This is a genomic window from Cyanobium sp. LEGE 06113, from assembly GCF_015207615.1.
Genome location: NZ_JADEWM010000010.1, coordinates 1 through 53,957, shown reverse-complemented (window position 1 = coordinate 53,957; position 53,957 = coordinate 1). Strand labels below are relative to the sequence as shown.

The 53,957-nt window shown below is 67.9% G+C and carries 58 protein-coding genes, 1 tRNA gene and 6 pseudogenes (1 of these 65 running past the window's edge); 31 read left to right on the top strand and 34 right to left on the bottom strand.

All coding sequences use genetic code 11. The features are described 5' to 3' along the window. The 4 genes from IQ220_RS14195 to IQ220_RS14180 all read right to left on the bottom strand — a co-directional run. Positions 1 to 128: the beginning of a DUF1517 domain-containing protein gene (locus IQ220_RS14195; protein ID WP_370566503.1), read on the bottom strand. It extends 784 nt beyond the left edge of the window; only the first 128 of its 912 coding nucleotides appear in the window; it begins with the start codon at positions 126 to 128; its stop codon lies beyond the left edge, outside the window. A gap of 106 nt (positions 129 to 234) precedes the next feature. Next, complete coding sequence (gene thiS / locus IQ220_RS14190; protein ID WP_186699023.1) at positions 235 to 465, bottom strand: sulfur carrier protein ThiS; 231 nt, start codon at positions 463 to 465, stop codon at positions 235 to 237. Between the two features lie 63 nt (positions 466 to 528). Then, on the bottom strand, positions 529 to 1,695 hold the full coding sequence (locus tag IQ220_RS14185; RefSeq protein WP_370566498.1) for a thiamine phosphate synthase: 1,167 nt from the start codon (positions 1,693 to 1,695) through the stop codon (positions 529 to 531). A 121-nt stretch (positions 1,696 to 1,816) separates the two neighbouring features. Beyond that, complete coding sequence (locus tag IQ220_RS14180; RefSeq protein WP_193915949.1) at positions 1,817 to 2,839, bottom strand: bifunctional riboflavin kinase/FAD synthetase; 1,023 nt, start codon at positions 2,837 to 2,839, stop codon at positions 1,817 to 1,819. 76 nt (positions 2,840 to 2,915) lie between these two features. On the opposite strand from IQ220_RS14180, the gene IQ220_RS14175 reads away from it, so the two are divergent. Next, positions 2,916 to 3,497 (top strand): DUF3611 family protein, encoded by a 582-nt coding sequence (locus tag IQ220_RS14175; protein WP_193915946.1) that lies wholly within the window; start codon positions 2,916 to 2,918, stop codon positions 3,495 to 3,497. On the opposite strand, the gene surE is transcribed toward IQ220_RS14175, so the two are convergent. Further along, entirely contained in the window at positions 3,482 to 4,303 is an 822-nt protein-coding gene (gene surE, locus IQ220_RS14170) for a 5'/3'-nucleotidase SurE (protein ID WP_193915943.1), read from the bottom strand. The genes IQ220_RS14175 and surE overlap by 16 nt on opposite strands. 141 nt (positions 4,304 to 4,444) lie before the next feature. Between surE and pheS the strand changes: the two genes are divergently transcribed. The 4 genes from pheS (at position 4,445) to IQ220_RS14150 (ending at position 7,648) form a co-directional block, all read left to right on the top strand. Continuing rightward, a complete protein-coding gene (gene pheS / locus IQ220_RS14165) occupies positions 4,445 to 5,434 on the top strand; it encodes a phenylalanine--tRNA ligase subunit alpha (protein ID WP_228009268.1) in 990 nt (329 codons plus the stop codon). A gap of 71 nt (positions 5,435 to 5,505) precedes the next feature. Beyond that, positions 5,506 to 6,465, top strand: coding sequence for an NAD(+) kinase (locus IQ220_RS14160; RefSeq protein ID WP_193915936.1), 960 nt, complete (start codon positions 5,506 to 5,508; stop codon positions 6,463 to 6,465). Further along, positions 6,462 to 7,124, top strand: a complete 663-nt coding sequence (locus IQ220_RS14155) for a winged helix family transcriptional regulator (protein WP_193915933.1) — start codon at positions 6,462 to 6,464, stop codon at positions 7,122 to 7,124. The genes IQ220_RS14160 and IQ220_RS14155 overlap by 4 nt, the downstream gene beginning before the upstream one ends. Before the next feature lie 23 nt (positions 7,125 to 7,147). After that, positions 7,148 to 7,648: a DUF192 domain-containing protein gene (locus IQ220_RS14150; protein WP_370566497.1), complete on the top strand. Its 501-nt coding sequence runs from the start codon at positions 7,148 to 7,150 to the stop codon at positions 7,646 to 7,648. Here the strand turns inward: IQ220_RS14150 and cbiE are convergent. Next, entirely contained in the window at positions 7,629 to 8,906 is a 1,278-nt protein-coding gene (gene cbiE / locus IQ220_RS14145) for a precorrin-6y C5,15-methyltransferase (decarboxylating) subunit CbiE (protein ID WP_370566502.1), read from the bottom strand. The genes IQ220_RS14150 and cbiE overlap by 20 nt on opposite strands. Before the next feature lie 215 nt (positions 8,907 to 9,121). Then, complete coding sequence (locus IQ220_RS14140; RefSeq protein WP_193915927.1) at positions 9,122 to 9,604, bottom strand: hypothetical protein; 483 nt, start codon at positions 9,602 to 9,604, stop codon at positions 9,122 to 9,124. A gap of 205 nt (positions 9,605 to 9,809) precedes the next feature. On the opposite strand from IQ220_RS14140, the gene IQ220_RS16155 reads away from it, so the two are divergent. The 3 genes from IQ220_RS16155 (at position 9,810) to IQ220_RS14125 (ending at position 11,270) form a co-directional block, all read left to right on the top strand. Beyond that, entirely contained in the window at positions 9,810 to 10,427 is a 618-nt protein-coding gene (locus tag IQ220_RS16155; RefSeq protein WP_193913090.1) for an ISAs1 family transposase, read from the top strand. Continuing rightward, positions 10,421 to 10,951, top strand: a complete 531-nt coding sequence (locus IQ220_RS16150) for an ISAs1 family transposase (RefSeq protein WP_193913207.1) — start codon at positions 10,421 to 10,423, stop codon at positions 10,949 to 10,951. Before IQ220_RS16155 ends, IQ220_RS16150 begins: the two co-directional genes overlap by 7 nt. 88 nt (positions 10,952 to 11,039) lie before the next feature. Beyond that, positions 11,040 to 11,270 carry a hypothetical protein gene (locus IQ220_RS14125; protein ID WP_193915924.1) on the top strand — a complete coding sequence of 77 codons (231 nt, stop codon included), beginning with the start codon at positions 11,040 to 11,042 and terminating at the stop codon, positions 11,268 to 11,270. Positions 11,271 to 11,536: 266 nt separating this feature from the next. Here IQ220_RS14125 and IQ220_RS16620 read toward each other — a convergent pair whose 3' ends face one another. From IQ220_RS16620 to IQ220_RS14110, 5 genes are all read right to left on the bottom strand, one after another. Continuing rightward, a complete protein-coding gene (locus IQ220_RS16620; RefSeq protein WP_370566496.1) occupies positions 11,537 to 11,980 on the bottom strand; it encodes an IS3 family transposase in 444 nt (147 codons plus the stop codon). Between the two features lie 128 nt (positions 11,981 to 12,108). Continuing rightward, the gene (locus IQ220_RS15910) at positions 12,109 to 12,237 is read right to left on the bottom strand and encodes a transposase (RefSeq protein WP_228009254.1); all 129 of its coding nucleotides are present in this window, start codon (positions 12,235 to 12,237) and stop codon (positions 12,109 to 12,111) included. A gap of 161 nt (positions 12,238 to 12,398) precedes the next feature. Continuing rightward, positions 12,399 to 12,758, bottom strand: a complete 360-nt coding sequence (locus tag IQ220_RS14115) for a hypothetical protein (RefSeq protein WP_193915921.1) — start codon at positions 12,756 to 12,758, stop codon at positions 12,399 to 12,401. Between the two features lie 553 nt (positions 12,759 to 13,311). Further along, on the bottom strand, positions 13,312 to 13,449 hold the full coding sequence (locus IQ220_RS15905) for a hypothetical protein (protein WP_255510989.1): 138 nt from the start codon (positions 13,447 to 13,449) through the stop codon (positions 13,312 to 13,314). Then, a complete protein-coding gene (locus tag IQ220_RS14110; RefSeq protein ID WP_370566495.1) occupies positions 13,410 to 14,174 on the bottom strand; it encodes a DDE-type integrase/transposase/recombinase in 765 nt (254 codons plus the stop codon). The genes IQ220_RS15905 and IQ220_RS14110 overlap by 40 nt, the downstream gene beginning before the upstream one ends. 323 nt (positions 14,175 to 14,497) lie before the next feature. Here IQ220_RS14110 and IQ220_RS14105 point away from each other — a divergent pair, with 323 nt between their 5' ends. Genes IQ220_RS14105 through IQ220_RS14085 form a run of 5 tightly spaced genes read left to right on the top strand, consistent with a single transcriptional unit; the run spans position 14,498 to position 19,924 of the window. Then, entirely contained in the window at positions 14,498 to 14,719 is a 222-nt protein-coding gene (locus tag IQ220_RS14105) for a hypothetical protein (protein ID WP_186699004.1), read from the top strand. Between the two features lie 27 nt (positions 14,720 to 14,746). Beyond that, positions 14,747 to 17,269: a GH116 family glycosyl hydrolase gene (locus IQ220_RS14100; protein WP_193915918.1), complete on the top strand. Its 2,523-nt coding sequence runs from the start codon at positions 14,747 to 14,749 to the stop codon at positions 17,267 to 17,269. Next, complete coding sequence (locus tag IQ220_RS14095) at positions 17,266 to 17,751, top strand: DUF3122 domain-containing protein (protein WP_186699001.1); 486 nt, start codon at positions 17,266 to 17,268, stop codon at positions 17,749 to 17,751. Before IQ220_RS14100 ends, IQ220_RS14095 begins: the two co-directional genes overlap by 4 nt. Beyond that, positions 17,748 to 18,845 (top strand): bifunctional diaminohydroxyphosphoribosylaminopyrimidine deaminase/5-amino-6-(5-phosphoribosylamino)uracil reductase RibD, encoded by a 1,098-nt coding sequence (gene ribD, locus IQ220_RS14090; RefSeq protein ID WP_228009253.1) that lies wholly within the window; start codon positions 17,748 to 17,750, stop codon positions 18,843 to 18,845. The genes IQ220_RS14095 and ribD overlap by 4 nt, the downstream gene beginning before the upstream one ends. Before the next feature lie 5 nt (positions 18,846 to 18,850). Further along, entirely contained in the window at positions 18,851 to 19,924 is a 1,074-nt protein-coding gene (locus IQ220_RS14085; protein ID WP_193915915.1) for a mechanosensitive ion channel family protein, read from the top strand. Here IQ220_RS14085 and IQ220_RS14080 read toward each other — a convergent pair. From IQ220_RS14080 to IQ220_RS14070, 3 genes are all read right to left on the bottom strand, one after another. Then, positions 19,890 to 20,384, bottom strand: a complete 495-nt coding sequence (locus tag IQ220_RS14080; protein WP_193915997.1) for a DUF427 domain-containing protein — start codon at positions 20,382 to 20,384, stop codon at positions 19,890 to 19,892. The two genes, IQ220_RS14085 and IQ220_RS14080, sit on opposite strands and share 35 nt — an antisense overlap. A gap of 131 nt (positions 20,385 to 20,515) precedes the next feature. Beyond that, a complete protein-coding gene (locus IQ220_RS14075) occupies positions 20,516 to 20,761 on the bottom strand; it encodes a Nif11-like leader peptide family RiPP precursor (RefSeq protein WP_193814727.1) in 246 nt (81 codons plus the stop codon). Continuing rightward, the gene (locus IQ220_RS14070) at positions 20,758 to 21,414 is read right to left on the bottom strand and encodes an SOS response-associated peptidase (protein WP_193915912.1); all 657 of its coding nucleotides are present in this window, start codon (positions 21,412 to 21,414) and stop codon (positions 20,758 to 20,760) included. Before IQ220_RS14070 ends, IQ220_RS14075 begins: the two co-directional genes overlap by 4 nt. Before the next feature lie 95 nt (positions 21,415 to 21,509). Here IQ220_RS14070 and ftsH point away from each other — a divergent pair, with 95 nt between their 5' ends. The 4 genes from ftsH (at position 21,510) to IQ220_RS14050 (ending at position 25,300) form a co-directional block, all read left to right on the top strand. Further along, positions 21,510 to 23,390, top strand: a complete 1,881-nt coding sequence (ftsH, locus tag IQ220_RS14065) for an ATP-dependent zinc metalloprotease FtsH (protein WP_186698991.1) — start codon at positions 21,510 to 21,512, stop codon at positions 23,388 to 23,390. Between the two features lie 63 nt (positions 23,391 to 23,453). After that, on the top strand, positions 23,454 to 24,434 hold the full coding sequence (argF, locus tag IQ220_RS14060; RefSeq protein WP_193915910.1) for an ornithine carbamoyltransferase: 981 nt from the start codon (positions 23,454 to 23,456) through the stop codon (positions 24,432 to 24,434). Between the two features lie 81 nt (positions 24,435 to 24,515). Beyond that, entirely contained in the window at positions 24,516 to 25,133 is a 618-nt protein-coding gene (lexA, locus tag IQ220_RS14055) for a transcriptional repressor LexA (protein ID WP_193915907.1), read from the top strand. A 94-nt stretch (positions 25,134 to 25,227) separates the two neighbouring features. Next, positions 25,228 to 25,300: transfer RNA gene (locus IQ220_RS14050), tRNA-Ala, on the top strand. A 143-nt stretch (positions 25,301 to 25,443) separates the two neighbouring features. Here the strand turns inward: IQ220_RS14050 and IQ220_RS14045 are convergent. Further along, on the bottom strand, positions 25,444 to 25,686 hold the full coding sequence (locus IQ220_RS14045) for a hypothetical protein (protein WP_193915904.1): 243 nt from the start codon (positions 25,684 to 25,686) through the stop codon (positions 25,444 to 25,446). A gap of 120 nt (positions 25,687 to 25,806) precedes the next feature. After that, positions 25,807 to 26,085 (bottom strand): hypothetical protein, encoded by a 279-nt coding sequence (locus tag IQ220_RS14040; RefSeq protein WP_193915901.1) that lies wholly within the window; start codon positions 26,083 to 26,085, stop codon positions 25,807 to 25,809. On the opposite strand from IQ220_RS14040, the gene IQ220_RS14035 reads away from it, so the two are divergent. Next, entirely contained in the window at positions 26,084 to 26,944 is an 861-nt protein-coding gene (locus IQ220_RS14035; RefSeq protein ID WP_193915899.1) for a hypothetical protein, read from the top strand. The genes IQ220_RS14040 and IQ220_RS14035 overlap by 2 nt on opposite strands. 16 nt (positions 26,945 to 26,960) lie before the next feature. Here the strand turns inward: IQ220_RS14035 and IQ220_RS14030 are convergent, their stop codons facing one another. Next, a complete protein-coding gene (locus IQ220_RS14030) occupies positions 26,961 to 27,476 on the bottom strand; it encodes a hypothetical protein (RefSeq protein WP_193915896.1) in 516 nt (171 codons plus the stop codon). A gap of 103 nt (positions 27,477 to 27,579) precedes the next feature. Between IQ220_RS14030 and IQ220_RS14025 the strand changes: the two genes are divergently transcribed. Beyond that, positions 27,580 to 27,972, top strand: coding sequence for a Crp/Fnr family transcriptional regulator (locus tag IQ220_RS14025; RefSeq protein ID WP_186698979.1), 393 nt, complete (start codon positions 27,580 to 27,582; stop codon positions 27,970 to 27,972). Here IQ220_RS14025 and IQ220_RS14020 read toward each other — a convergent pair. Further along, on the bottom strand, positions 27,950 to 28,375 hold the full coding sequence (locus IQ220_RS14020) for a DUF1499 domain-containing protein (protein WP_193814735.1): 426 nt from the start codon (positions 28,373 to 28,375) through the stop codon (positions 27,950 to 27,952). The two genes, IQ220_RS14025 and IQ220_RS14020, sit on opposite strands and share 23 nt — an antisense overlap. A 2-nt stretch (positions 28,376 to 28,377) precedes the next feature. After that, the gene (locus IQ220_RS14015; protein ID WP_193915893.1) at positions 28,378 to 29,169 is read right to left on the bottom strand and encodes an AhpC/TSA family protein; all 792 of its coding nucleotides are present in this window, start codon (positions 29,167 to 29,169) and stop codon (positions 28,378 to 28,380) included. Between the two features lie 37 nt (positions 29,170 to 29,206). On the opposite strand from IQ220_RS14015, the gene pdxH reads away from it, so the two are divergent. Then, positions 29,207 to 29,851, top strand: coding sequence for a pyridoxamine 5'-phosphate oxidase (gene pdxH / locus IQ220_RS14010; RefSeq protein WP_186700192.1), 645 nt, complete (start codon positions 29,207 to 29,209; stop codon positions 29,849 to 29,851). Positions 29,852 to 29,855: 4 nt separating this feature from the next. Here pdxH and IQ220_RS14005 read toward each other — a convergent pair whose 3' ends face one another. Then, positions 29,856 to 30,479 (bottom strand): methyltransferase domain-containing protein, encoded by a 624-nt coding sequence (locus IQ220_RS14005; RefSeq protein WP_193915890.1) that lies wholly within the window; start codon positions 30,477 to 30,479, stop codon positions 29,856 to 29,858. A gap of 167 nt (positions 30,480 to 30,646) precedes the next feature. Between IQ220_RS14005 and IQ220_RS14000 the strand changes: the two are divergent. Further along, positions 30,647 to 31,218, top strand: a pseudogene (locus IQ220_RS14000) (peroxiredoxin). 219 nt (positions 31,219 to 31,437) lie between these two features. On the opposite strand, the gene IQ220_RS16235 reads toward IQ220_RS14000, so the two are convergent. After that, positions 31,438 to 33,018, bottom strand: a complete 1,581-nt coding sequence (locus tag IQ220_RS16235; protein ID WP_370566494.1) for an apolipoprotein N-acyltransferase — start codon at positions 33,016 to 33,018, stop codon at positions 31,438 to 31,440. Between the two features lie 25 nt (positions 33,019 to 33,043). Here IQ220_RS16235 and IQ220_RS13990 point away from each other — a divergent pair, with 25 nt between their 5' ends. From IQ220_RS13990 to IQ220_RS13980, 3 genes and pseudogenes are all read left to right on the top strand, one after another. Further along, positions 33,044 to 33,382 (top strand): phasin family protein, encoded by a 339-nt coding sequence (locus tag IQ220_RS13990; protein WP_193915887.1) that lies wholly within the window; start codon positions 33,044 to 33,046, stop codon positions 33,380 to 33,382. 46 nt (positions 33,383 to 33,428) lie between these two features. Continuing rightward, positions 33,429 to 34,044, top strand: a pseudogene (locus IQ220_RS13985) (FKBP-type peptidyl-prolyl cis-trans isomerase). A gap of 117 nt (positions 34,045 to 34,161) precedes the next feature. Then, entirely contained in the window at positions 34,162 to 34,761 is a 600-nt protein-coding gene (locus IQ220_RS13980) for a superoxide dismutase (RefSeq protein WP_186698968.1), read from the top strand. A 75-nt stretch (positions 34,762 to 34,836) separates the two neighbouring features. On the opposite strand, the gene queA is transcribed toward IQ220_RS13980, so the two are convergent. The 3 genes from queA to IQ220_RS16615 form a co-directional block, all read right to left on the bottom strand. After that, a complete protein-coding gene (gene queA, locus IQ220_RS13975) occupies positions 34,837 to 36,024 on the bottom strand; it encodes a tRNA preQ1(34) S-adenosylmethionine ribosyltransferase-isomerase QueA (RefSeq protein ID WP_193915884.1) in 1,188 nt (395 codons plus the stop codon). Between the two features lie 93 nt (positions 36,025 to 36,117). Next, positions 36,118 to 37,191, bottom strand: a complete 1,074-nt coding sequence (locus IQ220_RS13970; protein ID WP_228009258.1) for a dihydrolipoamide acetyltransferase family protein — start codon at positions 37,189 to 37,191, stop codon at positions 36,118 to 36,120. Continuing rightward, entirely contained in the window at positions 37,122 to 37,532 is a 411-nt protein-coding gene (locus tag IQ220_RS16615) for a VOC family protein (RefSeq protein ID WP_370566501.1), read from the bottom strand. Before IQ220_RS16615 ends, IQ220_RS13970 begins: the two co-directional genes overlap by 70 nt. A 177-nt stretch (positions 37,533 to 37,709) precedes the next feature. Between IQ220_RS16615 and hppD the strand changes: the two genes are divergently transcribed. The 4 genes from hppD (at position 37,710) to bchJ (ending at position 41,958) form a co-directional block, all read left to right on the top strand. Next, on the top strand, positions 37,710 to 38,825 hold the full coding sequence (gene hppD / locus IQ220_RS13960) for a 4-hydroxyphenylpyruvate dioxygenase (protein WP_193915881.1): 1,116 nt from the start codon (positions 37,710 to 37,712) through the stop codon (positions 38,823 to 38,825). A gap of 128 nt (positions 38,826 to 38,953) precedes the next feature. After that, positions 38,954 to 39,520, top strand: coding sequence for a VOC family protein (locus tag IQ220_RS13955; RefSeq protein WP_193915878.1), 567 nt, complete (start codon positions 38,954 to 38,956; stop codon positions 39,518 to 39,520). A gap of 228 nt (positions 39,521 to 39,748) precedes the next feature. Next, a complete protein-coding gene (gene bchE, locus IQ220_RS13950; RefSeq protein WP_193915875.1) occupies positions 39,749 to 41,362 on the top strand; it encodes a magnesium-protoporphyrin IX monomethyl ester anaerobic oxidative cyclase in 1,614 nt (537 codons plus the stop codon). An 8-nt stretch (positions 41,363 to 41,370) separates the two neighbouring features. Beyond that, a complete protein-coding gene (gene bchJ, locus IQ220_RS13945; protein WP_193915872.1) occupies positions 41,371 to 41,958 on the top strand; it encodes a bacteriochlorophyll 4-vinyl reductase in 588 nt (195 codons plus the stop codon). Positions 41,959 to 41,989: 31 nt separating this feature from the next. Here bchJ and IQ220_RS15890 read toward each other — a convergent pair whose 3' ends face one another. The 4 genes from IQ220_RS15890 to IQ220_RS13925 all read right to left on the bottom strand — a co-directional run bounded on the left by IQ220_RS15890 (position 41,990) and on the right by IQ220_RS13925 (position 45,998). Then, on the bottom strand, positions 41,990 to 42,481 hold the full coding sequence (locus IQ220_RS15890) for a hypothetical protein (RefSeq protein ID WP_228009251.1): 492 nt from the start codon (positions 42,479 to 42,481) through the stop codon (positions 41,990 to 41,992). Between the two features lie 7 nt (positions 42,482 to 42,488). Next, a complete protein-coding gene (locus IQ220_RS13935) occupies positions 42,489 to 43,391 on the bottom strand; it encodes an SPFH domain-containing protein (protein WP_193915869.1) in 903 nt (300 codons plus the stop codon). Positions 43,392 to 43,552: 161 nt separating this feature from the next. Further along, positions 43,553 to 45,391 (bottom strand): gamma-glutamyltransferase family protein, encoded by a 1,839-nt coding sequence (locus IQ220_RS13930; protein ID WP_193915866.1) that lies wholly within the window; start codon positions 45,389 to 45,391, stop codon positions 43,553 to 43,555. A gap of 70 nt (positions 45,392 to 45,461) precedes the next feature. Beyond that, complete coding sequence (locus tag IQ220_RS13925; RefSeq protein WP_228009250.1) at positions 45,462 to 45,998, bottom strand: DUF2306 domain-containing protein; 537 nt, start codon at positions 45,996 to 45,998, stop codon at positions 45,462 to 45,464. A 179-nt stretch (positions 45,999 to 46,177) separates the two neighbouring features. Here IQ220_RS13925 and IQ220_RS13920 point away from each other — a divergent pair, with 179 nt between their 5' ends. Then, a complete protein-coding gene (locus IQ220_RS13920) occupies positions 46,178 to 46,819 on the top strand; it encodes a hypothetical protein (RefSeq protein ID WP_228009249.1) in 642 nt (213 codons plus the stop codon). Further along, positions 46,765 to 46,944, top strand: a pseudogene (locus IQ220_RS16610) (LytTR family DNA-binding domain-containing protein); the annotation flags it as partial. The gene IQ220_RS13920 and the pseudogene IQ220_RS16610, both read left to right, overlap by 55 nt. Positions 46,945 to 47,076: 132 nt before the next feature. On the opposite strand, the pseudogene katG reads toward IQ220_RS16610, so the two are convergent. The 5 genes and pseudogenes from katG to aroC all read right to left on the bottom strand — a co-directional run bounded on the left by katG (position 47,077) and on the right by aroC (position 53,286). After that, positions 47,077 to 49,260 (bottom strand): annotated as a pseudogene (gene katG / locus IQ220_RS13915) (catalase/peroxidase HPI). A gap of 296 nt (positions 49,261 to 49,556) precedes the next feature. Beyond that, the gene (locus IQ220_RS15880) at positions 49,557 to 50,318 is read right to left on the bottom strand and encodes an FAD-dependent oxidoreductase (protein ID WP_370566493.1); all 762 of its coding nucleotides are present in this window, start codon (positions 50,316 to 50,318) and stop codon (positions 49,557 to 49,559) included. Positions 50,319 to 50,397: 79 nt separating this feature from the next. Continuing rightward, positions 50,398 to 51,144 (bottom strand): thioredoxin family protein, encoded by a 747-nt coding sequence (locus IQ220_RS15875; RefSeq protein ID WP_228009248.1) that lies wholly within the window; start codon positions 51,142 to 51,144, stop codon positions 50,398 to 50,400. Between the two features lie 220 nt (positions 51,145 to 51,364). Beyond that, positions 51,365 to 51,930: pseudogene (ahpC, locus tag IQ220_RS13905) on the bottom strand (alkyl hydroperoxide reductase subunit C). 287 nt (positions 51,931 to 52,217) lie between these two features. Further along, positions 52,218 to 53,286: pseudogene (aroC, locus tag IQ220_RS13900) on the bottom strand (chorismate synthase). A 180-nt stretch (positions 53,287 to 53,466) separates the two neighbouring features. Here aroC and ruvA point away from each other — a divergent pair. Continuing rightward, positions 53,467 to 53,957 (top strand): Holliday junction branch migration protein RuvA (gene ruvA / locus IQ220_RS13895; protein ID WP_193915860.1); only part of this gene is annotated, 491 nt, incomplete at its 3' end.

The following is a 53,957-nucleotide window of genomic DNA, read 5'->3' as shown; positions in this document are numbered from 1 at the left end:
CCGCGGGGCAGGGAGGGGGCGGCGCGGAAGCTGCCGCCGCCGATGCGGCCGCCCCGGGCCGCCATTGAGGGTTCAGGCGCCCAGAGCAACAGCGTGATCACCAGGGCGGGCAGGGCCAGCAGGCTCACCGTGCGACGCCACCAGCTGCGGCGCCAGCGTGGCTGGCCAGAGAGGGCCTGGGTGGGCTTGGGGGAGTTGGAAAGCGGCAACAGGGCCGGTGCGAGTGGGAAAAATCTAGGAACCACCTCCCACGATGGTGACCACCTCCAGCACATCGGATTCCACCACCTGCTGCTGAGCCCAGTGCTGACGCGGCAGGATCGTGCCGTTGAATTCCACCACCACGAGCTGGGGGCGGTAGCCCAGCTGGGGCAGCAGCTGCTCGAGGCTCTGGTCCGCGGGGCACTGGCGGGCTTCACCGTTCAGCTGAATCGTGATGGCGGCGCCGGGATCCTCTAGGGGCATGGTGATCGCCTGGCCCCCCATGGGCCTCAGGGCTCTGAAGCTAGGGGACTCCACGCCCCTGGCTCAACTGGGCCGACCCAGGCCAGTGAGCAGGGCACGGCTGGCGGCGGCGGGGTCGGCGGCCTCCGTGATCGCCCGCACCACCGCGATCCGCTCGGCGCCCACCCGCTGCAGCTGGGGGATCGTCTCCAGGCCCAGGCCACCGATGGCGAAGAAGGGAATCGGGCAGGCCGCCGCGGCCTGGCGCACGTACTCGAGCCCCACCGGGGCCCGGCCCGGCTTGGTGGGGGTGGCCTGCACCGGCCCCACGCCCACGTAGTCGCAGCCATCCCGCAGGGCCTGCTGGAGCTGGGGCAGGGCGTGGGTGCTGCGGCCGATCAGCCGCCCCTCCCCCAGCAGTCGCCGTGCCACGGCGGGCGGCAGGTCGTCCTGGCCCAGGTGCACCCCATCGGCATCCACCGCCAGGGCAAGATCAATGCGGTCGTTCACCAGGAACAGGGCGCCATGGTCGGAGCAGAGGCGCCGCAGGGCGCGGGCCTGCTCCAACCGCTGCCCGTCGCTGAGCGGGGCACCATCGGGGCCAGGGCTGCCGGGCTTGGCCCGGTACTGCACCAGCCGCACGCCGCCGTCGAGGGCGGCGGCCACCATCGCCTCCAGCTCGGGCATGGGGCTGGTCACCAGATAGAGGTGGCAGCGGGCCAGGAGCTGGCGGCGGCGGGCCCCATCGCGGCTGCCCTGCAGCAGGGCCACCTCCAGGTCGTAGAGGCCGTAGCGGATGGCCGCGGCGGCCGCGGCCAGGGGGGGATCACTGCTGCGGCCAAACTCCTCCAGCACCCGCAGGGCCTCCTGCACCCGGGCGGCATTGGCGGCCACCACCTGGGCGGGCTGGCGGCGCTCCGCCTGGGCGGGGTGGCCGAGGCCGGCGCCGGAGTCGCTGGCGGTGTGGCGGGCCAGCTTGTAGGCGTCGCGGTGCAGCCGCCCCAGCGTCTGGCGCATGTCCTTGGTGCGGCTCACCAGGTCGGCGCGCTCCAGAGCGAAGCGGGCCCAGTCCTCCAGCACCCGCAGGCCTTCGCGGGCCCGATCGAGATTGGCGTCGATCAGGCGCCGCACCGCCAGGTCATCGGCAGACTCCTGGGCTGCGCAGGCGTCCTGGGGCTGCTCCTGGGCACTGCTGGGGCCTGGGTGGGGATCGGGAAGGGCCATGGGGCGGCGGCGTGGTGAAATCAGCACAACCGGCTGAAGTTGGGCCGGTCAGGCCTGTCTAGGTTGGAGGTTCTGATCGGGTCGACTGGCCCAACCCGAGGCCCCGATGGATCAAGGCGGTTCGGACAGCCCGATGCTGGTGCTCGTGTCAGGGATTCTGCTGCTGGGCGGCATCGCCGCCTTCATGGGCTGGGGCCTGACCCACGCCTACCCCGGCGGCTAACAGGCTGCGGGCGGCCGCGGCATCGCGGCCGATCTGAGCACAGAGCGCGGCCAGGTCGGCGAAGCGCTCCTGGCTGCGCAGCAGGGCCACGGGCTCCACCCGCAGCTCGAGCCCGCCCAGCTGCAGGTCCTGATCGAGCAGGTGCACCTCCACGGCTGAGCTGGCCTGGGGGTCCACGGTGGGCTGGGGTCCGAGGTTCATCACGGCGGGCAGCCAGCGGCCGTCTGGCGTGGGCTGGCCCTCCAGCTGGCCATTGAGCTGAACCCGGGCGGCATAGACGCCCTCCTTGGGCAGGAACTTGCGCCCGTCCACCCGCAGATTGGCGGTGGGCCAGCCCAGACCCCGCCCCAGCCCCTTGCCAGTTACCACCTGGCCGCTGAAGCGGTAGGGCCGCTGCAGCAACCGCTCCGCCTCGGCGAGATCGCCGGCGGCGAGGGCCCGGCGGATCCGGCTGCTGCTGAGCCGATCGCCGCCGTCACTGAGCATCGGCAGCACCGTCACCGTGAGACCCCGGGCCGACCCCAGGGCCATCAGGGTGTCGGTGTCGCCCTGGCGGCCCACCCCGAAGCGGAAGTTGCTGCCCACGGCGATGCGGCGGGCATCCAGCTGCCCCACCAGCACCTGGTCCACGAAGGCCTCCGGGTCGAGGGCGGCGAGGCGGCGATCAAAGGGCACCAGCACCAGCTGGTGGATGCCCAGGGGACCGAGCAGCTCGAGCTTCTCCGAGGGCAGATCGAGCCGCAGGCGCGTGTCGCCATGCAGCACCTCGCGGGGATGGGGCCAGAAACTCACCACCGTGGGCACCAGGGCCGGCACGGCGGCGTCGGAGCGGCCCTCGCCAGCCACGGCCGCGATCACGCGCCGATGGCCCCGATGCAGACCATCGAAGCTGCCAAGGGCAATGGCGGTGGGGCGCTGGGCCTCCTGGGGGGTTCGCAGCGGTATCAACGCGACAGATCCCAACGCCGGGGCAGGCCGCCCAGATCCTCCCATGGCACCTTTGGGGGGGAATTTCAGTGCACCCATGGCTGACCGCCTCGATCTGCAGCAGATGTCCGCCGCTCTGCGGCGTGTGGGCTGGGTACGGTTCTGGACCCAGCTGGTGCTCGCCGTGGTGGTGGTGGGGGTGCTGGTGTTCAACAACATCGGCGGACGGCTTGCCGCCGACTCCTCCCGCGCCCTGGGGCTGGGCCCGGGAATCTCCCTCACCACGCTCTCGTTTCTGCTGCTGCTCGGCTGCCTGTGGCAGAGCTGGCTGGTGGTGCGCTGCGGCCGGGCCCTGGCCAGCCCGGTGCGGCCCAGCCGCGGCGAGACCGGCCGGCTGGTGAAACGCGGCCTGCTGATCGATCTGTCCGGCCTGACACTGGCTGCCGTGGGCTACCAGGCCATGGCCGGCAGCCTGTTCGTGCAGGCCTCCCAGCAGGTGCCGGGCTTCTTCGGGGCGCAGGTGCAGGGTCAGGCCGGACGAGGCGGCCGTCTGATCGGCCTGCCGATCACCTCGATCGAAATGTTCTCGGTGCTGGGCAACACCCAGGTGCTGTTCGCTCACCTGATCGGCCTGGGGATCAGCCTCTGGCTGCTGCAGCGGATTTACAGGCCCACCTGAAGCTGGTCATCCCGGGGAAGATCCAGCTGGGGCAGGTCCAGCGTGGCGCCGCGCCAGAACAGCTCCGGCTGCAGCGGTGACAGGGACACCCCGCCGCCGTGAACGTGGGCCACATCCACGGGCCAGTCGGCGGGTCCCGCCACTTTCGCCTCCAGGTCGTTGGCCACCTCCCCCGCCAGCCAGTAGTAGGTGCGGCCGCGGGGGTCGACGCGGCGGTCGAACTGGTCGGTGTAGCGACGCACCGCTGTGCGGCACCAGCGGAGGGGCCCCAGGCTCTCCGCCGGCAGCGGAGGCACATTCAGATTGAGCAGCATGCTGGCGGGCCAGCCTTCGGCCAGCATCGTCTCGGCCACATCGAGGGCGATGGCGGCGGCGGGCACGAACTGGCGCCACTGGAAATCGGCGCTGCTCCCCGCCAGCGAGGGCAGGCCCTCGATCGTGCCCTCCATGGCCGCACTCACCGTGCCGGAATAGAGCACATCGGTGCCGAGGTTGGGGCCGTGGTTGATGCCGGAGAGCACCAGATCCGGCCAGCTCTCCAGCAGGGAGAACAGGCCCAGCTTGACGCAGTCGCTGGGGGTGCCGCTGCAGGCCCAGGCGGTCACGCCGTCGTCGAACAGCTCATCGGCCCGTTCGGCCCGGATGGGGGTCTGGAGGGTGAGGCCATGGCCGGTGGCGGAGCGCTCCTGGTCGGGGCACACCACCGTGACCTCATGGCCGCGGGCCACAGCCGCGTTGGCCAGGGTGCGGATGCCATCCGCAAAGACCCCGTCGTCGTTGCTGATCAGGATCCTCAGGGGGGTCATCGGCGCACGTCGGGGCTGCTCCGTACAGTCTCCACCTTGCCCATCGAGCCTGCGAACGCCGTGAGCGCCGCCTCCTCCGCCACCTCCAGCTCCAGCGCCGGCTCGGCCTCCGGCGCCGGCTCAGGCCCTGCCGCGGTCAGCCTGGAGCAGCTCAACGGCCAGCTGGAAGCCCTGGAGGCGGAGGCCGCCGCCGCCATCGGCGCCGCCACCAGCGCCAGTGACCTGGAGGATCTGCGGGTGGGCCTGCTGGGCAAGAAAGGCAAGCTCTCCGCCGTGCTCGGGGCCATGGGCCGCCTGCCCGGGGCCGAACGTCCCCTGGTGGGCCAGCGGGCCAACGTGCTCAAGGAACAGCTTCAGGGCCTGCTGGCCCAGCGGCTGGGGGCCGTCAAGGCCGCGGCCATGGCCGAGCGCATCGCCAGGGAAAGCCTCGATGTCACGGCCCCGTGCAGCTACGTGCCGCCCGGCCATCGCCACCCGCTGATCAGCACGATCGAGGAAATCGTGGACGTCTTCTCCGGCCTCGGCTACCGGGTGTCGGAGGGCCCCGAGATCGAGAGCGATTACTACAACTTCACCGCCCTCAACATCCCCGAGCATCACCCCGCCCGGGACATGCAGGACACCTTCTACCTCCAGGACGGCCGCCTGCTGCGCACCCACACCTCGCCGGTGCAGATCCGCCATCTGGAGACCAACCCGCCGCCGGTGCGGGTGATCGCCCCGGGCCGCGTCTACCGCCGCGATGCGGTGGATGCCACCCACTCACCGGTGTTCCACCAGGTGGAGGTGCTGGCCATCGACGAGGGGCTCGACTTCAGCCACCTGCGCGGCACGGTGACGGCCTTCCTGCAGCGCTTTTTCGGCGACCTGCCGGTGCGCTTCCGGGCCAGCTACTTCCCGTTCACCGAGCCGAGCGCCGAGGTGGATGTGCAGTGGCGGGGCCGCTGGCTGGAGGTGATGGGCTGCGGCATGGTGGATCCGGCCGTGCTCACGGGCATGGGCCTTGATCCGGAGCGCTGGAGTGGCTTTGCGGCCGGCCTCGGCGTGGAGCGCTTCTGCATGGTGCGCCACGGGATTGACGACATCCGCCGGCTCTACACCAGTGATCTGCGTTTCCTGGAGCAGTTCTGATCACCAGCGGCTCCGCGCCGGCCGTCAGGCTCAGCGCCCATAAACTCAGGCAGCCCCCTGCCCACCGATCGGTGCCCCGAGTCGGACTGATCGTCAATGACGGCAAACACCTGGCCGTGAAGACGGCGGATGCCATCGAAGCGCGTCTGACGGCCAGCGGTCGCGAGGTGCTGCGGGTGAGCAGCTCCGGCGGCATGGTGGGCTTCGCCAATCCCGACCAGCAGATGCGCGCCAAGGGCTACGCGGCGTGCGTGCCGGCCAGTTTCAGCGAGGAACTGGAGCTGGCGATCGTGCTGGGCGGCGACGGCACGGTGCTCTCGGCCTCCCGCCAGACCGCACCGATCGGTGTGCCCATCCTCACGATCAACACCGGCCACCTGGGCTTCCTGGCCGAGGCCTATCTGCACCAGCTGGACGAGGTGCTCGAACAGGTGATCGCCGGCAGCTGGACGGTGGAGGAGCGCACCCTTCAGGTGGTGAGCGTGCTGCGCAGCGAGCAGCGGCGCTGGGAGGTGCTCTGCCTTAACGAGATGGCCCTGCACCGCGAGCCGCTCACCTCGATGTGCCACTTCGAGATCGCCATCGGCCGCCACGCCCCGGTGGACATCGCCGCCGACGGCGTGATCCTCTCCACCCCCACAGGCTCCACGGCCTACGCCCTCTCGGCCGGCGGCCCGGTGATCACGCCGGACTGCCCGGTGCTGCAACTCACGCCGATCGCCCCTCACTCGCTGGCCTCGCGGGCGCTGGTGTTCAGCGACCGGGAACCGGTGACGATCTTCCCGGCCACCCCCGAGCGGCTGATGATGGTGGTGGACGGCAGCGCCGGCTGTTACATCTGGCCGGAAGACCGGGTGCTGATCCGGCGCAGCGAGCATGCGGCCCGCTTCGTGCGCCTCAATGACCACGAGTTCTTCCAGGTGCTGCGCAACAAGCTGGGCTGGGGGCTGCCCCACGTGGCCAAGCCCGGCAACGAGCTCGAGCCCCTCTCCGGCGACGAGCCGATGGCCAGCCGCGAAGCTCGGCCATGACTCCGGCCAGCGTCTGGCTGCTGGGGGCTGAGGCGCAAGCGCTGGGACCGCGGCTGCAGGCCTCGGGCTACGCCCTCTGGCAGCCGCAGAGCTCCGGCAGCGCCGGGCCCGATGTGGTGGTGCTCACGGCCTCCCAGGCGGAGAGGATCCCGGCGTTGCGGCAACGGTTCGGCGCCACCCCCCTGCTGCTCAACATCGGCGAGGACACGGTGGAGGCCCGCGCCCACTGCCTCAGTGCCGGCGCCGACGACTTCTGGCTGTCCAGCCTCGGCCCGAGCGATCTGCTGATGCGCCTGCGGCTGCAGCTCAGCCTGCGCCAGAGCCTGGTGGTGCCCACCCAGCTGCTGCAGGTGGCCGACCTGACCCTCAACCCCAGCACCCGCGACGTGCGGCGCGGCCGGCGCCATGTGGCCCTCACGGCGCGGGAATACGCCCTGCTGGTGCTGCTGCTGGAGCGGCGAGGCACTGTGGTGAGCCGCGAACAGATCCTGCGCCAGGTATGGGACGACAACCAGGCCACCAGCAGCAACGTGATCGAGGTGTATGTGCGCTACCTGCGCCAGAAGCTGGAGGAGGGCGGTGCCAGGCGGTTGATCCACACCGTGCGCGGCCAGGGCTATTGCCTCAGCGAGCGGCAGCCGCCTGCGGGAGGGGTCTGATGGGGCTGGCGCGGCGGAGGGGTGTGTCGCGGCTTGTGGGCGGTGCCGGGCTGCTGGCCCTGATCGGGCTCGCGGCGGCGGATCTGGCCTCCAGCCAGCCAACCCTGGCCCAGCCGGCGGAACCACCCCAGAACCTGCCCCTGGAAGCCCGCTGGTGCCTGGAGGGCGAGCGCTGCATCCTGCTGGAGGTGGCCGAAGAACCCCAGGAACAGGCCCTCGGCCTGCAGTTGCGGCCACCATTGCCCCCCCTGCGCGGCATGTGGTTTCCCTTCCCGCAGCCCACGCCGGCCCGGTTCTGGATGCACCGCACCCCCGAGCCGCTCGACATGCTGTTCGTGGCCGGCGGCAAGGTGGTGGCCCTGGAAGCGGCCGCCAGCCCCTGCCCGCGCTTGCCCTGCCCCAGCTACGGCCCGGGCGTGCCCGTGGACGGGGTGCTGGAACTGGCGGGAGGTCAGGCGGCGGCCTTAGGCATCCGGGTGGGCACAGCGGTGCGGATCGAGCCCTTCAGGGCCGCTCACCCCTGAGCACCAGCACCGGATTCAGCGGCGCCAGGCGGGTACCCGCCGCCAGCGGCGCCCCTCGCCAGCTCTGGTGCTGAGCCACCGTCACGGCCAGGCCGGCCCGCTCCAGCAGGGGGCGCAGCTCAGCCAGGGCTTCCAGGGTGGCCAGGGGGATCACCACCACACCGCCCGGCCGCAGACGCGGCAGCAGCGCCTGCAGGATCGCCGCACGGTCGCTGCCACCGCCGCCGAGGAGCACCCGATCCGGATCGGGCAGCTGGCTGAACACCGCCGGCGCCCGGCCCTCCAGCACGGTCTGGGGCTGCACCCCCAGGCGCTCGGCGTTCGCCCGGATCAGGGCGGCGGACCCACCCCTGGCCTCCACCGCCCAGAGCTGCAGCTGCGGCCGCAGCCGCAGGGCCTCCAGGCCGATGGAGCCCACCCCGGCGCCGATGTCCCAGAGCAGCCCCGCTGCCGGCAGATTCAGATCGCCCAGCAGTTGGATCCGCACCTCCCGCTTGGTCATCAGGCCGGGGCGATCGGCATGTTGCAGGAAGATCCCATCCGGCAGGCCGAACAGGGGCAAGGTGGCCGGATCGGGGGGCGGCGGTGGTTCAGCAATCAGCAGCACCAGGTGCAGGGGATCCAGGTCTGCCGGTAGGGGAGTGGTGGGAGCCAGCCGCTGCACCCGCTCCTGGGGGTGGCCCAGCCGCTCGCATAGCCACACGGCGTAGGACGCCTCCAGGCCGGAGGCACGCAGCATCCGGCGCACCTCCTCGGCACCGCCCCGGCCGGGGTCAGTGAGCACCGCCAGGGCGGCGGGCCGCTTCTGCAGCGCCGCCGCCAGGGGTTGGGGGTCCCGGCCGTGGAGGCTGATCCAGCTGGCGTCCTGCCAGGGACGGCCGAGGCGGGCGAAGGCCAGCTGCAGGGAGCTGGGGGCGGGCTGAAACCGAAGCTGGTCGGGGCTGAAGTGCTGCAGCAGCAGCCGGCCGATGCCGAACCAGAGCGGATCGCCGCTGGCCAGCAGCACGGCCGGCCGGCCGGCTGCCAGGGCCTGCTCCAGAGGCCCATGGATCAGCTCCGGTCTGTCGCTGGCCAGGAGTTCAGGGCCTTCCGCTCCCGCTGGGATCCGGCCAGCCGCCTGCTCCTGCTGCCACCAGGGGGCCAGGTCGGCCAGCAGCCGCGCCGGGGCCAGCACCAGCCGAGCCCTCCGCAGAAGAGCCAGGCTACTGGGGGCCAAGCCGACCACACCGGCGGCGTCGGTGCCGATCACCTCCAGCACGCCGCGCTGCGTCGCGGCCGGCTCGCGGCCCTCGGTTGCTACGAGCTCGCTGCCCAGGGTGTCCTTTGCCATTGGAACCATGATGCTGAACCAACCAGGGCTCGTTGTGACCGTGCCGGCGCTGCCCGCGCTCCCGGATGTCGCCGGTGGAGCACCTGGCCACCAGGCTCGATAGAGAGGGTGGCCGGCTCAGCGGAAATCTCCTGGACACACGATCAGCGCCGCCGTTCCCGCCAGATCTCCTGCACAAACGGGTCGGCGACGCCGTAGAGGCCGTGGCCCAGCCGCATCAGCACGTTATCGGCGAGGAGTTCGTTCACCACCGGCTGAATCTCCTCCACCCGCACCTCCCGGCAAATCGCTTCGCCATAGGCCGCAGCGGCCTCCGCTGAGAACAGGCCCTTGGCAGGGCCCACATCCATGCCCACCCGATCGAAGATCGCCGTGGCCAGCCCGCCGAGCTGTTCCACCTTCTGCAACTCCAGGTCAGCGGCAGTGCCGCGGAGGGTGGCGGCAATCACCGGCAACAGCTGATCAGGCTCCAGACCAGAGCTGCTGCTGCTGGCCTGGAGTTGGCCCAGGGCCCGCAGAAACTCTTCGGGGCGGTGGCCCAGGGTCTGGAAGGCCTCCCAGGCGATCGCTTCCGACGGCAGCAGCTTCCCGTCTTCCGCTCGCAGGCGCTGCAGCACATGGCGCACATACTCCAGATCCAGTACGGGGTAAGGCAGCGAGGTGGCACCGGCGAACGCCTAGTTCCGCCTTGCCGTGAGCTCGCCCACCAGGGCCCTGTGGGAGCCGGTGCCGAGAAACAGGAAGTGCCCCAGGGCTGATTCAAAGTGTGTCACAGGCGGCCTGGTCGGGGCTGTCAGCATGGGTTGAGGTCAGCGGAATCGCGCTCTTCCTGTGCCCGAAACCGCTCTTCCCGCCACTGATCTCGACCTGATCAGCTTTCTCAAGGCGATTCCGGACGCGCGGATGCGGCGCGGGATCCGTATTCCGGCCTGGTATCTGCTGCTGGTGGCGTTGCTGGGAATCCTGAGCCGTTGCCAGAGCCTGCGGGATCTGGAGCGCTTTGCCATTCGCCACCACAGCGTGCTGTGCGAGGCACTGGGCATCGAACTCAGGCGTCCGCCCTCCGATTCCGCCTTCCGCTACTTCTTTCGCCAGGTGGACGTGGCGGCTCTCTGCGCTGCGATCCGCGACTGGACAATCGCCCAGATCCCAGGTGGTGCAGCCGATCTCGATCAGCTGATCTGTGACGGCAAGACGCTGAGGGGCTCGATCGAGCCCACGCCCGGTGGCGGCTCGGCATTCATTGCCCAGGTGACGCTCTACTCCGCCGCCCTGGGTGTGGCGATCAGCCAGGCCTGCTACGCCACCGGCGAGAACCATGAGCGGGCGGTCCTCAAACAGCTGCTCGGTGAGATGGATCTGGACGGTGTACTGATCCAAGCGGATGCACTCCATACCCAAAGCCCGTTTTTCAACTCCTCCAGGAGCAGGGGGCCGACTTCCTGCTGACCGTCAAAGCCAACCAGCGCACCCTGCACCGCCAGATTGCCAGCCAGTTCCAGGGAAAGCGCGCGATCCCTTTTGTGGCAACGGATCATGAGATCAGCCACGGTCGCGACATCACCTGGACGCTGCGGGCAAAGGAGGCACCGCAGCACATCCGCGAGAGCTGGGCGGGCACCAGCTGGATTGTGGAGATGACCGCTACCGGCACCAGAGAAGGCAAGCCGTTTCAGGCCATCCACCTGTTTCTCACCAGCCTGCGCACCACCCCAGAAGCCCTGCTGCAACTGGTGCGAGATCGCTGGAGCATTGAGGGCTGGCACTGGATCCGTGACACCCAGCTCCATGAGGATGCCCACCGCTACCGCGGCAATGGCGCTGGGGTGATGGCCACGCTGCGTACGGCAGCGCTCAACCTGTTGCGGCTGGCTGGGTTTCGGTCAATCCGCGCTGGGATGCAGGCCGTGATGCACGACATCAGGGCGCTGATGGCAATGGCGATGCGTCAGCCAGAGCCCAACCCCTGCTGACACTTTGAATCAGCCCTGGGAAGTGCCCCGTCGTACCGGGTCTGGGATTGATGGCGTCTCGGGCGGCTTTGAGGGCCAGCAACATCTGATGGCCCCTTTCGGTGGTGATGGCCTGCTGCACCTCGTCCACGATCAGCACCACATCACCTTTGGCCTGGTCCACCACTTCGGTGAGGGCCTGGGCCAGCGTCGCTCCGCCCGGTTCGCCCAGCTGCTCCAACTGAAAACCGAAGCGAAAGCCCTTCCCAGCGAGATCCAGCACCCTGAGCCGGCTCAACCTGGCCAGCGGCGTCGAGGCTGGTGTCAGCCAAGGATTTGAGGGATTTACGCCAGTCTCTTAATTATGGCTGAGCCATAAATTCCCATAAGCTGCCGCCGGGCCGCGCCCAGATCGACAACTGGTGGCGGTCGGTCGTTGATCGAAGTGCCTTGATGCCGGCTTGTCGCCGCCTCTCGAACGCGAACTGCGAACCCTGGCCCTAGTGCACTCCGCCATCACCCTCCATGCCCTGGTTGAGCAGCAAGACACCAGCCATCTCTGACACGCAGGGGCCACTTCCCTATCTCAACTCCCGCAGCGACAGATCATCGAGGGCCTGATCCGGGGATGTAGGTAATATCTGTTGCCCAGACCTGATCTGGAGCCGTGACAGCTCTGACATCAACCAGGCAGGGAAAGCGCTCTGATGGTTCGCCCGGCACCGTGGTGCGAGGCTTCTGGTAGATCGCCCGTAATCCCATGCGCCGCATGAGGTTTCGGATACGGTCACGGCTGATCGGGATACTGTCTCTGGCCAGATACTGCACCATCCGACGGCTACCGGCGGTGGGATCCTCCAGGTAGAACGCATCGATCCTGGCCATGATCCGTAGCGTGGATTCACGCACCGGGACCGGCTGGTAATACAGCGAGGATCGAGGCAGGCCCAGTAGCTCACATTGACGGCTGACCGTGAGCTCGGGGTGGTCATGATCGACCAGTTTGCGCAGTTCACGAGCATCAGAGCAGTTGAGACTTTTTTCAGCCACTCCAGCTCCATCTGGAGCTTGCCAATCTGCTGGAACAGCTCAGCCTGCTTGGCCTGGCTCTCGTCCTTGGCCTGCGTCTTCTTGCCCCGGGTGAACAGGTCGCTGGTGCCCTCCAGGAGCTGCTTCTTTCATTGGCTCACCTCGATCGGGTGCACCGCGTGGTCAGCGGCAATCTCCTGGAGCGACTTGCGACCACTGATCGCCTCCATGGCGACCCTGGCTTTGAACTCGGGGCTGTGGGTTCGGCGTTTGCTCAACTCCTTCGGAGAAGGCTTCGCCAACGGTGGGAACGCCTTTCAGGGGCGGTGCCCCGCCTCAAAGGTTAACGATGGGCCCTGTCCAGAAAACCAGACCACCTCAGGGCACTAGCGCAGGCAAGTGGCCGGCGCCACAATGCGCGCTCGGCTTTAACGAATTGTTAGGCGCATTTGCGTTTACGCCTGAGCTTAAACACACCAGCTATTTCCACTTCCTCCCAGTCGGTCAATATGCCAATCAGCACGATTCCTCCGATTGCTACTGTAAGACCAACGACGCTACTGCTGACAGGCAAAGCGGATGCTCCCATGAAGCCTAAGAGGGTTGCAGGTAGACTCACTCCGCCAGTAAAAGTGAGTAAAGGAATAGCAGCGATAACGATACCGATAGCCAGCGGACCAGCTTTGCGAAGCAATTTTATTGCGCGGAGTTGCTTGACGAGCTTTTGATTCTCTATCACGATCTCGTCGGCGCTGCTGCTGAGTGCAGACTTCAGTTCATTTTTGTTGCGAACAGTCACTGTGACCATGAGTTCCCCTAATGCTTGATCTAAGAGTCTAATGCCAAGATCAGCGGCGGGCCGAAGCGGTGGGAGCCATTCCTTCGCTCTTTTGCCCGCCGCTGATCTTGATGTTTGGTGATCCATTAGCGGGAGAGCACTTTAGCATGGAATGCTATAAATATTCCCGCGGCTGCTACGAATGATTATTGCGTTTGGAGTTTGGCGATAAGTTGCCCAAGTTGTTCGCCGCTCCTTCGGTTCGGTGATCAGCATCTTTCCGCATTCACGCGAGGATACATCACCACACTCATGAGATGCCCCAACCTTTTCGACCTGAATTTGTTTGCCATCACTTCGATAAGATATTGTAAACGAGGATAAACTTCCAGCGAATTCACAATCCTCAATGCGGGCGTGAAGGCACATCTTTGCCAGTAGCGCTGGGCGAATGCAGGCTGCTGAAGATATGACACGGAAAGCAGCGCTCCTGCTAGACAATTAGCAAAATGGATCCTTTTCATCATCCTCATTCTATTGTTGGGTTTCCGCTTAGGTGTGCTTTCTCACCAGGTCATTCAGCGATCTGCAGCCGCTGGACCGACTGACGGGGCGTGATGCCTCCTAGGGCCATGTGGCACCTGCGACCGTTATAGATCCCCAAATACCGGCTCAGCCACTGGTTGCGCTCCTCGGAGGTCTGGAAGGACATTCCGTAGGCCCATTCCTCCAGCAGGGTGCGGATGAATCGCTCCGACTTGCCATTGGTGGGGGTGTGTACGGCCTGGTGCGGATTGGCTTGAGATCCAGGGCCGGGCAGGCTTTTCGCCACTCGCCGGATCGGAAGGCCGAACCGTTCTCCGAGAGGATCCGCTTGCAGGTGATGCCCTGATCGGAGAACCAGCCCACTGCTCGGGCCAGGAAGCCCACGGTGGTGGCCTTCTTCTCGTCTGGGAGCACCTCGACGTAGGCCAGCCGGGTGGCGTCATCAATGGCCACGTGGACCTTCTCATAGCCGGCACCACGGGAGGAGCCCAGCCGCCGATCGCCGGTGATTCGGTGCCCCACCTGGCGGAACGGCGCCAGCTTTTTGGTGTCGACGTGGATCATCTCGCCGGGCCGCTGCCACTGGTAGCGGCGCACCGGTGGCCTGGGCTCCAGGTTCCGGAGACGGCCCAGGCCGAGCGCCTTGAGCACCCTGCCCACGGTAGAGAGGGGCGCCTGCAGCGAACGGGCGATGCGGCGCAGGGTGCAGCGCTGGTGCCGTAGGTCCACCGCGTGCTGCAGTCGCTGCGGATCGAGCGTCCGCCGTTGGCTGCGGCGAACGCTCCGTCGATCCGCCAGTGCCGCTGGACCTCCTTCACGGAACCGGCCCAGCCACTTGTAGGCGGTGCGCAGGCTGATTCCCGCAGCGGCAGCATGGGCCTTGAGCGGCACGCCCTCATCGAGGTGCCGACGAATCAGGCGTTGTCGACTGATCAGTGTCAGTCACGCATTGGGGTGGCTATGCATGGGAGGTGAGGTCTTGGGACGGGCGGTGACACCCCGACCCTGGCGACCTCACACCCCCTTGTCAGCTGAACAGCCTGGTGGGACTACACACCCCGCGCCAGAGCGCGGCGGTCATTGGCGAACTGCTGGATCCAGCAGTTGTCAGCCTCCGGCATGGCCCCCGGGGTAAAGAAGCCAGGACTCTCGGATTCAGGCTCCCCACTGGCGTGGGGCGCGATGATGGCCAACTGAGCTTTCACCGCCCCGGCATGAGCGACCGCCGCCAGCGCATCCACGAGCTGGTGCTCACCCTGCTGGCCCAGCAGCAGGACCTGGAACTGCTCAGTGGCGACAGCACAGCCCTGCCCAGCGGTGATCCCGGCAACTGGATCGAGCGCAACCGGCGCGTCGTGCAGCGCTACCAGGCCCTGGTGCGCTCCGCCGTCACCCTCGATGCCCTGATCGACCAGGAAGACACCGGCCATCTCTGACAAGCTGGCCCCACTTCCCTCCGCTCCATGGCGCGCTTCGGACTCTCCACCCTCAAGACCCTGCTGCAGGGCCGGGGGGCCGGGGCACCGGGCAACCCACCGCCGGCCAGCTGGTCGCGGCCCTTCGGCCTGGGCTGGGAGCAGCCCTACACGGTGCGCTACGCCAGCAACCTCGATGACGGCCCCAACCACGGCATGCCCCTCGGGGGCTTCGGCGCCGGCTGTCTCGGCCGCGCCCCCGATGGCAGCTTCAACTTCTGGAACCTCGATGGCGGTGAGCACTGGTTCGGCTGCCTGCCCGACTGCCAGTTCGCCCTCTACGAGAGCGATGGCGACAGCAGCCGCGCCCATGCCCTGGCCGTGGCCCCCGGGGCCGATGCCTCCCGCCCGGAGGCCGGAGCGCCCCTGACGGCCTGGAGCTGGTATCCGGCCAGCTCCAGCGAGCGCAGCACCGGCACCTACGCCGCCCGCTATCCGCTCAGCTGGACGAGCTACACGGGAGTGTTCGCCGCCCAGGTGGGCTGCGAGGCCTTCAGTCCGATCCTGCCGGGCGACTACCAGCGCAGCAGCTACCCGGTGGCGGTGTTCCGCTGGAGCCTCAGCAACCCCAGCCGCCGCCCCCTCGATCTCTCGTTGCTGCTGAGCTGGCGCAACACCACCGGCTGGTTCACCAACACCGACCCCACAGCAGCCGTCAAGTTCCGCGACGACGGCAGCCCCGAGCACAACTACCTGCCGGCCATCGGCCGCAGCGAGGGTCAGCGCAACCGCTGGATCGACGACGGGGCGCTCAAGGGCGTGCTGCTGGAGGGCCAGGTCGCCGAGCCGATCGCCGAGGGGCAGGGCCAGTGGTGCATCGCCACCGATGCCGGCCTGGAGCAGCGCCACCCAGGGCTGCGCATCCAGCGCTGCAGCCGCTGGAACCCCGCCGGTGACGGCGCTGAGCTGTGGGAGCCCTTTGAGCGCGATGGCTCGATTCCCGACAGCAACAACGACCGCCGCAGCGGGGCGAACGACCCCGCCAGCGCCGCCCTGGCCGTGCAGCTGCGGCTCGAACCGGGCGAAACGATCGAGATCCCGGTGGTGATCAGCTGGGACCTGCCCGTGACGGCCTTCGCCACCGGCAGCTCGGCCCTGCGGCGCTACACCGACCACTTCGGGGCCAGCGGCGCCAACGCCGCGGCCATCGCCGCCGAGGCCCTGCGCGACTGGGGTGGCTGGCTGGAGCAGATCGAGGCCTGGCAGCGGCCGGTGCTGGAGCGCACCGACCTGCCGGAGCCGCTGCGCATGGCCCTGTTCAACGAGCTCTACGACCTGGCCTCCGGCGGCAGCCTCTGGAGCGCCGCCAGCCCCGAGGATCCCGTGGGCCGCTTCGGGGTGCTGGAGTGCCTTGACTACGCCTGGTACGAGAGCCTCGATGTGCGGCTCTACGGCTCCTTCGCCCTGCTGCAGCTGTGGCCGGAGCTCGACAAGAGCGTGCTGCGCAGCTTCGCCCGGGCCATCCCGGCGGCCGATGCCACGGCCCGGCCGATCGGCTGGTATTTCACCCAGGGCAAGGGCCGGGTGGAGGCCCCCCGCAAGCTGGCCGGCGCCACCCCCCACGACCTCGGCGCCCCCAACGAGCGCCCCTGGGACGCCACCAACTACACCGCCTACCAGGACTGCAACCTCTGGAAAGACCTGGCCAGCGACTTCGTGCTGCAGGTGTGGCGCACCTTCCGCCTCGCCCCCGGCGGCGAAGACCTGCGCTTCCTGGCCGACTGCTGGCCGGCGGCGGTGCAGGCCCTGCAATACCTCAAGAGCTTCGATGCCAACGACGACGGCCTGCCCGACAACGGCGGCGCGCCTGACCAGACCTTTGACGACTGGCCGCTCAAAGGGGTGAGCGCCTACTGCGGCGCCCTCTGGATCGCCGCCCTGGAGGCGGCCCTGGCCATGGGGCAGCGGCTGCAGCTGGAGCTGGGGCTCGACACCTCCAGCCAGCAGCGGCAGTTCAGCAGCTGGCTGGAGCAGTCGCGCGCCAATTTCGATCGGCTGCTCTGGAATGGCGAGTACTACAACATCGATGCCGAGAGCGGCACGCCGGTGGTGATGGCCGACCAGCTCTGCGGCGACTTCTACGCCCGCCTGCTGGGTCTGCCTCCGGTGGTGGCCGACGAGCGGGCCCGCAGTGCCCTGCAGGCGGTGAAGGAGGCCTGCTTCGAGGGCTTCGCCGGCGGCAGGCTGGGCGTGGCCAACGGCCTGCGCCGCGATGGCACCCCGCTCGATCCCAACGGCACCCACCCCCTGGAGGTGTGGACCGGCATCAACTTCGGGCTGGCTGCCTACTACCGGCTGATGGGCGAGCAGGCCACGGCGCTGGCGATCACCGGCGCCGTGGTGGAGCAGGTGTACAGCGGCGGCCTCCAGTTCCGCACGCCGGAGGCGATCACCGCCGTGAACACCTTCCGGGCCTGCCACTACCTGCGGGCGATGGCGATCTGGGCCCTGTGGGCCACCCACACCAACTGGCAGCCGATCCCCGGTGCCGAGCGGGAGGCGCTGGCATGAGCGGCGTCGTCAGCCTCGTGCTCGCCCTGCTGCTGGGCCTGGCTGGCGGGGCGCCGGCCCTGGCCCAGGTGCACGCCCACCCGGATGAGAACGGCGTGCCGGTGGTGCGCAGCCTCGAGAGCCTGCGCGACCTCGACTACCAGAGCTGGCAGCTGGTGGCCTACCGCCAGGGCCGCCCCGGCGGTCCGCTGCGGCTGCGGGTGGTGGGCTACCCCGGCAGGGTGCGCCTGAATCACCCCACGGCCCTGCTGGTGCGCAGCGGCCGCAACAGCTGGGAGCTCGGCGACCTCACCCTGGACAACCCCCAGCTGGCGGCCGATGGCCGCGATGCCGCCGCCGAGTTCGACCTCGCTCCGCTGCTGGCCGACCTGCAGCAGGATCGGCCCCTGCGGCTGCAGCTGCCCGGCGTGTTCGTGGAGTTGCCGGTGCCGCCCTTCGTGGTGGCGGAATGGCGCAGCCTGTCCAGCGCCCCCCTGGGATGACGGCCCGGCAGCGGGCCTGGCGCCCCTGGATGCAGCGGGCCCTGCAGCTGGCAGCCCTGGGCGCCGGCCGCACCAGCCCCAATCCGATGGTGGGCTGCGTGGTGCTGGATGCGCAGGGCCAGCTGGTGGGGGAGGGCTTCCATGCCAGGGCCGGCGGGCCCCATGCCGAGGTGGGCGCCCTGGCCCAGGCGGGCGAAAGAGCCCGGGGCGGCACCGCCGTGGTGAGCCTGGAACCCTGCTGCCACCACGGCCGCACGCCGCCCTGCACTGAGGCGCTGCTGGCGGCGGGCCTGGCCCGGGTGGTGGTGGCGATGGCCGACCCCAATCCCCAGGTGGCCGGCGGCGGTCTGCAGCAGCTGCGCCAGGCGGGGCTGGAGGTGATTGAGGGCGTCTGCGAAGCCGAGGCGCGGGAGCTGAACCGGGCCTTTCTGCACCGGCTCAGCCACGGGCGTCCCCTCGGCATTCTCAAGTGGGCCATGGGGGTGGACGGCCGCACCGCCCTGGCCAATGGGGCCAGCCAATGGATCACAGGACCTGAGGCCCGCGGCTGGGTGCATGGCCTGCGGGCCCGCTGTGACGCCGTGATCGTGGGCGGCGGCACCGTGCGGGCCGACGATCCCCTGCTCACCTCCCGCGGGCGGCGCCGGCCGGAGCCGCTGCGGGTGGTGATCAGCCGCAGCCTTGATCTGCCCAGGCAGGCCAGGCTCTGGGACACCAGCGCAGCCCCCACCCTGGTGGCCCACGGCTACGGCGCCCCGGCCCGCAGACGCTTTCAGCTCGACCGGCTCGGCATCGAGCGGCTGGTGCTGGAGCAGTGCGAGCCCCAGGCCCTGCTGGAGCACCTGGCGCGGCGCGGCTGCAACCAGGTGCTGTGGGAATGCGGCGCCGAGCTGGCCAGCGCCGCCCTGCATCAGCAGTGTGTGCAGGAGCTGGCGGCACTGATCGCCCCCAAAGTGATGGGCGGCACCCCGGCCCGCACCCCCCTGGGGGATCTGGGGTTCACTGGCATGGAGCAGGTGCCCAGCTGGCAGACCAGCGCCCCCCGCGGCCTGGGGCCCGATCTGTTGTGGCGCCTGCGCAGTCCGAAGAGCTGATCGCCATGTCCCCGTCCACCGCTGCCGCCGCGGCCCTGCCCTTCAACCTGCAGCTGCTGCTGGCGGGGCTGCTGCTGGCCGCGGCGCTGTGGCTGGTGCTCGACCAGCTGGCCCGCCGCTTCCGCAGCGACTCCCTCTGGCGCGCCCTGCTGCTGCTGAGCAAGCTCAGCCTCTGCCTCACCCTGGCCCTCGGCACAGCCCTCTGGTGGGCCGCCGGCCTGGCCGCTCCGGATCTGCTGGCCCAGGCCCGGGGCGGCGTCGCCCTGCGGGATGGCCTGATCGCGGTGGGGGTGTTCTGGACCCTGCTGCGCTGGAAGGCTGAACTCAGCGGCAAGGCCGAGCGCTACGCCGGCCAGTTGCTGCCACAGCTGGACGGCAAAGACCGGATGTTCCTGTTCGACGTGCTCACCAAGCTGCTGAGCATCCTGATCTGGGTGCTGCTCAGCTTCCAGGTGCTGCAGATGTTTGGGGTGTCGCCGTCGGTGCTGATCACGGCCGGGGGCTTCGGGGCGGCGGCCCTGGGCTTCGGGGCCCGCACGATCGTGGAGAACGCCCTCAGCGGCCTGAGCATCTACATCAACCGGCCCTTCACGATCGGCGAAACGATCAGCCTGCCCCAGCTCTCCCTGCTCGGCACCGTGGAGAACGTGAGCTGGTTCTACACCCGCCTGCGCGATCCCGACCGGCAGCGCATCTATGTGCCGAACGGCGTGTTCACCACCCAGCCGGTGCAGAACGTGGCCGAGATCGACAACCGGCGCCTGGTGATTCCCTTCGGCCTCAGCTACGGCGACCGCCACCTGATTCCGGCCATCTGCGCAGCCCTGCAGGAGCGGGTGCTCGAGGTGGAGGGTGTGGATCGCGCCAAGGACCACCTGGTGCACTTCATCGGCTACGGCGACTCGAGCCTGGACCTGCGCCTGATCTGCTTTGCCCCTAGCGGCGACATCAAGGTGGCCTGGGCCGTGCAGCACCGGGTGCTGCTGCTGATCGGTGCGGTGGTGGCCGAGCACGGCGGCGGCATGCCCTTCCCCACCCGCACCCTCATCTCAGCTCCGGGTGGGCAGGATCTCCCTTGAACGGGCCCTGCAGCCAGGGCAGGATCCAGCCGCCGTAGAAGCCGCCGGGCTGGGGCTGCACCGGCTCGCCATCCACCCAGCAGCCGTCCATCAGGGCCGGATAGAGAGAAAACCAGCCCGCCAGGGCGCTGAAGCGCTCGGTGGGCTGGGGATAGCTCCACAGGGCGCGGCTCAGCCGGCGCTCCTGAGGGCCACCGTCATCCCGCAGCAAATCCCAGTAGCTGGCCACCCCCTTCCACTCGCAGAAGGAGCGGCCGGAGCCGGGCCGCAGCCATGCGCTGCGCAGGGCCTGAGGCGGCAGGTAGATCGTGGGCGGGTGGAAGGTTTCGAGCACCCAGAGGGAGTGGTCGCTGCTGGCCAGTTCCTCGCCCAGGGCGCGCACCTGCACGGGCAGGCTGCAGGCCACCAGGGCCGGGGGGCGGGGGTAGAGCGCCACCTGATCGGGCCGGCGGCTGCTGATCGGCTGATCCCACGCACCAGGTTCAGGGCCGCCGGCGTCGTGGCTTGGAGTGAGGGGGGTCACAGGCGTTCTGTCGGGAGCCGGGAGGCCAAGGCTGAGGGGTTCAGAACCAGGGATTCAGAACCAGGGGTTCAGGCCTGGATGAAGTGCCGCAGCTTGCGGGCCTCGATGCCGGCACGGTGCTGCAGTTCAGCGTCGCTGAGCTGGGCGTCCTGGCGCTCCTGGGCGGCGAGCACATCGGCTTCGTCCACGCCGTAACCACAGGAGCGGGCCAGCTCCAGGAACTCCACCAGCTCCAGGGGCTGGTTCAGGCGGGCGGCCAGGCTCTCCTGGCTGCGGGCTTCGGCCAGAAAGGCATCCAGTTGCTCCAGGCTCACCAGGGCAGCTCCAACTGGTCCTGGTCTAGCGGTGCACACTGCGGCGCTGGCTTCGGGAGGGGCTCCAGTCGCCAGGCGCTGCCATCCCAGGGCTGCAGCAGGGGCTCCAGGGCCCGCAGGGCGGGGCCGTCGCAGGGGGCCAGCCAGGGCTCCTCCAGGCCGTCCGGCACCACCACGGGCATGCGGTGGTGAACGGGAGCGATCAGGTCGTTGGGCGTGGTGGTGAGCACGCAGCAGGTGTCGAGCTCGCTGCCGTCGGCGCCGATCCAGCGCTCCCACAGCCCCCCCAGCCAGAACGGCGCCCCGTCGGCGCGGCGCACCTGATGGCCCTTCTCCTGGAAGGCATCGGCGGGGATCAGGCAGCGGTGATGGCGCCAGGGCCCGCGAAAGCTGGCCTTCTCGGCCACGGTTTCAGCGCGGGCGTTGATCGGCCGCCGGCAGCCGCCGGGGTCCTTCACCCAGCTGGGCAGCAGACCCCAGAGGGCCAGGGCCGCCCCCAGCTGGCCATGCTCCTGCCGCAGCAGCAGCAGCGGTTCCCCGGGGCGGATCTGGGGCCGGGGGGCGTAGTGCTGCCGCAACCCCGCTGGCAGGGCCCCCCGGAGCCTGGGCAGCAGGCGGTCGAGCTCGCTGGTGAGGGAATAGCGGCCGCACATGGCAGGGACGGTGAAGGATCGGTTCTCCCAACCCCGGGTCGGTTCGGGCTCTCACCCACCAGGCCTAGCTTGGGCACACCTTTGGCTGCCGCACCATGCCGATCCGACAGGATGACAAAGGGCCCTCGCGGCGCTTCGGCCTGATCAATCTGATTCTGATCGGCTTCGGCGTTCTGCTGCTGTTCAGCAACTTCCTTCCCAACGGCTCCTCCCAGGTGCCCCGGGTGCCCTACTCCCTGTTCATCGACCAGGTGAACGACGACGGCGTCAAGCGCGCCTTCATCACTCAGGAGCAGATCCGCTACGAACTCAAGGAGGCCCCTGCCGAAGGAGCCCCCACGGTGCTGGCCACCACACCGATCTTCGACATGGACCTGCCCCAGCGACTGGAGCAGCACGGCGTGGAGTTTGCCGCCGCACCGCCCCAGAAGCCCAACTTCTTCACCACCCTGCTGAGTTGGGTGGTGCCGCCGCTGATCTTCATTCTGGTGCTGCAGTTCTTCGCCCGCCGCAGTGGCATGGGCGGTGCCCAGGGGGCCCTGAGCTTCACCAAGAGCAAGGCCAAGGTGTACGTGCCCGATGAGGAATCCCGCGTCACCTTCGCCGATGTGGCCGGGGTGGATGAGGCCAAGACCGAACTCACTGAGATCGTCGACTTCCTCAAGACCCCCGAGCGCTACGCCGCCATCGGTGCCCGCATTCCCAAGGGGGTGCTGCTGGTGGGGCCTCCAGGCACCGGCAAAACCCTGCTCTCGAAGGCCGTGGCCGGCGAGGCCAGCGTGCCCTTCTTCATCATCTCCGGCTCGGAGTTCGTGGAGCTGTTTGTGGGCGCCGGTGCGGCCCGGGTGCGCGATCTGTTCGAAGAGGCCAAGAAGAAGGCGCCCTGCATCATCTTCATCGACGAACTCGACGCCATCGGCAAGAGCCGCTCCGGCTCGATGGGCGTGGTGGGCGGCAATGACGAGCGCGAGCAGACCCTCAACCAGCTGCTCACCGAGATGGATGGCTTCACGGGCCAGGACAAGCCGGTGATCGTGCTGGCAGCCACCAACCAGCCCGAAACCCTCGACGCCGCCCTGCTGCGGCCCGGCCGTTTCGACCGCCAGGTGCTGGTGGATCGCCCCGACCTCTCCGGCCGCAAGATGATCCTCGAGATCTACGCCAAGAAGGTGAAGCTGGCCGAGGGCGTTGACCTCGATCGCATCGCCCAGGCCACCAGTGGCTTCGCCGGCGCCGATCTCGCCAACCTGGTGAACGAGGCCGCCCTGCTGGCCGCCCGGGTGAAGCGCACCAGCGTGGAGCAGGGCGACCTCAATGAGGCGATCGAGCGGGTGGTGGCCGGCCTTGAGAAGAAGAGCCGGGTGCTGCAGCCCGAGGAGAAGAAGGTGGTGGCTTACCACGAGGTGGGCCACGCGATCGTGGGTCACCTGATGCCCGGTGGCGCCAAAGTGGCCAAGATCTCGATCGTGCCCCGTGGCATGAGCGCCCTCGGCTACACCCTGCAGCTGCCCACCGAGGAGCGCTTCCTCAATTCCAAGGAAGATCTCGAAGGCCAGATCGCCACCCTGCTGGGCGGCCGCAGCGCCGAGGAGATCGTGTTCGGCGAGGTCACCACCGGTGCCGCCAACGACCTGCAGCGCGCCACCGACATCGCCGAGCAGATGGTGGGCACCTACGGCATGAGCGAGATCCTCGGCCCCCTGGCCTACGACAAGCAGGGCGGCAGCCGCTTCCTCGGCGCTGGCAACAACCCCCGCCGGGTGGTGAGTGATGCCACGGCCCAGGCGATCGACAAGGAGGTGCGCAGCCTGGTGGACCGGGCCCACGACCGGGCCCAGGCGATCCTGCGCCACAACCGCTCCCTGCTGGAGAGCATCTCCCAGGAGATCCTTGAGAAAGAGGTGATCGAAGGCGACAACCTGCGCGATCTGCTGGCTGAGAGCGTCATGCCCGAAGACGCCAAGGCCCTGGCCTGAGCCTGAGCCCCCCTTGACTGGGGGGCTCACCATCTCCGATAAGGGATGTTTGAACGGGGCCCGATGGCCAGTCAGCCCACGTCTGCCGGCGCCAGCCTCGCCGCTCTCCAGGCCCTGCGCGGCCTCGACCTGCTCTCCTCAGCCGACCTCAGCGCCGAGCAGACCGTCGCCCTGCTGGATCTGGCCGCAGCCCTCAAGCGCGGCACCCGCAACATCGACCTGCGCGACAAGGTGCTCGGCCTGATCTTCACCAAGGCCTCCACCCGCACCCGCACCAGCTTCAACGTGGCGATGGCGCGGCTGGGCGGCCAGACCATCGACCTGCAGCCGGGCATCACCCAGGTGGGCCGCGGCGAGCCGGTGGCCGATACCGCCCGGGTGCTGAGCCGCTATGTGGATGTGCTGGCCGTGCGCACCTACGACCAGGAGGAGCTGGCCGAGTACGCCCGCTGGGCCTCGGTGCCGGTGGTGAACGCCCTCACCGACCTGGAACATCCCTGCCAGGCCCTGGCCGACTACCTCACCCTGCAGGAGGCCTTCGGCGACCGGGCCAGCGACCTGGCCGGCCTCACGCTCAGCTACGTGGGCGATGGCAACAACGTGGCCCACTCCCTGATGCTCTGTGGCGCCCTGCTGGGCGTGAACGTGCGCATCGGCTGCCCGGTGGACTACAGCCCCGATGCCGCCGTGCTGGAGCGCTCCCAGGCCCTGGCGGCTGAGCGTCAGTGCGTGGTGGAGGTGCACCACGAGCCGGTGGCGGCGGTGCGGGGTGCCCATGCCCTCTACACCGACGTCTGGGCCTCCATGGGCCAGGAGGACGAACAGGAGCGCCGCGACGCCGCCTTCGCCGGCTGGTGCCTCGATGAAGACCTGATCGCCGAGGCCGACAGCCGCGCCATCGTGCTGCACTGCCTGCCGGCCTACCGGGGCAAGGAGATCAGCGCCGGCGCCATGGAGGGTGCCGCCAGCCGCATCTTCGATCAGGCCGAGAACCGCCTGCATGCCCAGCAGGCCCTGCTGGCCGCCTTGCTGGGAGGCATCTGAGCGGCATCTGAGCGGCATCCGGGCGGCCCACTGGACAAACCGGCCAGGGGGCGGTACATCTGTATCAGTGACAGCGCCGCGGTGCCCCGATCCCAGCCTGACGTGCTCACCCAGGCCCAGCAGGAGCTCTACGACTGGCTGGCCGACTACATCGGCGCCCATCGCCACAGCCCCTCCATCCGCCAGATGATGGAGGCCATGGGGCTGCGCTCGCCGGCGCCGATCCAGAGCCGGCTGCGGCATCTGCAGCAGAAGGGCTGGCTCACCTGGCAGGAGGGCCAGGCCCGCACCCTGGAGCTGCTGGGGGGCGGCAGCGCCGGCATCCCGGTGCTGGGCGCCGTGGCCGCCGGCGGGCTGGTGGAGCCCTATGACGACCTGCAGGAACGGCTCGACCTGGCCCCCGTGCTCGACACCCGCGGCCTGTTCGCCCTCACCGTGAACGGCGACTCGATGGTGGAGGCCCACATCGCCGATGGCGACGTGGTGCTGCTGGAGCCGGTGGTCGATCCCGCCCGCCTGCGCCAGGGCACGATCGTGAGCGCCCTGGTGAACGGCAGCGGCACCACCCTCAAGCACTTCCACCGTCAGGGCGCCACCGTGACCCTGGAGGCCGCCAACCCGGCCTATGAGCCGATCGTGCTGCCCGCCGACCAGGTGACCGTGCAGGGCAAGCTGGTGGCCGTCTGGCGCCAGGTGTGAGGGCCCACCGCGTTGTAAGCTCCAGCAGCGCCAGGCAAGGCCACCAGGCCTAACGGTTGAGCGACCAGCGTTCTTCCAGCCGTGCGTTCACAACGGGGCCATAGCTCAGCTGGTAGAGCACCTGCATGGCATGCAGGGGGTCAGCGGTTCGAATCCGCTTGGCTCCATTCCAAAAACCCTTTGCCCATCTGGCTTCTGAACCAGGTGGGATTTCTGCTTCTTGGCACCACTCCATCAGTGGGCGCAGAAATGGGCGCAGAATCACCCCTTCCTGGCTGCTTGCCTCGATTGCCTCGCTGAGATCCGGCTTTCAAGGGCGTTGATCCTGTGAGGCTGATCCGGCCCAGCTTCTGCGCGGGGCCCACCCGGGCCAAGCCATAGCTGCTCGGTAGCGCTCCTGGGGCTCGATCAGCGCACTGCCGCTGCGGGTCACCACCCAGCCGGCGTCCTGCATCGCCGCCGGGGCCACCACCAAACCCACAGGCTGCAGGGAGCCGAGCCACTCCTGGCGGGCTCTGAGCTCGGGGTCAATGGTGGGAGTGCGGCGGATCATGGGCTCAGAGAAATTGGGCGAAGGGATCGGCGGTCCACTTGTCTTATTCCTGCCGCTGCGGTTGGCGACACGGCGAACCACTCCTCCAGATCAGCCGGCTTGAATTGGTCCGCCTGGCCCTCACCAGCGGCGAGGCACGCCCGCAAGCGGGTGAGGATCGGGCGGTTCCTGATGGGCCTGAAGGGCTTCGGCGCGCTGGGCCAGATCCGCAGCAGCCTGCTGGATCACATCCACGAAGTAGCTGAGCCAGGCGCTGTGGTCAGGGTCATGGCGCCCTTGGTAGAAGTCCACGGGACAGCCGAGCTGCAGGGCTCCGTAGTAGCGCTCCCGAGCCCCCAACTTGGTCTTCCATAACGATTGATTGCTGTTACTGTCCACGCGATCAGCTTCGGCAGGCATGGCTCTGTCTGGGGACATTCCCCCGCTCTATCAGGAGCCAAAACTCCACTCCGGCCTGCGGCGATGGCGTGAGACTCGTGCCATCTGCTTCGACCTCAAGACGCTGCGAAGGCACCGATCGAAGGTTCAGGAGGCAGCCGAGACCCTCTCGCGCACTGGCCTGATCGTGATTCGTGGCGCGGCGTCCAGGCAGGCCGTTGACGCCCTGGCCACCATGGCAGAACGCACCTGGGACGACGTTGCCGCGTTGACGCCGGGGCGTGAGCTACCGCACTTGATCCTCAACCGCGGTGAGCATCGGCTGCTACGTGGCTACAAGGCCCTTGTGGAGAGCACCAAGCCGGTGGTGAATTTCCGGCATGAAGAAGACGACGGCATGATGGATGTTTTCCATCCTGAGAATCTTGTTCCGGAGAATCGTCAACTGATTCTCGACTGCCAGCACGAAGACCTCGTTGAGGCCCTGGCCCGCAGAGCTTTCGACAGAAAACTGAAAGTGAAGTGCCGAAATCTCTACGTCAGCAAGGGAGTGGAGAACACGCGCTTCTACCACTGCGACGGAGAGAGAATCAAGGTCAAGTCATTTGTTTATGCCAACGACGTCAATTGTTTTGATATAGGCCCCTACTGCTACATCATGTGTTCACACCACGATGCAGCCCTGCGACAAGAGAACCAGGCCTTTAACGAGCACCACGGCCTCAACAAGCATGAATACCGCTTGCTGGCTGGGCATGTCGCTCTTCCCGTTTTCTGCCGCGCCGGCGACATGGTGATTTCAGCGCAACATGGGGCCCACCGAGGCCACCCGCAAGCGGCTTCTGCCACACGCATCGTCCTCGTCAATCTGTATCAATAGCCTCGTTGAATCAGGTTTAACCGCCCCAGAGGAACTTCAGGGCCGCCACATCGGAGCTGGTGTAGCCGAAGTTGCGGCGGACGTTGTACGACATCACCGTGTCCTTGGTGGTGTAGCGGGGGTTGAAGCCGTTGCCGAAGGGGTGATCGAGCCCGAGCACGTGGCCGATCTCGTGGTTGATGGTGCGCCGCTCACTGCGGGTGAGCCGGCCTCCGCGGCGTCCTTCCCAGGCCACCTCAAACCAGCCGGGGCGGCGGGAGGCGAGGCCGATTGTGCTGCCGCCCAGGTCTTGCACGGCGCTGATATCGAGATCCGAAAGGCGGCGGCTGGTGTAGGCGAAGCGCAGGCCTGTGATGCGATCCAGCCGCCGGAAGGTGCCGCGGATGAACCGCGCTTCGACGCGCGACACCGGCAGAGCACCGAAGGCCCCGCGGCGGTTGATCCACACGTTCACCACGCCATCCCGACCCGAGAAGCGATCCAGGGAGCGGGCCCATGACGGATCGATGATTCCTGCGACAGCGATGCCCACGACGGCCCAGGCCTACCGCACTAATCCTCTCTTAACCGCAGCTTGGCCAGCGGGGGCTATCCATGGACCTGTCCTCTGCGAGGACCCTGTCGCTGTCCTCCCCATGTCCCTCAGCTCCACGAACGCCCTCAGCACCATCGAGGCCCTGGCCCAGAAGCGCAGCGTTCTGACCATCGCGGCCGGGGACGTGCTGTTCCACAGCAACGACCCCGGTGATTGCCTCTACGGCCTGCTGGAGGGCACGGTGGAACTCGACTGGGATGCCGGCAGCCTGGTGGAGACCATCGGCCCGGGCGAGACCTTCGGCATCGGCGCCTTCCTCGATCCCTCGCACCGCCGCTTCGGCACCGCCACCGCCAAGACGCCCTGCAAGTTGCTTGTGATGAACCAGCAGGAATTCCTCTTCGCCGTGCAGGAGATGCCGATGTTCGCCCTGGAGATGCTGCAGTCCCTGGGCAGCCGCCTGCGCGACCTCAAGCGCCGGGCCCGGGTGTGAGGGCGGCCTGGAGCAGCGCCAGCCGCTTGGCGTTCACACCCAGGTCGGAATCCCCCAGCCGCGACACCGAACGGGCCTGCAGCAGCCCGGCATCGGGATCGGCGTAGAGCTCCACGTCATCCACGAAGCCGAACAGGGCACTGCTGGCGGTGGCATGCACGTAGCCGCCCTGCTGCTCGACCAGCTCAACCCGGGGCTGCTCCAGCAGCACCGGCAGCACCAGCTGCAGCGCCGCCTCAGGGTCGGCCACCGGCCAGCTCTCCCTGGCGCAGTGGGCGGGCGATGGGCAGGCCGCCAGGGCCCCCTGCTCCAGGCCCAGGTCGGTCGGCACCGGACCCACCAGGTGAAACAGGCCCAGGCTCAGGGCCAGCAGGCTCTGGATCAGGAACGGAGGCAGCAGCATGGTCACGGTGATTCCAGGCGAGGGGAGGGGCTCAGCGTTGGGGTGGATGGCGACACCGGCGACTCCAGGAACGGATCCAGGAAGCTCAGCGGTCTCGCCATGGTGGCCGAATAGCCCAGCAGGCCGGGATCGCGGTGGCTGTAGAGGAGGGTGTCGTCGGTCTCCAGCAGGAAGGTGCCGCCGCGCTGGGTGAGGTGACGGTGGTGGGGCACGTAGGTGCGCCAGCGGCCGAGCACTTCCGCCATGTTGCCCAGCCGCAGCAGGGCCAGCTCGAAGGGCCGCAGGAACCCCTCCCCGCCGGCCAGGGCCAGCAGCGAGCCGCGGATCGGCGGCAGGGGCGGCACCAGCACGGTGTCTTCGGCGGCAAGGCGCTGGGCGGCGCTGCGGTCGCCGCTGTAGCCGCGCAGCACCTCCGCCAGGGTGCCGGGCGAGGCGATCCCCGCGCACATCAACAGCAGCGATGGCCAGGGTCCGCCCGGAGCCTGCAGGCCTGGGGAGAGGCCCAGGGCCCGGTGCAGCCAAGGCTCCGACTCCACCTGCAGCCGGTCAGCGGGAAACCCGGTGAACGCGCAGAAGCGCTGCGCACCGGCCGCCTCACCGAGGCCGATCGCCAGCAGCGCGATGCCGGCCGCCTCGAGCCGGGGCAGCACGGGCACGAGTTGCTGGGCGTATTCGAGGCTGTCGAAATCCCCCAGCTGGGGCAGGATCAACACCAGGCGGCGCTGCCCCGGCCCCATGCCGCTCACCCCTGCCAGCCTCTGCAGCAGAGGCTCCACCTTTCCTTCCGCTTCCATGGCCGGCGATGACAGCACCCGTGGCCCAGACCCTGGCATGGGCGGCGGGGCACTCGCGGATCTGCGCCAGGAGTATCGCCGCGGCGGCCTGCGGCGCTCGGAGCTGGCCGCGGATCCGGTGGAGCAGTTCCGGCTCTGGTTCTCCCAGGCCCAGGCGGCCGCCGTGCCGGAGCCCAACGCCATGGTGCTCTGCAGCAGTGATGGCCAGCGGCTGAGCTCCCGCACGGTTCTGCTCAAGGCCTTCGACCAGCGCGGCTTCGTGTTCTTCACCAACTACGAGAGCCGCAAGGCGCGCCAGATCGCCCAGCAGCCGGCGGTGTCGCTGTTGTTCCCCTGGTATGTGCTCGAGCGTCAGGTGGCGATCGAAGGACAGGCCGAGCGGATCTCCGCTGCCGAGTCGCTGGCCTACTTCCGTTCACGGCCCTGGGGAAGTCGCCTGGGGGCGTGGGTGTCGCAGCAGAGCCAGGTGATCAGCTCCCGCCAGATCCTGGAGATGCAGTGGGAGCACATGCGGCAGCGCTTCGCCGCCGGGGAGATCCCGAGGCCGCCCAGCTGGGGAGGCTTTCGCGTGGTTCCGGCCACGATCGAGTTCTGGCAGGGCCGCGAGAACCGCCTGCACGACCGCTTCCTCTACAGCCGTCAGAGCGCGCCGCCCTGGCGCCTGGAACGGCTGGCCCCCTGAGATCTCAGTGGCTCCACAGCCCCAGCCACTCCTGCTGGCGCTGGGGCACCGAGCCCTCGGCCGGTTGCCAGAGCTGCTGCACCAGGCCAGCCCCGGCAAAGAGCGCGGCAATGGCCTCCGGATCGCTGCCCCAGGGCGGGCCGCCGGGGCGTCCATGGCACCAGAACAGTCCCAGCAGCCAGCCCCCAGGCCGCAGCAGCCGGGCGATGGTGTGGGCGTAACTGGGGCGCTGGGCGGGGTCGATGGCGCAGAAGCAGGTGTGCTCCAGCACGCCATCGAGGCTGGCGGCAGCGAGCCCCGTCTGCTCCAGGGCTGGGGGATCGAGCAGATCGGCCTGCAGCCACTGCAGCCCGGGGCGATCGGGACCATGCCGCCGGCGGGCCTCCTCCAGGGCCAGGGCACTGAGATCAAGGCCCACCGCGTTGAACCCGGCCCCGGCGAGCAGGGCCACCTCATGGCCGCGGCCGCAGCCCGGCACCAGCACCCGCCCAGGCGGCCGGGGAGCCAGCTGGTGGTGGCGCAGAAAGCGCTCCAGGGGCGGGGCCGGCTGGCCCAGTTCCCAGCCATCACGCCCCTCGCGGTAGCGCCGATCCCAGCGCTGGGCTTCGGCAGAGGAGGAGGGCGTCATCCGGAGCTGGCGCGGCTGGGGCCAGGCTGACAGCAGCAGCCGGGCAGGGGAAGCCGTCCCCCGCAGTCCTGGCCTATTGCAAAGCGGAGTCACTATGAGTTAACTTCAGCAGCATCTGGCCCCGGCCAGCGCTTCGCCTGTTCCATCCGCCCCTTTCCACAACCCCCATGGCCATCCTCAACCGCGTTCCCAGCGTCACCTTCAGACCCGCGTGCGCGATGCATCCGTGCCCGGCCCCAACCCCTTCCGCTGGCAAGACCTCAGCAGCGACGAGATCTTCGCCGGCAAGCGCGTGGTGCTCTTCTCCCTGCCCGGCGCCTTCACCCCCACCTGCTCCTCCAACCACCTGCCCCGCTACGAGGAGCTCTACGCCGAGTTCCAGGCCCAGGGCATCGACACGATCGTGTGTCTCTCGGTGAACGACGCCTTCGTGATGTTCCAGTGGGGCAAGCAGGTGGGCGCCCACAACGTGATGCTGCTGCCCGATGGCAACGGCGAGTTCACCCGCAAGATGGGCATGCTCGTCGACAAGTCGAATCTGGGCTTCGGGCTGCGCTCCTGGCGCTACTCGATGCTCGTCAACGACGGCGTGATCGAGAAGGTGTTCGCCGAGCCCGAGTTCGGGGACAACTGCCCCATCGACCCCTTTGAGGTGTCCGATGCCGACACGATGCTGGCTTACCTCAAGGGCACCAGCCCTGCCGGGGTGAGCGAGGCGCGCCGCAGCTTCGAGGGATGAGCGGAGCGGGGCTGGACTGTGCTGAGCGGGGCTGGACTGTAACGATTGGCAGGAGGGTGACGAACGCTACGGGCGCTTCCTTAAGGTTTTCGTCAGAATCTCGCCATCAAGGTTCACCCCCCGCACCGCCCCTGGCGCTCCTGCTGATGACCAGCTCCGGATCCCTCCTCGCCCTCGCCGGGCTGCTCGGCTTCACTCTGGTGGAGGTGGCGCTCCAGTTCACGGGCTGAGCCGTGCCCTGCGCCCCTCCCAGCGGCGCAGACCCAGGCCCAGCAGCGCCAGCAGCAGCAGGGGCGTCTCCCGCCAGCGGCCGTAGGGGCTGAGCCGGGTGATCGGCACGGGTTCAAACACAGCCGTGCCGGCCCGGCCCGGGGCCATCCGCCCCCGCACCGCTCCGCGGGGGTCCACCAGCAGGCCCGGGCCTGTGTTGGCCGAGCTCACCAGCCAGCGGCCGGCCTCGATGGCCCGCAACTGGGCCAGGGCAGCGAACTGCTGCTGCAGCATCAAGGGGTAGGGATCGAGGTTGGCGCTGGCCAGCAACCAGGTGGCGCCCTCGCGGGTGGCCGCACTCAGGGCCATGCCATCGGAGAGCTCGTAGCAAATGGCCACGCCCAGGGGGGTCTGGGGCCGCGCCAGCAGCCGGGAGGGCGGCCCAGGCTCCACGCCGCCCACGGCTGAGAGGCCGCTCCAGCGCAGCCAGCCAGCCAGGGGCACCCACTCCCCGAGTGGCACCAGCCGGTGCTTGTCCACCGCCGTGGCGGGCCGGCTGTCACCCACGCCGAACCGCAGCAGGGCACTGCGCTGTTCGGGACCGCCGGGCCCCTCCTGCCAGCGAAAGCCGCCGCTGAGCAGCTCCACCGGGGCCGGCTGGGGCAGCCGGGGCTCCAGCCCCAGCGCCCCCTCCGGCAGCAGCACCGCCACGGCCTGCCGCTGCTGGGCCTCCAGCAGGGCCGCCTGCAGCTGCTGCTCCAGCTGCCGCCGCGCTTCCCCGGTATGTTTCTCGCGGGTGGGAATCGCGGGCTGCAGCACCAGCACCCGCTCGGCGGCCCCCTCGCCCACGGCTTGCCACGCCAGCAGGGCGGCGCCGCTGCCGTGCAGGAGCACCACCACCAGCAGCCAGGCCCCCAGCCGGCGCCAGCGGAAGGCCGGCGCCAGGGCGGAGCCCCCAGGGGGCGTCGCCACCAGCCGCCAGAGGCCCCAGCCCAGCAGCACCTGAACCGCCGCCACCAGGCCACTGCCGCCAAGCGCCGCCAGGCCGGCAAGCGGCAGATCGCCGGGCAGGGGAGCCGCCCCCAGCCCCAGCCAGAACAGCGGCCCCCGGGCCAGGGCCAGTTCAGCGGCGCCCCAGAGGCCGGCCAGCAGCAGGGCCGTGCTCCAGCGCCCAGGTCCCAGCAGGCCGGCCAGCCAGGTCCAGCCCGCCACCAGCAGCGCCCCCAGGGCCGCCAGCACCAACAGCAACAGCAGGCAGAGGGGCAGGCTCAGGGGCAGGGGCACGCCGATCCAGTCGAGGGGATGGAGGCCGAGCAACCAGTGGTGGCTCACCAGCACCGCCAGAGCGCCCCACAGCCCTCCTGTGGCCAGGCGGCGGGTCCCCGAACCGCTGCTGCCATGCCAGAGCACGGCCAGGGCCAGCCAGAGCAGGGGGGGGAAGCCCAGCGGCGGCAGGGCGCGCCCGCCAGCAGGCCAGCGGCGGCGGCCCGGATCGAGGCGCCCCGTGCCCCGGCCGTCAGAGCGATCCCGCGCAACCGTCCCTCGACCGCCATTGGCAGGCCACCGTAGGAAGCGCCAAGGTTGAACCACACGCGACTCACGCGAGGCCCCACTGATGGATTCCTCCAACCCCCTGCACCAACTGCTGCTGCGGGGCCTCGGCACCACCTCCCTGGTGAACGACAGGCTGCGCTACGTGAGCCAGGAGTGGGTGCGCAGCGGCAAGCTCGACCCCAGCCACGCCTCCGCCCTGGTGGAGGACGTGATGCGGGCCCTGCGCGGCGACACACCTGGCCTGGAGGAGCAGGCCGGCCGCCAGCTGGAGCGCAACCGCGACCAGCTGCTGCAGGACCTCGGCATCCCGATGCAGCGCGAGCTCGACGAACTGCGCGGTCGCATCGATCGCCTCGAGCAGTCGCTGCGCCAGCGCAACGGTGAGTCTGCCGGCGAGTAGGCCGATGCCGGCGAGTCGGCAGAATCGGAGCCTCTACGGGCTTGCCATGCGCGACATCCTGATCAGCTCCACCGTTTGTGTGCTGTGCCTGCTGCTGGCCTTTGTGAGCCAGCTGGTCAGCCCCACCACCGTGGCCGCCGCCGCCCCGGCTGAGCCGCCCCCCTCAGCGCCCCGGCCGTGGCGAAACCTGCCGCCGTGGTCAGCACGGCCCCCTATGAACTCGATCCCGACGACCCCAACCCCACCCTGTTCGCCATGGTCCGGAACCCAGCCCCGAGATCGCCCAGGCCGACATGCTCGGCGACCCCATGACAGCCCCGAAGGAGCGGGTCACCGCTAGTGGCCTGCGCATCACCGACCTGGTGATCGGCGACGGCCCTGAGGCCAGCGCCGGCCAGAGCGTCAGCGTCAACTACCGCGGCACCCTCCAGAACGGCAAGGAGTTCGACAGCAGCTACGGCCGCGCACCCTTTTCCTTCCCCCTCGGCGGCGGTCGGGTGATCAAGGGCTGGGATGAGGGCGTGGCCGGCATGCAGGTGGGCGGCAAGCGCAAGCTGGTGATCCCCCCCGATCTGGCCTACGGCGAGCGGGGTGCCGGCGGCGTGATCCCCCCCAACGCCACCTTGATCTTCGAGGTGGAACTGCTGGAGATCGGCCGCTGAGCCCGGGCCGCAGCGGCCCGGCCCTGGCCGGAAACGGCCAAGGAATCTTTAGCGATCGTTAGGATGGATGTGCCGTCGGTCACGCCGGCGGGCACTTTTCAGAACGACATCCCATCCATGGCCCACACGCTTCCCGCGCTTCCCTACGGCCAAGATGCGCTCGAGCCCCATATCTCCCGTCAGACCCTCGAGTTCCATCACGGCAAGCACCACAACGCCTACGTCACCAACCTGAACAAGCTGGTTGAGGGCACCGAACTCGACGGCAAGAGCCTCGAGGACACCATCACCGCCGTGGCCGGTGATGCCGCCAAGGCGGGGGTGTTCAACAACGCCGCCCAGGTGTGGAACCACAGCTTCTACTGGCAGTGCATGAAGCCAGGTGGCGGTGGCCAGCCCACCGGCCCCCTGGCCGAGAAGATCAATGCCGACTTCGGCAGCTTCGAGGCCTTCGTGGAACAGTTCAAGACCGCCGGCGCCACCCAGTTCGGCAGCGGCTGGGCCTGGCTGGTGCTCGATGGCGGCAGCCTCAAGATCACCAAGACCGCCAACGCCGACCTGCCCCTGGCCCATGGCCAGAAGGCCCTGCTCACCATGGATGTCTGGGAGCACGCCTACTACCTCGACTACCAGAACCGCCGGCCTGACTACATCACCACCTACCTCGAGAAGCTGGTGAATTGGGACTTCGTGGCCGCCAACCTGGCCGCCGCCTGAGCCCCACTGCTCCATGCCCGGCCCATCAGGGCCCAGGGCCAGCCCCCGCCAGAACGGGGGCTTTTTTCATGGAGCTCACGGCGAAACCGCTTCAGGCAGCACCGCCTCAGGCGGGATCCACATGGCATCGCCATAGGAAAAGAAGCGATACTCCCGCTCGATCGCCTCGGCGTAGAGCGCCAGCAGGCGCCGCCGGCCGAGCAGGGCGCTCACCAGCAGCAGCAGAGAGCTCCTGGGCAGGTGGAAGTTGGTGAGCAGGCCCTGCACCACGGCGAAGCGGAAGCCGGGCTGGATCACCAGGTTCACCGGGCCCGAGTGGGGCCGGAGCTCGCCGCCGTTCAGGGCGGCCACCCCCTCCAGGCTGCGCACGCTGGTGGTGCCGATGGCGATCACCCGGCCGCCGCGGGCACGGCAGGCCTGCACCGCCGCCACCAGCTCGGGGCTCACCTCCACCCACTCGCTGTGGAGCTCCAGGCCCCTGAGGTCTTCCGTTTCCACCGGCCGGAACGTGCCCAGCCCCACGTGCAGGGTGGTGGTGGCGAGGGCCACTCCGCGGACCTGGATGGCTGCCAGCAGCGCATCACTCAGGTGCAGGCCGGCGGTGGGGGCGGCCACGGCGCCGGGCCTGGCGGCGTAGCGGGTCTGGTAGCGGTCGTTGTCGCCGGCATCGTGCTCGTGGATGTAGGGCGGCAGCGGGATGGCGCCGTAGCGCACCAGCAGCGGCTCCAGGGAGGCGGCATCGGCGCAGGCCGCCGGAAACTGCACGATGCAGCCGCCGGTTTCGGCATCGCGGCCACAGATCTCCACCGGCAGGGGGTCCTGGCCCTCGGCGATCACCTCCAGAGCCTCGCCGCTCTGGAGGCGCTTGGCCGGCTTGGCCAGGCAGAGCCAGCGGCCCGGCGCCGGCGGCCCGGGCTCCTCCAGCCAGGGCTCCAGCACCAGCAGCTCCACGTGCCCACCTGAGCGGCGGCGCGCCTGCAGCCGGGCCCGCAGCACCCGGGTGTCATTCACCACCAGCAGGTCGCCGGGTCTCAGCTCCTGCTGCAGATCCCACACGCGCAGGTGGCGGCAATCAGGGGCATTCCCAGCGGACGAGCCGGCGGCAGGGGCGCCCACCGCCAGCAGTCGGGCACTGTGGCGCGGCTCAACGGGCCGCTGGGCGATGCGCTCCTGCGGCAGCTGAAAGTCGTAGCTCGAGAGCTTCAGGTCGTCGGACGCTCCGCCACCGCAGGCGGGGGGGAAGGGAACGGAATCGCTGGACAAGCGCAGCGGGCCGGGCACGGCCGATCAGGCCGGCTAGTACTAGCGCACCACGGTGAGCCGCTGGTTGTGCTGACCATCCAGCGGCCGATGGGATCAGAGGGCCAGGCTCTCGGTGTTGGTTTCGATCAGCAGGGCCAGATCCTTGAGGAAGGCGGCGGCGTGGGCTCCGTAGATGGTGCGGTGGTCGCAGGTGAGATTCACCTGCATCTGATGGGCCACGCGGATTGAGCCGTCCTTGTTGGCCACCACACAGGGACGCGACGCCGCCACCGCCAGGATGGCGCCCGTGCCAGGCGGCAGGATCGCGTCGAAGCGATCCACCCCGAACATGCCCAGGTTGCTGAGCGTGAAGGTGCCGCTGCTGTACTCCTCAGGCTGCAGCTGCTTGCTGCGGGCCCGGGCCACCAGATCGGCCCAGCTGCGGCCCAGGGCGTAGATGTCGGTGGTGTCGGCGTGGGCCAGCACGGGCGTGATCAGACCACCGTCTTCCATCGCCACAGCCACGGCCACGTTCACGGCGGTGGGATACACCATGGCGCTGCCATCGGCCGAGGTGGCGGCGTTCACCTGGGGGTGGCGGGCCAGGGTCAAGGCCACGGCCTTGGCGATCAGCACCGTGGTGGTGACCCCTTTGCTCTTCACCTGCCGGGTGAGGGCATCGAGCTTGGTGGTGGTGATCGTGTAGCCCACCCGGTAGGTGGGCACGGCCAGGCTGGCCACCATGTTGCGGTTGACCGCGCTCTGGAGGGTGTTGAAGGCCACGGCCTCGCCAGCCCGGCCAAAGCTCTGGCCCACCGCCGTGGGCGCCCCTGGGGCCGTGGCCCCTGCCCCGGCAGCCCCGCTGCCATGGGCGGCGGCCACGGCGGGCCCGGTGCCCTCCGCCACCCGCGGCACACTCACCGGCTGGCCACTGGCGGCCAGCACGTCCTCGGCCTGAATGCGGCCATGGGGACCGCTGCCCCGCAGGCCATTGAGGTCCACCCCCAGCTGACCCGCGAGCTTTCTGGCACGGGGCGAGGCCACCACCCGGCCAGTGGCGACAGGGGCTGCCAGTGGAACAGCCTGGGGCGCAGGCACCGCCACAGGTGCCGCGCTGGTCACCGGAACGGGGGCCGCTGCGGGGGCCGCCACAGGGGGAGCCGGGGGCACGAACACCCCTTCGTGCATCTCGCGCGCATAGCCCGATGGGCTGTCGTCGTGGTTGAACACCATGTGGGTGTGCGGCACGCCTGCGTCCTGCAAACGCTCCAGCGCGGCTTCCAGTTCAGCCTCCTCCATGTCGAGGCGAGGTGGTTCATCGATCCCACCGCCGTCTTCGCATCGAAGGGAAACTTCTTCACCGAGGCGATCCCGGGCGCGGCCGGCGGGGCGTCGGCCCACCAGAAAAACGCCACCGCATTCCCGCCGCCGCAATCGAAGAAGAAATGTTGGCCGCCGTCAGGCAGTTCGACCGTCTTGAACAGCGGCATGCCGAGCACCTCGGTATAGAACCCCACCGTCTCGGCCATGTCGCGGCACACCAGCGCGATGTGGTTGATGCCTTTCGTGCGTATCATCGCATTGCTCTCCCTCTGCGCGCGAGACTGCCCTGATCGCGCGCCGCTGGCAATTGCTTGCGCGAATCGTCGCTCTGGGTTAGATGGTTTCAATTGAAACTAGTTTTGCGCAGCGGAGAAAGCCACGCCATGAATGTCCAGAGCAAAGACCTGTTCGACAATCCTGCCGGTCTCGACGGCTTCGAATTCGTCGAGTTCTGCGCGCCGGAAAAGGGCGTGCTCGAACCGGTGTTCGAAGCGATGGGCTTCACCCGTGTGGCGCAGCACCGGAGCAAGGACGTGCACCTGTGGCGGCAGGGCGGCATCAACCTGATCGCCAATTACGAACCGCGCTCTGCCGCATGGTACTTCGCGCGCGAGCATGGCCCTTCGGCCTGCGGCATGGCCTTCCGCGTGCGCGATGCGGCCGCCGCCTATGATCACCTCATCGCCAAGGGCGCAGAGCCCGTCGCCGTCCAGACCGGGGTGATGGAACTGCGCATCCCCGCGATCCGCGGCATTGGCGGGGCGATCCTCTATCTGGTCGATCGCTACGAAGGCGCAGGCAGCGGCAACGGCCTCACCATCTACGACATCGATTTCGAATATCTCCCCGGCGTGGACAAGCACCCTGAGGGCGCGGGCTTCCACACCATCGATCACCTCACCCACAACGTCTACACGGGCCGCATGAAGTACTGGGCCGACTATTACGAGACCCTGTTCAACTTCCGCGAGATCCGTTTCTTTGACATCAAGGGCGAGTATACCGGCCTCACCAGCAAGGCGCTGACCGCGCCCGACGGCAAGATCCGCATCCCGCTCAATGAAGAGGGCGAGGGCGGCAAGGGCCAGATCGAGGAATTCCTGCGCGCCTTCAACGGCGAGGGCATCCAGCACATCGCGCTGATCTGCGATGATCTGGTGGCCTGCTGGGACCGGTTGCAGAAGCTCGGCGTGCCCTTCATGACCGCGCCGCCCGCCGCCTATTACGAGATGCTCGATGAACGCCTGCCCGGCCATGGCGAGGATGCGGAGCAGCTCAAGATGCGCGGCATCCTGCTTGATGGGACGACTGAGGGCGGTAGCCCGCGCCTGCTGCTCCAGATCTTCGCGCAGGCGCAGGTCGGCCCGGTGTTCTTCGAATTCATCCAGCGCAAGGGCGACGAAGGCTTCGGCGAAGGCAACTTCAAGGCCCTGTTCGAAAGCATGGAACGCGACCAGATCCAGCGCGGGGTGCTCAATGTCGAGGAACCGGCGGAGTAATTTGCTTCGTCATTGCGAGCAAAGCGAAGCAATCCATAGACTGGCCGCGCGGCAAGAGGCACCCTCAGGCCATGGATTGCCGCGTCGCCTTCGGCTCCTCGCAATGACGAGTGGAGAGGAATGAGAGCATGACCACCCACCCCGTAAACCTCGCCGGCATCCACCACGCCGCCTATCGCTGCAAGGACGCGAAGGAGACGGTGGAGTGGTACGCGCGCGTGCTCGGCATGAGCTACACTACCGCCTTTGCCGAGGATCACGTGCCCTCGACGGGCGAATATGATCCCTACATGCACATCTTCCTTGATGCGGGGAACGGCAACATCCTCGCCTTCTTTGAACTGCCCAACCAGCCCGAGATGGGCAAGGACCCCAACACGCCGCAATGGGTGCAGCATCTGGCACTCAAGGTGCCTTCGGAAGAGGCGCTGCTCGCGGCCAAGGCGCATATCGAGGCGCAGGGCATCGACGTGCTCGGCCCGACGCATCACGGCATCTTCAAGTCGATCTACTTCTTCGACCCCAACGGCCACCGCGTCGAACTCGCCGCCGATATCGGCACGGCGGAGCAATATGAAGAACTCGCCCGCGTCGCGCCGGTGATGCTGGAGGAATGGTCGCAGACCAAGAAAGCCCCGCGCCACGCCGACTGGCTGCACGAGATTGCGCGCGCGGAGCACGCGAAGGGCGCTTAACTCCCCTACGCCTCCCCGGACTTGATCCGGGGCCCCGCTGCCTTCTTCCGGGCCAAATGGCCAAGAAAGCGGGGTCCCGGGTCAAGCCCGGGAAGGCGGAAGGTCTCAGCCTCCGCTCCGTTCTTTCTGACCGCCCGCAAGGCAGCGGCTTCCGACATTTGATCCAGCGCAAAGCGCGCTCGCCCCAACTCCCCCACCTTGAGCCAACTCAAGAGGGGGATTCGGTCCATGCGCATTCTGTTCGTTCATCCCAATTACCGTTCCGGCGGGGCCGAGATTGCCGGGACGTGGCCGCCTGCATGGGTCGCCTATCTCACCGGGCCGCTGAAGCGCGCCGGGTTTGACGATATCACCTTCATCGACGCGATGACCGAAGGCCTCACCGACGAGGAACTGGCCGAGCGGATGCGCGCGCTCCAGCCCGATGTGGTCGGCACCACCGCGATCACCCCCTCGATCTACGCCGCCGAACGCGTGCTCGAAGTTGCTGCGCTCACCGTTCCGGATGCGGTGCGGGTGCTGGGCGGGATCCATGCCACTTTCATGTATGCGCAGGTGCTCGCCGAAGCGCCGCATATCGATGTGATCGTGCGCGGCGAGGGCGAGGAGATCGCGGTCGAGCTGTTCACCGCGATTGCTGAGGGTCGCTGGCCTGCCGATGCGCGCGCCATCAAGGGTCTCGCTTTTCGTGAGGGTGATCAGGTGATCGCCACCGAAGCCGCCCCCACCATCAAGGACATGGGGAGCATCAAGCCCGACTGGGATATCCTCGACTGGAACCAGTACACCTACATCCCCTTGGGTACCCGCGTCGCCATCCCCAACCTCGCGCGCGGCTGCCCGTTCACCTGTTCGTTCTGCTCGCAATGGAAGTTCTGGCGCGATTACCGCGTGCGCGACCCGAAAGACGTGGTCGATGAAATCGAGGAGCTGCACGAAAAGCACGGCGTCGGCTTCTTCATCCTCGCGGACGAGGAACCCACGATCAACCGCAAGGCCTTCATCAAGTTCTGTCAGGAGCTGATCGACCGCGGCCTGCCCGACAAGGTGAAGTGGGGCATCAACACCCGCGTCACCGATATCTACCGCGACAAGGAATTGCTGCCCTTCTACCGCAAGGCGGGGCTGGTCCATGTCAGCCTCGGCACCGAGGCGGCGGCGCAGATGAAGCTCGACCGCTTCAACAAGGAAACCAAGGTCGAGGAGAACAAGCAGGCGATCAAGCTGCTGCGCGATGCCGATATCTTCGTGGAAGCGCAGTTCATCGTCGGGCTCGACAACGAAACGCCCGAGACGCTCGAAGAAACCTACCGCATGGCGTGGGACTGGCAGCCTGATCTGGCCAACTGGGCGATGTACACGCCCTGGCCCTATACGCCGCTGTTCGAGACGCTGAAGGACCAGGTCGAGGTCCATGATTTCAGCAAATACAATTTCGTCACCCCGATCATGAAGCCCGCCGCGATGGAGCGCGGGGAACTGCTCAACGGGGTGATGAAGAACTACCGGCGCTTCTACATGCAGAAGGCGCTGTTCCACTATCCGTGGCGCGGGACCGGGTTCAGGCGGCGCTATCTGCTGGGGTGCCTCTATGCGTTCCTCAGGGCAGGCTTCAAGCGGACGTTCTACGATCTCGGCAAGGCGGGATACTGGGGGCCGCAGACGGCGAAGAAGGTGGAGTTCCACTTCGATGAAAGCCGCGCCGCCGCGCTGGATGCCGCCGATGACTGGCAGACCGCCGCCGACCGCGCCGCGCAGGCGGCTGAACGCCGCGAGGCGGTGCGCGCGCAGATGAAAGAGCGCGGGGCAGACCGCAAGCGGGATCGGATCGATGTCGGCTGAGGCGCGGGGTGCTCGCGCGGCGACGCGAGGGCGCGCTGATCGGGCCCAACGCGATATTGCAGACCGTGACGGTGATGGAAGCGCGGATGGGCGCGGCCGAGACCCGCGCGGTGCTGGCCGAAGCGCGGATCGGTGCGCTGCCTTCGGGCCGCCACATGATCCCCGAAATCCACGCCTTGCGGCTCCACCGCTGGCTGAGCCTGCACGACCCGCTGGGCAGCTTCCTGATCGCCGAGGAAGCGGGCGCGGCGACGGCGGATTACATCATCGCCAACCGCATCCCGCGCGCCGCGGCATGGCTGCTGCACCACCTGCCCGCGATGCTCGCCGCGCCGCTGCTGATGGCGGCGATCCGCAAGCACGCCTGGACCTTCATCGGCGCCGGGGCCTTCGCGGCGCAAGGCCCGTGGCGCTTTACCATCGACCGCGCGGGCGCCGATGACCCCGTGCCGCCGCCCGACAGCCTGTTCCACTGGTATGCGGCGGTCTTCACCCGGCTCTATCAGCGCCTCGTCGCCAGCGATTGCCGCTGCCTTGTCCAGATGACGGCGCGGCCCGAAGCGCCCTTGCGCCATTACCGGATCGAGCGGGGTTAGCGCTTCGGGCGCTTGCCTTGCTGTTCGCGCTTCAGGGCGAGCATCTGGCCGACATCGACCACCTCGCGCGCGCGGTCATCCACCGGATCATGGCGATGGTCCAGATCAGCATGGCACCGATGAACAGCGCAAGCGCCGCGAAGAATTCGGGCTGGCCCTCATGGGCTTCGGCATAGATCCCGAAAGCGACGACCAGCGGGATCAGCAGGGCGAGCCACAGGCCCATCAGCGCCCAACCCTTGCGCCCGCGCGGCACGATGTTGAAGTTCCCCGGACCGCGCCGGTAGAGCACAAAGGGCTTGCCCTCGTCACGCATCATCGCGCCCCTTGTTGTCCGGTCCCGGCGGCGCCCGCGCTTCGCCTGCTTGCTCACCGCCACCTTCACCCCGCGCCGCGCCATGGCCTCGCGCAGCAGCATCTCGATCTCGGCGTTCACGCTGCGCAGCTCGGCATCGGCCAATCGCTGTACCGCATCGTGAAGCGCCGGATCGAGACGCAGGGGAAAGGCCTTTTTCGCAGGCATAAGACAATCAGTAGAGCGATCCTGCATTGACCACGGGCTGGGTCTCGCGCTCGCCGCACAGCACCACCATCAGGTTGGACACCATCGCCGCGCGGCGTTCGTCGTCGAGTTCGACCACGTTGTTCTTGCTCAGGTGATCGAGCGCCATCTCCACCATCGAGACCGCGCCTTCCACGAGCTTGCGCCGCGCGGCGATCACTGCTTCGGCCTGCTGGCGACGCAGCATCGCTCCGGCGATTTCGGGGGCATAGGCAAGGTGGGTCAGGCCGCATTCGTCGACCGTGATCCCGGCCAAGGCCAGCCGCTCGATCAGCGCGACGCGCAGTTCGGCGCCGACTTCCTCGTGATTGCCGCGCAAGGTGACCTCGAGATGCTCGATATCGTCGTAGGGATAGCGCGAGCCGATCGAACGCACCGCCGCCTCGATCTGGGCGTCGACGAATTCGCGGTAATCATCGACATCGAACAGCGCCTGCGCGGTATCGGTCACGCGCCAGACCACTTGTGCTGCCATCTCGATCGGGTTGCCGCGCGCGTCGTTGACCTTGATCTTGTCGGAAATGACATTGTTGGCGCGCACCGCGATCTTGGTGCAGGTCAGCCATGGCAGCACCCAGCGCAGGCCTTCATTGCGGTCGGTGCCCTTGTATGCGCCGAACAGCTGAATCGCGGCGGCCTCGTTGGGGTTGATCTTGTAGAAACCGGTCAGCGCCAGCAGGCCAAGCAGGCCCGAAATGATCGCGCCGAGCATCATCCAGCCATCCGTGCGTGCCGGTGCAAGCGCGGCCAGGAACAGGAACAACGCCAGCACGACCAGCAGCAGCGAAACCAGCAGCATCATGTAACCGCTCTGGGTTGCGGCCGGCACTTCGCGGCTGCGGTTGAGAGCGGGGGTATCACCAAGCGCCATGACGAATCTCCGATAGCGATATAATTATGATATCATATTTATATCATTCAAGCGCGCGGTCAAGTACCCCCGCAAGGGCAAGCCTCTGGCGATAATAGTACAAGCAATATCAGCGGACTATTTTGGAATCAGGAAGCCCCTGAGCATCCGTGGCGGCCGGTTCAATAGCCGCTCGCCTGCCCGTCCTTCCGCATCTCGGTCGCGCCGGTATAGACCCCGCTCTCCGGGTCGCGCGCGATGGCCTGATAACCGCCGAAGGGGATGCCGGTGGCGTTGACTTCAACCTTGTGGCCCATCGCTCGCAGCGCCTCGATGGTGGCCGCCGGAATGCCGGGTTCGACCATCAGCACACCCAGCATGTCGATCGGCGCGGTGTCGGCCGGGCTGCCAGCCAGCGCATCGGTCGGCTGGCGGCCGCCATCATGCATCAGCCGCGCCGCATCGCCCGCTTCCTGCAGGTTCATGCCATAATCGACGATATTGACCAGCACCTGCACATGGCCCTGCGGCTGCATCCCGCCGCCCATCAGCCCGAAGCTCGCCCACGGCTTGCCGTCCTTCCTGATGAAGGCGGGGATGATGGTGTGAAACGGGCGCTTGCCGGGCGCATAGGCATTGGGGTGGGCGGGATCGAGGCTGAACAATTCCCCGCGATCCTGGAACATGAAGCCCAGCCCGTCGGCCACCAGCCCGCCGCCCATGCCGCGATAATTCGACTGGATCAGGCTGACCATCATCCCGTCCTTGTCGGCAACGGTGAGATAGGTGGTGTCGCCTTCGCCTTCGAGCTTGGGCGCGACCAGCGCGCCTGCCGAAAAGGCCGGCGTGGCGCGGGCCGGATCGATCAAGGCAAACCGCTCGCGGCCATAGTCCTGCGACAACAGCTCTGCGGGCGCGCTGGCGAAATACGGGTCGGCATAGAAGCGCGCGACATCCTCGAAGGCGAGCCGCTTGGCCTCGGTGATGTAGTGGATGACCTCGGGGCTGCCGCGCTCCCACTGGGCAAGGTCGACATTCCTCAGGATGTTGACCATCTGCAAGGCGGCGAAACCTTGCGAGTTCGGCGGCAATTCGCACAGCTCGAAGCCCTTGCGATAGGCGACGCAGGCGACATCGACCCATTCGCTGTTATGCGCGGCGAAATCCTCCAGCGTGAAGGCGCTGCCCTGACGTTGGAGGTAATCGACCATGATGCGCGCGGTCTTGCCCGCATAGAATTCGTCGCGCCCGCCCTTGGCGATGGCCTCCAGCGTGTTGGCGAGATCGGGGTTGCGGAACAACTCGCCGGGCTGCGGGGCGCGGCCGCCCTTGAAATAGGTTTCGCGGGCATTGCCGAAGTCGAAGGGATGGCGCTCCAGCTGGCGCTCGTAATTCCTGAGGCCGCGTTCGAGATACATGGCGATCACCGGCGCGACCGGGTGGCCTTCGCGGGCATAGCGGATGGTCGGGGCGAGCACATCGGCCATCGGCAGCTTGCCGAAGCGGGCGTGCAGATCGAACCACGCATCGACCGTGCCGGGGATGGTAATGGGCAGCGGGCCGACCGGAGGCAGACCGGTTGCATCCGGGCCCAGCTTTTCGCGCAAGGCCTCAAGGCTCTGCCCGCGCGGGCTGCGGCCCGATCCGTTGAGGCCCACCAGCTCGCCGGTGGCCGGATCGTGGACGATCGCGAACAGATCGCCGCCGATGCCGTTGCCGGTCGGCTCCATCAGGCCGAGCGCGGCATTGGCGGCAATCGCGGCATCGACCGCGCTGCCGCCGGCCTTGAGGATATCGAGCGCGATCTGGGTCGCGAGCGGGTGGGCGGTGGCGGCCATGCCATGCGGGGCGACAACCGGGCTGCGGCTCCAGCTTGCGCCCACCGGCCGCCCCCCTGCGCCGATCCCGGCGGTCGCTTCGGGGCGGGTATCGGCGGGGTTGGCGTCGGTTTGGGCATCCTGCGCGGCGAGGGGGACGGCCAGCAGCGCAGCGGCGGTCAGCAGCAGGGGGGCAAGCTTCATGGCGAGGGGTCCTTTCAGGTCTTGCGCGCCACCCTAGGGTGCTGCGTGGCGCGCGCAAGACCGGGACTGCTCAACCCAGCAGCATGACGTTCATCAGGCGGCCCGGCACGAGGAAAGCGGCGATGCCGGGGATCATCAGTGCGGTCAGATAGGTGAACACCAGATGCCGCTTGTGCGCCTGAATATCGCCGCGCCTTGCGGTCGCCACCACCTTCCAGGCGGCATGGAAGGTGATCGGCACGAACAGGTGGATCCAGCTGTAGCCGCCCGATGACTGGATGAAGATCGCCGAGGTTGCGGTCAACAGCATCAACGCCAGCCAGACCTTGCCGAGCTGCTTGTGCAGCGCGGTGCCCTTCTTCGCCAGCAGCAGCCAGCCGCCCAGCGGAATGGTCGGCAACACGGCGGCGACATGGATGATGACCGGCAGCTTGTTGTAATGGTGGAGGTTCTCCACCATCCCCAGCCCCGCCCGGCCCAGCGCCACCAGCACGGCAAAGCTCATGGTGAAGCAGGCGAGGCTGACGGCGGTGCGGGCAACCGGGCCGATGTCGAAGCTCACGGCGGTGCGGGGGGCTGCGGGAGCGCGGCGGGCGGTGAAGTTCAACGAAAGGGCGTTCATGACAGGTCTCCTCGAAGGCGGGTTCTTGCTTGCCTGTCGTGGATGGCCGCGTGCCGTTCGCGGGCAAGCGCATCTGCGCAAATGGTGCCATGCTTGCGCGAAAGAGCCCGAAATCCGGCGCTTTGCCACTTTACGAAGCGTGAACGGGCAGGCACCAGAGCACTATGGGCAGCCCACTGGACAATCCCCGCCACGCGCTTGTGCGGCGGATCATCATTGATCTGGCAGTGATGACCGGGATTGGCGTCTTCCTCGCTCTGAGCGGCGCCTTCGGCAGCATGGCGATGCCATTGCCGATGCGATTGCTGAGCTGGGTCGGGTTTGCGTGGCTTGGCTATGGCTTTTTCCGCCCGATGGAAACCGTCGTCGGCTGGGCCGAGCGCACCTTTGATCTGCCGCGCTGGGGGCTGTGGGTGGCAGGATGCCTGATCTCGTCCGTGCCTATGACAGTGGCCGTACTGGTCATTGGCGACCTGCCCGGCCCGGTCAGCTTGCCACCTCTCGATTTGGCGATGGGCACCTACTCGTCAGTGCTGGTGATCGGCGGTGCGGTGACCTTGTTGTTCAATGTCGTGCAGAGAGGGCCGCGCAGGGCGCAGGTCGCCCGGCCGCAACCCCGGTTTCGACTGCGCCTGTGGCTGCGTCTGCCGCTGAGCCCAGCCCTGCTACCACCCCCGCCGCTGCGCCGTCGCCAAATCCCCTGCTCGACCAGCTCCCGCCCGAACTCGGCAGCGCCATCATCGCGCTGGAGATGGAGGACCACTATGTCCGCGTGCACACCGCGCTGGGATCGGCGCTGGTGCTGATGCGGATGCGCGATGCGGTGGCGCTGCTCGGCGATAGCGAGGGGATGCAGGTGCATCGCAGCTGGTGGGTGGCGCGCGGTGCGGTGGAGGATGTGCTGCGCGAAGGGCGCAATGTCCGCCTCAGGCTGGCGCGCGGGCTGGAAGCACCGGTCGCCCGCGCCAAGATTGCGGACTTGCGCGACGCGCGCTGGATCGGACACGCAAAAAGGCCCCCGGTGTCGCCACCGGAGGCCCCTTTGGTGTCAGGCCCGCCTGTCTCAGTGATATTTGGCGCAGGTCACATCGAAGCGATCCGCGTTCATCACCTTGTTCCAGGCCGAGATGAAGTCGCAAACGAACTTGCCCTCGCATCCGGCCTCGGCATAGACCTCGGCCTGAGCGCGCAGCATCGAGTTGGAACCGAACACCAGATCGGCGCGGGTCGCCCGCCACTTTTCCGCGCCGGTGGCGCGGCAGGTGCCGACATATTCCTCATCGCCCGAACATCGACCGGCGCCCAATGGGTGCTCATGTCGAGGAGGTTGCGGAAGAAGTCCGGGGTGAGCACGCCGACATTGTCGGTGAACACCCCGTGCTTGCGGTTGCCGCTGTTCGCGCCCAGCACCCGCAGCCCCGCGACCAGCACGGCCATTTCCGGGATCGACAGGCCGAGCAGATGCGCCTTGTCGATCAGCATCTCCTCGGTGCGGACATCGGCCTTGGTCCTGAGGTAGTTGCGGAAACCATCGGCGAAGGGTTCGAGTGGTTCGAAGCTCGCCGCATCGGTGTGTTCCTCGGTCGCATCGCCGCGCCCGCCCATGAAGGGCACGGTCGCGTCGAAGCCGGCATCCCTGGCTGCCTTCTCGATCGCCGCAGAGCCTGCCAGCACGATCGCATCGGCCATCGAAAGCTCGCCGCGATGCTGTTCGATCACGCCCAGCACCTTTGCGAGTTCATCCGGGTCGTTCGCCGCCCAGCCGCTTTGCGGGGCGAGCCGCACCCGCGCGCCGTTGGCCCCGCCGCGGTGGTCCGAATTGCGGTAGGTCGAGGCCGAGGCCCAGGCCGCCTTGACGAGTTCCGAAACGCTGAGGCCCGAACCGAGGATCGCGTCCTTGAAGCGCGCGACTTCGTCATCCGAAGCGGGGCGTCCGGCGGGGACCGGGTCCTGCCAGATCAGGTCTTCGGCAGGGACTTCCGGGCCCATGTAACGGATCTTTGGCCCCATGTCGCGGTGGCACAGCTTGAACCACGCGCGGGCAAAGGCATCGTCGAGCGCAGCCTGATCGTTCAGGAACTTCTCCGAAATCTTGCGATATTCCGGATCGCGCTTCAGCGCCATGTCGGCGGTGGTCATCATCGTCGGCACCTTCTTCGACGGGTCGCGCGCGTCGGGGGCCATGTCTTCGGGATCGGGGTTGATCGGCTGCCACTGGAACGCGCCTGCGGGCGACTTCACCAGCTCGTAGTCATATTTGAACAGCAGCCGGAAATAGTCGTTCCCCCACTCGGTCGGGTTGGGCGTCCATGCGCCTTCGATGCCCGAAGTGGTGATGTGGCCCTTGCCGATTTCGTCCGGGTCGGTGAGCCAGCCGAAGCCCATCAGCTCCAGCGCCTCGCTTTCGGGCGCGCCGCCGAAGGTGTCCGCCGGGGGCCGCGCCATGGGCCTTGCCGAAGGCGTGGCCACCAGCGGTAAGCGCGACGGTTTCCTCGTCGTTCATCGCCATGCGGGCAAAGGTTTCGCGCATGTCGCGGGCCATGCCCTCGGCATCATGCGGATCGCCCTGCGGGCCTTCGGGATTGACGTAGATGAGCCCCATCTGGATCGCGGCGAGCGGGTTGTCGAGCGCCTTGCCTTCCTTGGGCCGGATGCGGGTGGGCACGCCTTCGTTGACCCACTGTTCTTCGGTGCCCCAGTAGACGCTTTCCGGCTCGTAGACGTCCGCACGTCCCCCGCCGAAGCCGAACACCGGGCCGCCCATGCTCTCGATGGCGACATTGCCAGTGAGGATGAACAGGTCCGCCCAGCTGATGTTCTTGCCGTATTTCTGCTTGATCGGCCACAGCAGACGCCGCGCCTTGTCGAGGTTGCCGTTATCGGGCCAGGAATTTAGCGGAGCAAACCGCTGCTGCCCGGAGCCCGCACCGCCGCGCCCGTCGCCGGTGCGATAGGTGCCCGCCGCGTGCCATGCCATGCGGATGAAGAACGGGCCGTAATGGCCGTAATCCGCCGGCCACCACGGCTGGCTGTCGGTCATCAGCGCGGTGAGATCGGCCTTCAATGCGTTGTAATCGAGCGCGTTGAAGGCTTCGGCATAGTCGAAATCCTCGCCATAGGGGTTCGCGCTGCGCCCGCCCTCGGTCAGAATGTCGAGCTGCAATGCCTCGGGCCACCAGTCGCGGTTGGTGCGCCCCAGCAGATTGCGCATTTCGCTGCTGCCGTGGAACGGGCAGCCGCCGCTCATTTCTCCGGTTTTGACATCCATGTGTCTCTCTCCTCTCGCCTGTTATTCGTTCAGACTCGCCTCTGCGGGCAGCCTATGCGGAGAAGATTACGCTTTCAGGATGGCGCGTCCAATCGATTAATGCGCGGGGTTTGATTGATTGGGGCGATTAGTGCTTGTCGTCATTGCGAGGAGCCACAGGCTGTCCATGGATTGGTTGGCCAAGGCCAGCTTCGCTTCCGCTTCGCTCGCAATGACAAAAGGGGCGGGCTCCCTATCGAGAACCCGCCCCTTGTATTGCAGCAATAGGAAGCGATTTACGCCGCCTGCGCGACCTCCTCGACCGGCTCGTTGCGGATCAGGAAGTCGAAGGCACCTAGGCCCGCCTTCGCGCCTTCGCCCATCGCCACCACGATCTGCTTGTGCGGCACCGTGGTGCAATCGCCCGCGGCATAGATGCCGGGCAGGTTGGTCGCGCCGTGATCGTCGATTACGATCTCGCCGAACTTCGACAATTCGAGGCCGGTTTCGCGCAGCCATTCGGTGTTCGGCACCAGGCCGATCTGCACGAACACGCCTTCAAGCGTGATTCGGCGTTCCTCGCCAGTGGCGCGGTTCTTGACCACGAGGCCGCTGACCTTGCCGTTCTCGCCCAGAATCTCGGTGGTCTGGCCGTTGGTGATGATCTCGACATTGGGCATCGAGCGCAGCTTGCGCTGGAGCACTTCGTCGGCGCGCAGCTTCACGTCGAATTCGATCAGCGTCACGTGGCCGACGATCCCGGCAAGGTCGATTGCCGCTTCGACGCCCGAATTGCCGCCGCCGATCACCGCGATGCGCTTGCCCTTGAACAGCGGGCCGTCGCAGTGCGGGCAATAGGCGACGCCCTTGTTGCGATATTCCGCCTCACCCGGCACGCCGAGATTGCGCCAGCGCGCCCCGGTGGAGAGGATCAGCGAGCGCGCCTTGAGGCTCGCACCGTTGGCCATCACGACTTCGTGATAGCCGCCGATTTCCTTGGCAGGACGCAGTTCGACCGCGCGGGCCAAGTCCATCAGGTCGATGTCATATTCGCCCACATGCGCCTTGAGGCTGTCGGTCAGCTTGGGGCCTCGGTGTAGGTCGTGCCGGGCAGGTTTTCGATCCCGAGCGTGTCCATCAGCTGCCCGCCGAAGCGTTCCGCCGCGATGCCCGTGCTGAAGCCCTTGCGCGCGGTGTAGACAGCCGCCGCCGCGCCCGCCGGACCACCGCCGACCACCAGCACCTCGAACGGGGCCTTGGCGCTGAGCTTTTCGGCGGCGCGCGCATCGGCGTTCTTGTCGAGCTTCGACAGGATTTCGGCCAGTTCCATCTTGCCGTTGTAGAACGCTCGCCGTTGAGGAAGGTCGCGGGCACGGCCATGATGTCGCGGCGCTCGACCTCGTCCTGGAAGGTGCCGCCTTCGATCAGGGTCGCGGTAATGCGCGGGTTTTCGAGCGCCATCAGCGTCAGCGCCTGCACCACGTCGGGGCAGTTGTGGCACGACAGCGAGAAGAACATCTCGAAGTGGAAATCGCCTTCCAGCGCGCGCACCTGTTCGATCAGGTCGGCATCGACCTTCGGCGGGTGGCCGCCGGCCCACAGCATGGCCAGCACGAGGCTGGTGAATTCGTGGCCCATCGGCAGGCCCGCGAAGCGCACCCACTTGTTGGCGTCGGACGCGCGGCGGATGACGAAGCTGGGCTTGCGGCTATCCGTGCCGTCGAAGCGCGCGGTGACGAGGTCGTGGAGGCCAGCGATCTGCTCGATCAGGGCGCGGGTCTGGCGCGACTGCTCGCTGTCGTCCAGCGAGGCGACCAGTTCCACGCCTTCGCGAAGATTGCCGAGATAGGTCTTGAGCTGGGCCTGCATGGCAGCGTCGAGCATGGTGTCCTCCGGCGCGCGGGCAGCGCGCGTGAATATCTGGGATGATCCGCTGGGCGGGGTAACACGGGACCGGATGCGCCCCGCCCGGTTCAAAGGGGGAAGAGGCGGGGACATCCGGTCCCGGCTACGACCCGAGGGCTCTGAATGCTCTCGGGATTTTACAGCTGGCGCGCCCTAATGGGGGGGGAGGCGCGCCAGCCGGTTCGGTCAGCCTTGCGGCTTAGATCTTGCCGACGAGGTCGAGCGAGGGGGCCAGCGTGTCGCTGCCTTCTTCCCACGCGGCCGGGCACACCTGACCGGGGTTGGCGCGCACATATTGCGCAGCCTTGATCTTGCGGGTCAGTTCGTTGGCATTGCGGCCCACGCCTTCGCAGGTGATTTCCATGATCTGGATCACACCGTCCGGATCGACCACGAAGGTCGCGCGGTCGGCAAGGCCCACGCCTTCGCGCAGCACGCCGAACTGGTTCGACAGTACGTGGTTCTGGTCGCCCAGGAACGGGAACTTGAGCTTGCCGATCTTTTCCGAGGTGTCGTGCCAGCCTTGTGGCTGAAGTGGGTGTCGGTCGAGACGGCGTAGACTTCAACGCCCATCGACTGGAGCATTTCGTACTTTTCGCCCATGTCTTCGAGCTCGGTCGGGCAGACGAAGGTGAAGTCGGCCGGGTAGAAGAAGAACACCGACCACTTGCCGGCGAGGTCTTCGCTGGTCACTTCGAAGAAATCCTTGCCCGCCTGAAACGCGGTGGCGGTGAAAGGCTGAATGGTCGAACCGATGATACCCATGGGGATGTGTCCTTTTGATGGGGTTGAGAGGTTGGGGTTGAACTGACGATGCCCAAATAGGGATTATTGCGCTGCACAAAAGTTGATTTGTGCGATTGCGTAAATCGGTTTTTTCAATCAGCCGCGCGGGAACGATCGGATTTGGTGTTCAGCGTAACCTCAACCCCTCCGTCTCCTCGGACTCGATCCGGGGGTCCGCTGACTTGCCTATGGCGGGCCGGTAGAGGAGCGAAGCGGGATCCCGGGTCAAGCCCGGGAAGACGTGGGTCTTTAGGTCGCGCTACCGCCTACCCTACTTGTCCGCGGTGCAGCAGCTTGTGATCGGCCAGCACCAGCGCCATCATCGCCTCCACCACCGGCGTGCCGCGGATGCCGACACAGGGGTCGTGGCGGCCCCTGGTGACCACCTCTACCGCCTCTCCGGCCGAATTGATCGATTCCACCGGGGTGAGGATCGACGAGGTCGGCTTGAACGCCACCCGGCACACCACCGGCTGGCCGGTTGAAATGCCCCCCGCCGTCCCGCCTGCGTGGTTGGCGAGGTAGAGCGGCTTGCCATCCGGGCCGGGGCGCATCCGGTCGGCGTTCTCCTCGCCCGTCAGCGCGCGGCCTCGAAGCCGTCGCCGATTTCGACGCCCTTGACCGCATTGATGCTCATCATCGCAGCTGCCAGATCGCTGTCGAGCTTGGCATAGATCGGCGCGCCCCAGCCTGCCGGGACGCCCTCCGCCACACATTCGACGATGGCGCCCAGCGATGACCCGGCCTTGCGCGCGGCATCGACCTTTCTTCCCACCGCTTGGCGGCGGCGGGATCGGGGCAGAAGAACGGGTTGTTAGCGATCTCGGCATAGTCGACGTTGGCCGGATCAATCCGGTCGCCGCCCAATTCGCACACGTAAGCGGTGATGGTGACTTCGGGGATCACCAGCCGCGCCACCGCGCCCGCCGCCACCCGCGCGGCGGTTTCCCGCGCGGATGATCGCCCGCCGCCGCGATAGTCGCGGATGCCGTATTTGGCGTCATAGGCGTAGTCGGCATGGCCGGGGCGATACCTTTGCGCGATCTCGGAATAGTCCTTCGACCTTTGATCGGTGTTCTCGATGTGCAGCGCTATCGGCGTGCCCGTGGTCTTGCCTTCGAACACGCCCGAAAGGATGCGCACCTCATCCGCCTCGCGCCGCTGGGTGGTGAAGCGGCTGGTGCCGGGCTTCCTCGCATCCATGAAGGGCTGGATGAAGTCTTCGGAAATCGCCAGCCCCGGCGGGCACCCGTCAACGACCGCGCCCAGTGCAGGCCCGTGGCTCTCTCCCCAGGTGGTAAAGCGCAGCACGCGCCCGAAGGTGTTCCAGCTCATGCCTCGCGCTTTTGCCCAAGTGCGGCAATTTGTCCACTTGTCGTCATTGCGAGCGAAGCGCAGCAATCCAGAGCGTACCGTTCACCGCTCTGGATTGCTGCGCGGCTGCGCCGCTCGCAATGACGATAACTGGGTTCTTGCCTCTGGACTGTTCCCGTTCTGTCCGCCAAACCGCTCCACATGATCGCGAAACTCTCAGGCAGGCTTGATGCGACCGGTGAGGACTGGGCGATCGTTGATGTGGGCGGGGTCGGGTATCTCGTCCACTGCTCCAGCCGCACATTGGCCGCGCTGGGCGAGGTGGGAGAGGCCTGCACCATCCACACCGAATTGCAGGTGAGCGAGAACGACATGCGGCTCTTGGGTTTCGCGGAAGCTTCCGAGCGCGACTGGTTCCGGCTGTTGACGGGCGTGCAGGGGGTGGGGAGCAAGGTCGGCCTTGCGATCCTTTCCGCCCTCTCAACCGGCGAGTTGCGCGACGCCTGCGGGCGCGGCGATGCGGCAATGGTCGCCCGCGCGCAGGGCGTGGGGCCGAAGCTCGCGGGCCGGATCGTCAACGAGCTGAAGGACAAGGCGGGCGCGATGCCGGGCGGCTCCGGCGGTTTTGCGCCGAGCGCTGCGGCGGCTCCGGCAGGCAGCGTTGGTGCCGACGCGGCGAGTGCACTCGAAAA

What these genes read in the sequence shown, in the direction of transcription:
- IQ220_RS16615 (WP_370566501.1), bottom strand. Translation starts at nt 37,532, where the DNA reads ATGGCCGAGACGGTGGGGTTCTATACCGAGGTGCTCGGCATGCCGCTG.
- thiS (WP_186699023.1), bottom strand. Translation starts at nt 465, where the DNA reads ATGCCCCTAGAGGATCCCGGCGCCGCCATCACGATTCAGCTGAACGGT.
- IQ220_RS14100 (WP_193915918.1), top strand. Translation starts at nt 14,747, where the DNA reads ATGGCGCGCTTCGGACTCTCCACCCTCAAGACCCTGCTGCAGGGCCGG.
- surE (WP_193915943.1), bottom strand. Translation starts at nt 4,303, where the DNA reads ATGACCCCCCTGAGGATCCTGATCAGCAACGACGACGGGGTCTTTGCG.
- IQ220_RS14125 (WP_193915924.1), top strand. Translation starts at nt 11,040, where the DNA reads ATGGCCCCTTTCGGTGGTGATGGCCTGCTGCACCTCGTCCACGATCAG.
- IQ220_RS13990 (WP_193915887.1), top strand. Translation starts at nt 33,044, where the DNA reads ATGGATTCCTCCAACCCCCTGCACCAACTGCTGCTGCGGGGCCTCGGC.
- IQ220_RS13955 (WP_193915878.1), top strand. Translation starts at nt 38,954, where the DNA reads ATGACCACCCACCCCGTAAACCTCGCCGGCATCCACCACGCCGCCTAT.
- hppD (WP_193915881.1), top strand. Translation starts at nt 37,710, where the DNA reads ATGAATGTCCAGAGCAAAGACCTGTTCGACAATCCTGCCGGTCTCGAC.
- IQ220_RS13935 (WP_193915869.1), bottom strand. Translation starts at nt 43,391, where the DNA reads ATGGCGCTTGGTGATACCCCCGCTCTCAACCGCAGCCGCGAAGTGCCG.
- bchE (WP_193915875.1), top strand. Translation starts at nt 39,749, where the DNA reads ATGCGCATTCTGTTCGTTCATCCCAATTACCGTTCCGGCGGGGCCGAG.
- argF (WP_193915910.1), top strand. Translation starts at nt 23,454, where the DNA reads ATGGCCAGTCAGCCCACGTCTGCCGGCGCCAGCCTCGCCGCTCTCCAG.
- IQ220_RS15890 (WP_228009251.1), bottom strand. Translation starts at nt 42,481, where the DNA reads ATGCCTGCGAAAAAGGCCTTTCCCCTGCGTCTCGATCCGGCGCTTCAC.
- IQ220_RS13930 (WP_193915866.1), bottom strand. Translation starts at nt 45,391, where the DNA reads ATGAAGCTTGCCCCCCTGCTGCTGACCGCCGCTGCGCTGCTGGCCGTC.
- IQ220_RS14175 (WP_193915946.1), top strand. Translation starts at nt 2,916, where the DNA reads ATGGCTGACCGCCTCGATCTGCAGCAGATGTCCGCCGCTCTGCGGCGT.
- pdxH (WP_186700192.1), top strand. Translation starts at nt 29,207, where the DNA reads ATGGGCGGCGGGGCACTCGCGGATCTGCGCCAGGAGTATCGCCGCGGC.
- ribD (WP_228009253.1), top strand. Translation starts at nt 17,748, where the DNA reads ATGACGGCCCGGCAGCGGGCCTGGCGCCCCTGGATGCAGCGGGCCCTG.
- IQ220_RS15875 (WP_228009248.1), bottom strand. Translation starts at nt 51,144, where the DNA reads ATGCTCGACGCTGCCATGCAGGCCCAGCTCAAGACCTATCTCGGCAAT.
- IQ220_RS14155 (WP_193915933.1), top strand. Translation starts at nt 6,462, where the DNA reads ATGACTCCGGCCAGCGTCTGGCTGCTGGGGGCTGAGGCGCAAGCGCTG.
- IQ220_RS14035 (WP_193915899.1), top strand. Translation starts at nt 26,084, where the DNA reads ATGGCTCTGTCTGGGGACATTCCCCCGCTCTATCAGGAGCCAAAACTC.
- IQ220_RS14015 (WP_193915893.1), bottom strand. Translation starts at nt 29,169, where the DNA reads ATGGAAGCGGAAGGAAAGGTGGAGCCTCTGCTGCAGAGGCTGGCAGGG.
- ftsH (WP_186698991.1), top strand. Translation starts at nt 21,510, where the DNA reads ATGCCGATCCGACAGGATGACAAAGGGCCCTCGCGGCGCTTCGGCCTG.
- IQ220_RS13980 (WP_186698968.1), top strand. Translation starts at nt 34,162, where the DNA reads ATGGCCCACACGCTTCCCGCGCTTCCCTACGGCCAAGATGCGCTCGAG.
- IQ220_RS14045 (WP_193915904.1), bottom strand. Translation starts at nt 25,686, where the DNA reads ATGATCCGCCGCACTCCCACCATTGACCCCGAGCTCAGAGCCCGCCAG.
- IQ220_RS14095 (WP_186699001.1), top strand. Translation starts at nt 17,266, where the DNA reads ATGAGCGGCGTCGTCAGCCTCGTGCTCGCCCTGCTGCTGGGCCTGGCT.
- IQ220_RS14005 (WP_193915890.1), bottom strand. Translation starts at nt 30,479, where the DNA reads ATGACGCCCTCCTCCTCTGCCGAAGCCCAGCGCTGGGATCGGCGCTAC.
- IQ220_RS14020 (WP_193814735.1), bottom strand. Translation starts at nt 28,375, where the DNA reads ATGCTGCTGCCTCCGTTCCTGATCCAGAGCCTGCTGGCCCTGAGCCTG.
- IQ220_RS14070 (WP_193915912.1), bottom strand. Translation starts at nt 21,414, where the DNA reads ATGTGCGGCCGCTATTCCCTCACCAGCGAGCTCGACCGCCTGCTGCCC.
- IQ220_RS13970 (WP_228009258.1), bottom strand. Translation starts at nt 37,191, where the DNA reads ATGCACGAAGGGGTGTTCGTGCCCCCGGCTCCCCCTGTGGCGGCCCCC.
- IQ220_RS14105 (WP_186699004.1), top strand. Translation starts at nt 14,498, where the DNA reads ATGAGCGACCGCCGCCAGCGCATCCACGAGCTGGTGCTCACCCTGCTG.
- IQ220_RS13920 (WP_228009249.1), top strand. Translation starts at nt 46,178, where the DNA reads ATGGGCAGCCCACTGGACAATCCCCGCCACGCGCTTGTGCGGCGGATC.
- IQ220_RS14040 (WP_193915901.1), bottom strand. Translation starts at nt 26,085, where the DNA reads ATGCCTGCCGAAGCTGATCGCGTGGACAGTAACAGCAATCAATCGTTA.
- IQ220_RS15905 (WP_255510989.1), bottom strand. Translation starts at nt 13,449, where the DNA reads ATGTCCTTCCAGACCTCCGAGGAGCGCAACCAGTGGCTGAGCCGGTAT.
- IQ220_RS14085 (WP_193915915.1), top strand. Translation starts at nt 18,851, where the DNA reads ATGTCCCCGTCCACCGCTGCCGCCGCGGCCCTGCCCTTCAACCTGCAG.
- IQ220_RS14025 (WP_186698979.1), top strand. Translation starts at nt 27,580, where the DNA reads ATGTCCCTCAGCTCCACGAACGCCCTCAGCACCATCGAGGCCCTGGCC.